The organism is Vibrio sp. PBL-C16, assembly GCF_034321865.1.
GTDB lineage: Bacteria > Pseudomonadota > Gammaproteobacteria > Enterobacterales > Vibrionaceae > Vibrio > Vibrio alginolyticus.
Genome location: NZ_JAXLNY010000001.1, coordinates 346,028 through 403,280, shown reverse-complemented (window position 1 = coordinate 403,280; position 57,253 = coordinate 346,028). Strand labels below are relative to the sequence as shown.

Annotated in this window: 59 protein-coding genes and 1 pseudogene (1 of these 60 only partly in view); 37 read left to right on the top strand and 23 right to left on the bottom strand. The window is 42.2% G+C overall.

The window, feature by feature from the left end:
• Positions 1-432: 432 nt before the first annotated feature.
• Entirely contained in the window at positions 433-621 is a 189-nt protein-coding gene (locus tag UQW94_RS01730; protein WP_213899862.1) for a hypothetical protein, read from the top strand.
• A 268-nt stretch (positions 622-889) separates the two neighbouring features.
• On the opposite strand, the gene UQW94_RS01725 is transcribed toward UQW94_RS01730, so the two are convergent.
• Positions 890-1,186 (bottom strand): hypothetical protein, encoded by a 297-nt coding sequence (locus tag UQW94_RS01725; protein WP_225473078.1) that lies wholly within the window; start codon positions 1,184-1,186, stop codon positions 890-892.
• A gap of 298 nt (positions 1,187-1,484) precedes the next feature.
• Between UQW94_RS01725 and UQW94_RS01720 the strand changes: the two genes are divergently transcribed.
• From UQW94_RS01720 to UQW94_RS01700, 5 genes and pseudogenes are all read left to right on the top strand, one after another.
• Positions 1,485-1,991 carry a DUF6933 domain-containing protein gene (locus UQW94_RS01720; protein ID WP_318119321.1) on the top strand — a complete coding sequence of 169 codons (507 nt, stop codon included), beginning with the start codon at positions 1,485-1,487 and terminating at the stop codon, positions 1,989-1,991.
• 144 nt (positions 1,992-2,135) lie between these two features.
• Positions 2,136-2,519, top strand: coding sequence for a nuclear transport factor 2 family protein (locus UQW94_RS01715; protein ID WP_225473075.1), 384 nt, complete (start codon positions 2,136-2,138; stop codon positions 2,517-2,519).
• A gap of 202 nt (positions 2,520-2,721) precedes the next feature.
• Positions 2,722-3,015 (top strand): hypothetical protein, encoded by a 294-nt coding sequence (locus UQW94_RS01710; RefSeq protein ID WP_225473073.1) that lies wholly within the window; start codon positions 2,722-2,724, stop codon positions 3,013-3,015.
• A 162-nt stretch (positions 3,016-3,177) separates the two neighbouring features.
• Positions 3,178-3,468 (top strand): hypothetical protein, encoded by a 291-nt coding sequence (locus UQW94_RS01705; protein ID WP_225473072.1) that lies wholly within the window; start codon positions 3,178-3,180, stop codon positions 3,466-3,468.
• A gap of 183 nt (positions 3,469-3,651) precedes the next feature.
• Positions 3,652-4,123, top strand: a pseudogene (locus tag UQW94_RS01700) (GNAT family N-acetyltransferase).
• A gap of 228 nt (positions 4,124-4,351) precedes the next feature.
• On the opposite strand, the gene UQW94_RS01695 reads toward UQW94_RS01700, so the two are convergent.
• The 5 genes from UQW94_RS01695 to UQW94_RS01675 form a co-directional block, all read right to left on the bottom strand.
• Positions 4,352-5,173, bottom strand: a complete 822-nt coding sequence (locus UQW94_RS01695) for a hypothetical protein (protein ID WP_225473071.1) — start codon at positions 5,171-5,173, stop codon at positions 4,352-4,354.
• Between the two features lie 453 nt (positions 5,174-5,626).
• On the bottom strand, positions 5,627-6,082 hold the full coding sequence (locus tag UQW94_RS01690; RefSeq protein WP_225473070.1) for a hypothetical protein: 456 nt from the start codon (positions 6,080-6,082) through the stop codon (positions 5,627-5,629).
• Between the two features lie 17 nt (positions 6,083-6,099).
• Positions 6,100-6,669, bottom strand: a complete 570-nt coding sequence (locus UQW94_RS01685) for a relaxase/mobilization nuclease domain-containing protein (protein WP_262634092.1) — start codon at positions 6,667-6,669, stop codon at positions 6,100-6,102.
• Positions 6,670-6,863: 194 nt separating this feature from the next.
• The gene (locus tag UQW94_RS01680; RefSeq protein ID WP_225473069.1) at positions 6,864-7,058 is read right to left on the bottom strand and encodes a hypothetical protein; all 195 of its coding nucleotides are present in this window, start codon (positions 7,056-7,058) and stop codon (positions 6,864-6,866) included.
• A gap of 91 nt (positions 7,059-7,149) precedes the next feature.
• The gene (locus tag UQW94_RS01675; RefSeq protein ID WP_315957170.1) at positions 7,150-7,797 is read right to left on the bottom strand and encodes a hypothetical protein; all 648 of its coding nucleotides are present in this window, start codon (positions 7,795-7,797) and stop codon (positions 7,150-7,152) included.
• A 645-nt stretch (positions 7,798-8,442) separates the two neighbouring features.
• On the opposite strand from UQW94_RS01675, the gene UQW94_RS01670 reads away from it, so the two are divergent.
• Entirely contained in the window at positions 8,443-8,583 is a 141-nt protein-coding gene (locus UQW94_RS01670; protein ID WP_213899853.1) for a hypothetical protein, read from the top strand.
• 118 nt (positions 8,584-8,701) lie between these two features.
• Here UQW94_RS01670 and UQW94_RS01665 read toward each other — a convergent pair whose 3' ends face one another.
• Positions 8,702-10,405: an FAD-dependent oxidoreductase gene (locus UQW94_RS01665; protein WP_322141939.1), complete on the bottom strand. Its 1,704-nt coding sequence runs from the start codon at positions 10,403-10,405 to the stop codon at positions 8,702-8,704.
• A 151-nt stretch (positions 10,406-10,556) separates the two neighbouring features.
• Between UQW94_RS01665 and UQW94_RS01660 the strand changes: the two genes are divergently transcribed.
• Genes UQW94_RS01660 through UQW94_RS01650 form a run of 3 tightly spaced genes read left to right on the top strand, consistent with a single transcriptional unit; the run spans position 10,557 to position 11,721 of the window.
• Positions 10,557-10,847, top strand: coding sequence for an ArsR/SmtB family transcription factor (locus UQW94_RS01660; protein ID WP_005376206.1), 291 nt, complete (start codon positions 10,557-10,559; stop codon positions 10,845-10,847).
• A gap of 5 nt (positions 10,848-10,852) precedes the next feature.
• Positions 10,853-11,266, top strand: coding sequence for a YeeE/YedE family protein (locus UQW94_RS01655; protein WP_372034483.1), 414 nt, complete (start codon positions 10,853-10,855; stop codon positions 11,264-11,266).
• A gap of 14 nt (positions 11,267-11,280) precedes the next feature.
• Entirely contained in the window at positions 11,281-11,721 is a 441-nt protein-coding gene (locus tag UQW94_RS01650; RefSeq protein WP_322141938.1) for a YeeE/YedE family protein, read from the top strand.
• A gap of 53 nt (positions 11,722-11,774) precedes the next feature.
• Here UQW94_RS01650 and UQW94_RS01645 read toward each other — a convergent pair whose 3' ends face one another.
• Entirely contained in the window at positions 11,775-12,638 is an 864-nt protein-coding gene (locus tag UQW94_RS01645; protein WP_225491814.1) for an endonuclease/exonuclease/phosphatase family protein, read from the bottom strand.
• Between the two features lie 309 nt (positions 12,639-12,947).
• Here UQW94_RS01645 and nrdD point away from each other — a divergent pair, with 309 nt between their 5' ends.
• Together nrdD and nrdG are read left to right on the top strand one after the other, a co-directional pair.
• Positions 12,948-15,068: an anaerobic ribonucleoside-triphosphate reductase gene (nrdD, locus tag UQW94_RS01640; RefSeq protein ID WP_322141937.1), complete on the top strand. Its 2,121-nt coding sequence runs from the start codon at positions 12,948-12,950 to the stop codon at positions 15,066-15,068.
• A gap of 84 nt (positions 15,069-15,152) precedes the next feature.
• A complete protein-coding gene (gene nrdG, locus UQW94_RS01635; protein WP_005376213.1) occupies positions 15,153-15,623 on the top strand; it encodes an anaerobic ribonucleoside-triphosphate reductase-activating protein in 471 nt (156 codons plus the stop codon).
• An 84-nt stretch (positions 15,624-15,707) separates the two neighbouring features.
• Here the strand turns inward: nrdG and UQW94_RS01630 are convergent, their stop codons facing one another.
• Positions 15,708-17,093, bottom strand: coding sequence for an MATE family efflux transporter (locus UQW94_RS01630; protein WP_182016091.1), 1,386 nt, complete (start codon positions 17,091-17,093; stop codon positions 15,708-15,710).
• Positions 17,094-17,213: 120 nt separating this feature from the next.
• Between UQW94_RS01630 and UQW94_RS01625 the strand changes: the two genes are divergently transcribed.
• The 3 genes from UQW94_RS01625 to UQW94_RS01615 all read left to right on the top strand — a co-directional run bounded on the left by UQW94_RS01625 (position 17,214) and on the right by UQW94_RS01615 (position 20,109).
• On the top strand, positions 17,214-18,071 hold the full coding sequence (locus UQW94_RS01625; RefSeq protein WP_182016090.1) for an AraC family transcriptional regulator: 858 nt from the start codon (positions 17,214-17,216) through the stop codon (positions 18,069-18,071).
• A 155-nt stretch (positions 18,072-18,226) separates the two neighbouring features.
• Positions 18,227-19,414: an aromatic amino acid transaminase gene (locus UQW94_RS01620; protein WP_053303643.1), complete on the top strand. Its 1,188-nt coding sequence runs from the start codon at positions 18,227-18,229 to the stop codon at positions 19,412-19,414.
• A gap of 11 nt (positions 19,415-19,425) precedes the next feature.
• The gene (locus tag UQW94_RS01615) at positions 19,426-20,109 is read left to right on the top strand and encodes an ATP-dependent zinc protease (protein ID WP_047101086.1); all 684 of its coding nucleotides are present in this window, start codon (positions 19,426-19,428) and stop codon (positions 20,107-20,109) included.
• A gap of 122 nt (positions 20,110-20,231) precedes the next feature.
• Here the strand turns inward: UQW94_RS01615 and UQW94_RS01610 are convergent, their stop codons facing one another.
• Positions 20,232-20,768, bottom strand: a complete 537-nt coding sequence (locus tag UQW94_RS01610) for a hypothetical protein (protein WP_017634623.1) — start codon at positions 20,766-20,768, stop codon at positions 20,232-20,234.
• A 154-nt stretch (positions 20,769-20,922) separates the two neighbouring features.
• A complete protein-coding gene (locus UQW94_RS01605; RefSeq protein ID WP_005376220.1) occupies positions 20,923-21,297 on the bottom strand; it encodes a YgiW/YdeI family stress tolerance OB fold protein in 375 nt (124 codons plus the stop codon).
• A 155-nt stretch (positions 21,298-21,452) separates the two neighbouring features.
• Here UQW94_RS01605 and UQW94_RS01600 point away from each other — a divergent pair, with 155 nt between their 5' ends.
• From UQW94_RS01600 to modC, 4 genes are all read left to right on the top strand, one after another.
• On the top strand, positions 21,453-22,904 hold the full coding sequence (locus tag UQW94_RS01600) for a cobyric acid synthase (RefSeq protein WP_025767761.1): 1,452 nt from the start codon (positions 21,453-21,455) through the stop codon (positions 22,902-22,904).
• A gap of 69 nt (positions 22,905-22,973) precedes the next feature.
• Positions 22,974-23,729, top strand: a complete 756-nt coding sequence (modA, locus tag UQW94_RS01595) for a molybdate ABC transporter substrate-binding protein (protein WP_137282621.1) — start codon at positions 22,974-22,976, stop codon at positions 23,727-23,729.
• 27 nt (positions 23,730-23,756) lie between these two features.
• Positions 23,757-24,446, top strand: coding sequence for a molybdate ABC transporter permease subunit (gene modB, locus UQW94_RS01590; protein WP_017820163.1), 690 nt, complete (start codon positions 23,757-23,759; stop codon positions 24,444-24,446).
• A complete protein-coding gene (gene modC, locus UQW94_RS01585; protein ID WP_225473057.1) occupies positions 24,443-25,549 on the top strand; it encodes a molybdenum ABC transporter ATP-binding protein ModC in 1,107 nt (368 codons plus the stop codon). Before modB ends, modC begins: the two co-directional genes overlap by 4 nt.
• Before the next feature lie 76 nt (positions 25,550-25,625).
• Here modC and UQW94_RS01580 read toward each other — a convergent pair whose 3' ends face one another.
• The gene (locus UQW94_RS01580) at positions 25,626-26,063 is read right to left on the bottom strand and encodes a DUF3069 domain-containing protein (protein WP_005376232.1); all 438 of its coding nucleotides are present in this window, start codon (positions 26,061-26,063) and stop codon (positions 25,626-25,628) included.
• 273 nt (positions 26,064-26,336) lie between these two features.
• Here UQW94_RS01580 and UQW94_RS01575 point away from each other — a divergent pair, with 273 nt between their 5' ends.
• Positions 26,337-27,296 (top strand): diguanylate cyclase, encoded by a 960-nt coding sequence (locus UQW94_RS01575; RefSeq protein WP_064369249.1) that lies wholly within the window; start codon positions 26,337-26,339, stop codon positions 27,294-27,296.
• A gap of 251 nt (positions 27,297-27,547) precedes the next feature.
• Here the strand turns inward: UQW94_RS01575 and UQW94_RS01570 are convergent, their stop codons facing one another.
• The gene (locus UQW94_RS01570; protein ID WP_025998618.1) at positions 27,548-28,786 is read right to left on the bottom strand and encodes a sensor domain-containing diguanylate cyclase; all 1,239 of its coding nucleotides are present in this window, start codon (positions 28,784-28,786) and stop codon (positions 27,548-27,550) included.
• 253 nt (positions 28,787-29,039) lie between these two features.
• On the opposite strand from UQW94_RS01570, the gene UQW94_RS01565 reads away from it, so the two are divergent.
• The 10 genes from UQW94_RS01565 to UQW94_RS01520 all read left to right on the top strand — a co-directional run bounded on the left by UQW94_RS01565 (position 29,040) and on the right by UQW94_RS01520 (position 38,891).
• A complete protein-coding gene (locus tag UQW94_RS01565; RefSeq protein WP_053303639.1) occupies positions 29,040-29,408 on the top strand; it encodes a late competence development ComFB family protein in 369 nt (122 codons plus the stop codon).
• A gap of 41 nt (positions 29,409-29,449) precedes the next feature.
• A complete protein-coding gene (locus UQW94_RS01560) occupies positions 29,450-29,731 on the top strand; it encodes an HlyU family transcriptional regulator (RefSeq protein WP_005376244.1) in 282 nt (93 codons plus the stop codon).
• A 434-nt stretch (positions 29,732-30,165) separates the two neighbouring features.
• Positions 30,166-31,722 carry a Re/Si-specific NAD(P)(+) transhydrogenase subunit alpha gene (locus tag UQW94_RS01555; protein ID WP_225473054.1) on the top strand — a complete coding sequence of 519 codons (1,557 nt, stop codon included), beginning with the start codon at positions 30,166-30,168 and terminating at the stop codon, positions 31,720-31,722.
• An 8-nt stretch (positions 31,723-31,730) separates the two neighbouring features.
• Positions 31,731-33,107, top strand: a complete 1,377-nt coding sequence (gene pntB / locus UQW94_RS01550) for a Re/Si-specific NAD(P)(+) transhydrogenase subunit beta (protein ID WP_005376248.1) — start codon at positions 31,731-31,733, stop codon at positions 33,105-33,107.
• 155 nt (positions 33,108-33,262) lie between these two features.
• Positions 33,263-34,717 (top strand): sensor histidine kinase VxrA, encoded by a 1,455-nt coding sequence (gene vxrA, locus UQW94_RS01545; protein WP_025767766.1) that lies wholly within the window; start codon positions 33,263-33,265, stop codon positions 34,715-34,717.
• Positions 34,692-35,354, top strand: a complete 663-nt coding sequence (gene vxrB / locus UQW94_RS01540) for a response regulator transcription factor VxrB (protein ID WP_005376251.1) — start codon at positions 34,692-34,694, stop codon at positions 35,352-35,354. Before vxrA ends, vxrB begins: the two co-directional genes overlap by 26 nt.
• Positions 35,355-35,360: 6 nt before the next feature.
• Positions 35,361-36,242: a DUF2861 family protein gene (locus UQW94_RS01535; protein ID WP_053303637.1), complete on the top strand. Its 882-nt coding sequence runs from the start codon at positions 35,361-35,363 to the stop codon at positions 36,240-36,242.
• Between the two features lie 60 nt (positions 36,243-36,302).
• On the top strand, positions 36,303-37,424 hold the full coding sequence (locus UQW94_RS01530) for a conjugal transfer protein TraF (protein WP_213961300.1): 1,122 nt from the start codon (positions 36,303-36,305) through the stop codon (positions 37,422-37,424).
• A 41-nt stretch (positions 37,425-37,465) separates the two neighbouring features.
• A complete protein-coding gene (locus UQW94_RS01525; protein WP_005376257.1) occupies positions 37,466-37,627 on the top strand; it encodes a YoaH family protein in 162 nt (53 codons plus the stop codon).
• 874 nt (positions 37,628-38,501) lie between these two features.
• Positions 38,502-38,891, top strand: a complete 390-nt coding sequence (locus tag UQW94_RS01520; protein WP_239939327.1) for a universal stress protein — start codon at positions 38,502-38,504, stop codon at positions 38,889-38,891.
• Positions 38,892-38,981: 90 nt separating this feature from the next.
• Here the strand turns inward: UQW94_RS01520 and UQW94_RS01515 are convergent, their stop codons facing one another.
• Both UQW94_RS01515 and UQW94_RS01510 read right to left on the bottom strand, forming a co-directional pair.
• A complete protein-coding gene (locus UQW94_RS01515; protein WP_005376260.1) occupies positions 38,982-39,194 on the bottom strand; it encodes a hypothetical protein in 213 nt (70 codons plus the stop codon).
• A gap of 296 nt (positions 39,195-39,490) precedes the next feature.
• A complete protein-coding gene (locus tag UQW94_RS01510) occupies positions 39,491-40,330 on the bottom strand; it encodes a LysR family transcriptional regulator (RefSeq protein WP_258667491.1) in 840 nt (279 codons plus the stop codon).
• An 81-nt stretch (positions 40,331-40,411) separates the two neighbouring features.
• Here UQW94_RS01510 and UQW94_RS01505 point away from each other — a divergent pair, with 81 nt between their 5' ends.
• Both UQW94_RS01505 and UQW94_RS01500 read left to right on the top strand, forming a co-directional pair.
• Positions 40,412-40,762 (top strand): hypothetical protein, encoded by a 351-nt coding sequence (locus tag UQW94_RS01505; RefSeq protein ID WP_225473052.1) that lies wholly within the window; start codon positions 40,412-40,414, stop codon positions 40,760-40,762.
• A gap of 251 nt (positions 40,763-41,013) precedes the next feature.
• Positions 41,014-41,244 (top strand): hypothetical protein, encoded by a 231-nt coding sequence (locus UQW94_RS01500; RefSeq protein ID WP_236147230.1) that lies wholly within the window; start codon positions 41,014-41,016, stop codon positions 41,242-41,244.
• Between the two features lie 254 nt (positions 41,245-41,498).
• On the opposite strand, the gene yciH is transcribed toward UQW94_RS01500, so the two are convergent.
• From yciH to UQW94_RS01480, 4 genes are all read right to left on the bottom strand, one after another.
• Positions 41,499-41,810, bottom strand: a complete 312-nt coding sequence (gene yciH, locus UQW94_RS01495) for a stress response translation initiation inhibitor YciH (RefSeq protein WP_005376292.1) — start codon at positions 41,808-41,810, stop codon at positions 41,499-41,501.
• Between the two features lies 1 nt (position 41,811).
• A complete protein-coding gene (locus UQW94_RS01490) occupies positions 41,812-42,198 on the bottom strand; it encodes a DUF3319 domain-containing protein (protein WP_005376294.1) in 387 nt (128 codons plus the stop codon).
• 128 nt (positions 42,199-42,326) lie between these two features.
• Complete coding sequence (locus UQW94_RS01485) at positions 42,327-43,316, bottom strand: D-alanine--D-alanine ligase (protein WP_033907069.1); 990 nt, start codon at positions 43,314-43,316, stop codon at positions 42,327-42,329.
• Positions 43,317-43,465: 149 nt separating this feature from the next.
• Positions 43,466-44,035, bottom strand: a complete 570-nt coding sequence (locus tag UQW94_RS01480; protein WP_005390018.1) for an SPOR domain-containing protein — start codon at positions 44,033-44,035, stop codon at positions 43,466-43,468.
• 236 nt (positions 44,036-44,271) lie between these two features.
• On the opposite strand from UQW94_RS01480, the gene UQW94_RS01475 reads away from it, so the two are divergent.
• Complete coding sequence (locus tag UQW94_RS01475) at positions 44,272-46,905, top strand: bifunctional acetate--CoA ligase family protein/GNAT family N-acetyltransferase (protein WP_322141936.1); 2,634 nt, start codon at positions 44,272-44,274, stop codon at positions 46,903-46,905.
• Between the two features lie 77 nt (positions 46,906-46,982).
• On the opposite strand, the gene UQW94_RS01470 is transcribed toward UQW94_RS01475, so the two are convergent.
• Positions 46,983-47,870, bottom strand: coding sequence for a LysR family transcriptional regulator (locus tag UQW94_RS01470; RefSeq protein WP_017634152.1), 888 nt, complete (start codon positions 47,868-47,870; stop codon positions 46,983-46,985).
• A gap of 231 nt (positions 47,871-48,101) precedes the next feature.
• Here UQW94_RS01470 and UQW94_RS01465 point away from each other — a divergent pair, with 231 nt between their 5' ends.
• Positions 48,102-50,240 (top strand): TonB-dependent hemoglobin/transferrin/lactoferrin family receptor, encoded by a 2,139-nt coding sequence (locus UQW94_RS01465; RefSeq protein ID WP_053303617.1) that lies wholly within the window; start codon positions 48,102-48,104, stop codon positions 50,238-50,240.
• A 335-nt stretch (positions 50,241-50,575) separates the two neighbouring features.
• Here the strand turns inward: UQW94_RS01465 and galE are convergent, their stop codons facing one another.
• Both galE and UQW94_RS01455 read right to left on the bottom strand, forming a co-directional pair.
• Positions 50,576-51,592: a UDP-glucose 4-epimerase GalE gene (gene galE / locus UQW94_RS01460; protein ID WP_322141935.1), complete on the bottom strand. Its 1,017-nt coding sequence runs from the start codon at positions 51,590-51,592 to the stop codon at positions 50,576-50,578.
• A gap of 54 nt (positions 51,593-51,646) precedes the next feature.
• Entirely contained in the window at positions 51,647-53,605 is a 1,959-nt protein-coding gene (locus tag UQW94_RS01455) for a diguanylate cyclase domain-containing protein (protein WP_186585309.1), read from the bottom strand.
• A gap of 319 nt (positions 53,606-53,924) precedes the next feature.
• Here UQW94_RS01455 and UQW94_RS01450 point away from each other — a divergent pair, with 319 nt between their 5' ends.
• The 3 genes from UQW94_RS01450 to UQW94_RS01440 are packed head-to-tail and all read left to right on the top strand — an operon-like array spanning position 53,925 to position 56,295.
• Complete coding sequence (locus UQW94_RS01450) at positions 53,925-54,680, top strand: 5-oxoprolinase subunit PxpA (RefSeq protein ID WP_005386314.1); 756 nt, start codon at positions 53,925-53,927, stop codon at positions 54,678-54,680.
• Complete coding sequence (locus tag UQW94_RS01445) at positions 54,680-55,363, top strand: 5-oxoprolinase subunit B family protein (protein WP_064354778.1); 684 nt, start codon at positions 54,680-54,682, stop codon at positions 55,361-55,363. The genes UQW94_RS01450 and UQW94_RS01445 overlap by 1 nt, the downstream gene beginning before the upstream one ends.
• Positions 55,360-56,295 (top strand): biotin-dependent carboxyltransferase family protein, encoded by a 936-nt coding sequence (locus UQW94_RS01440; RefSeq protein WP_322141934.1) that lies wholly within the window; start codon positions 55,360-55,362, stop codon positions 56,293-56,295. The genes UQW94_RS01445 and UQW94_RS01440 overlap by 4 nt, the downstream gene beginning before the upstream one ends.
• A gap of 28 nt (positions 56,296-56,323) precedes the next feature.
• Here the strand turns inward: UQW94_RS01440 and UQW94_RS01435 are convergent, their stop codons facing one another.
• Positions 56,324-57,253, bottom strand: the 3' portion of a protein-coding gene (locus UQW94_RS01435) for an FAD-dependent oxidoreductase (RefSeq protein WP_213968395.1). Its footprint extends 510 nt past the window's final position; the window shows 930 of its 1,440 coding nt (coding positions 511-1,440); its start codon lies beyond the right edge, outside the window; the stop codon is at positions 56,324-56,326.

Below are 57,253 nucleotides of genomic sequence, written 5' to 3'. Positions count from 1 at the left end.
TTTGGTGTGAAAAGTCATTTTGGCAAGTGGGTGTAAACTGTCGGCCTAATATCTCAGCAAATTTAATTATGTGATTTGAAGGTTTGTTCCTATGTTTCTGATAATCAAGAATATATGAGGACAAACGTAGTGATGGAATTAGATCAAAGGCGACTTACCGCGGTTAAGAACCTGCTTATTGAGATCGAGTTTTGCACTGATGAGGTGGTCGAAGAGGGGAGTCGAAAAGGGCTGTATATAGATATAAACGATTGGCATCTTTACCCAGTGTTTCAGTTTGATGAAGAGATGGAAATATATGGTTAACTAAAGAGACGTCTTGATGACTTAAGAGCAGGCCGAGATGAAGTTGATGTCCTTCACGGGAGCTTTTCTGAGAAAAGCGTGCTGATGTGCAAGGCGGTTACGTCTTACTAGTTGGTCGAGAAAGCTTTGAGTTTCGGTGACTTAAAAGCTCATTATGAACTGGTGTCGGCAGAAGCTAGACAGAGTGAGTATCTGACCGCTCGTCCTATTGAGTACCTAGGAAAAGACGAATTCGACGTATTTGTCGACGATTGGAAGCTTGGAGACTATCGAATGATCCCGAGGAAAGAGGTTAAGGGCATTTCGGGGTGGTGAAGCTGAAGTAGGAAACATCAAAGCGTGACTTTGAGCCTAGTAATTTCCCCTATCAAAAGTTATCCGAAGGAGTTAGGGTAACACTATTATTCTGAAACTATGAGGCATCATACAATCTAATTTCTTTTAACTTTCATTAACCTATTGATTAGATTGTTGGTATGGTATTAAAAAGGTTACATAATAGGAATATGAAATGGGCTAAAAGCCGCATAGAAAGCGTTATGCTCTTTGGAGGGGATAATGACATCCTTATCCGATATTAGCTCTAGGCTTCAATAATCTTTACTTTGTTGTATTCGCGTAGAGCTCGCCCACCGATAGGATTAGTACAGGTTAAGTTGATTAAGTATTCACCTGTTGAAAGTAGGTTGGCGGCCTCAGTGAGTGTTGGAACACAAACCTTATTTTTTGCCTTGTTTGTCCTGTTTGAGTCAGTTGGCGTATGAATCTTTTTATTTAGCACATAATGACCATCAAGGTTCTGCTTTGCGACAAACTCTAAGCCTTTAACTTTACCACGTGTACCAGTAGCTGAGATTTTGATTACGTTTTTATATTTCATTTTAAGTCACCCTGAATTGCGTGCGTAGATCATAAATTGGTAAGCCTGCGTAATCAAAAATAAATTAATCTCTAAAAATCAAAGCAATAAAATGCATTGGAACGAGCATAACAAAGCATTTAAGAGGGATTCTCAACGCTTGGCATTTTCAGTTTGAGTCGGCAGTAGTGTTTACGGCACAATGCTTTAGGTAGGGTGGTTTGCGTTGTTCACCCCTTAACGCGGCGTTATGCTGCAATGAGCTTTCGATATGATCTAATGTTACATAAATCGTTATTATCCCGAGAGAAATCGAATCATGTATCAATTGCGCTGCACTAAGAAATCACAAGACTTGCTGGGTCTTAGACCCCAAGACATGTCAGATATTGAAAGCGAACATCATATTCTCGGTAATTGGTATATGCATACATTTACTCAAGAGCGTCGAAAATGTCTCTTTTTCATGGAAGAGAAAACTCTGATGTCTTTTGTGCTTATCGGTTTCAAAAAGTCAGAATTCAAGCATTTTAATGAAGCTTTCAAAAGTGGGTTGTTGACCTTACTAGAGCTTGAAAATGCTCCAAATGAGATTCTTTCTTCGTTTGGAAATGCAGAGCCGAATATTAGCTTTACCAAAACTGACAGTCGAAAGTTACTTGGTCACGTTAACGATAAAATGTCGTTGTACCAAGATTTCATATATTCAGATGGCGGTTTTGAGCATTGTGATGTAGCGCAGATCACCGCAAAAATTAATAGAATGCCTCAAAAAGAGCTGGGTTGGGCATTATCAATAGATGTCTTCAATGAGCTCTTCAACTAGCAACATAACAAACTGTTCAAGAGGGATTCGCAACGCGTGGCATTTTTACTATGCGTTACGTTTGGTGTTTAGGTTGTATGTGGGGGCATCGGTATTGCGTTGCTCACACCTTAACAGGGCGTTGTGAAAATGAGGGGAATTAACATGTTAGATAGTGAAAAAATCGAATTAATAGAATCTTATGTCAGTAGCTACAATGCTTTTGATGTGGTTGGATTACTCGATCTTCTTGACGATGGTGTAGTGTTCGAGAATGAGTCAAATGGAGAAATTACCGCTCGTTCAAACGGCAAAGTTGAGTTTGAAAGCTTGGCTTCTGAGTCGGCAAAGATTTTTAGTGCTCATCAGCAAGTTGTGCTAGCTACGGAGATGTTGGAAATGGCAGCGACGGTCAACATTGAGTATATGGGGACTTTGGCAATAGACCTACCTAACGGTCTCAAAGCGGGGCAGGTTTTGGAGTTAAAAGGTCGAACATACTTTGAGTTTCAAAATGGTAAAATTAGTTACATAAAAGATGTCAGCTAAATTTGTATAACAAACAATTTAAATAGATTCGCAACGCTCGACATTTTTGGTTTAAATCAGTTTTAGTGTTTAAGGCGGTGTGCCGCGGCTTTTGTATTACATTGCTCACACCTTAACAGGACGTTTTGCCTTTTCACGTTGAACAATTCGTGCTAATAAGTGCTTTAATTTGATTGGTCTTGTGAATGTATTGGTTGTTGTCATGAAATCTGAGTTTATAGTTATCGGTTTAATTAGCAGTTTTTCTATAGGTAGCTTAGCTAACGATATTCGGATTACCACGCCTGTTGACGAAAAAGAAGTAGGCTGTTCCAGTGTTGTTTGTAAAAATATTATTGCAGAAAAAAGTGTTAGTAAAGCAGGGGACTTTCCAGAAAGAACGGGTAATGAAACCTTCTCGGCTATAGGGAATGTATTATTCGTAGTTGGTGAAATGGGTTTAGCTGAAAACTTGCAAGAAGATAATGTTGACCACAGGGTTATGAAGCACCCTTGAACATAGGTATAACAAAGCATTTAAGAGTGATTCCCAGCGTGTGGTATTTTTACTGTGCCTCGATTTTAGTGTTTAAAGTGGTTACGTGAGCTTCGGTATTGCGTTGCTCACCACTTAAGCGGCGTTAGTGCTCTCGCTAAAAATCAAGAATAAGGATTTTTAATGTCAAAATTTCAGTTTTATAGTAAGCCCGATACCAATGATAAAGCGTTTACATTTCTAGATATGGGCACAAACAGTTTTCTCGATGAAAAAGAAATATTATTTAAGCAGGGGTTTGAGGTCTCAGGAGATGTCATTTTTGCCGCTACTCCAAAAGAGGCTGTAGAGAAATATAGATCAAATTTTTTATATGTATCAGAAGAATACACGTATTCAAACTTGATTACAGCGATACCTTTGCTATTGATTGATTGTTTTAGGTGGGCATTTGGTCGCCGTTCAAAGCACTAAAAAAGTATTTAAGGCAGATTCGCAATGCATGGCATTTAGGTTTCTTTTAAATTTAGCGTTTACGTCCATAGTGGTTTAGGCTCAGTGGCAGTGTTGCTCATTACTTAACGCGGCGTTAGCCCTCAAAAGTAAAATATGGATACTTCCCCAGAAATAGAGTTATCTAAAGAGTAGCATAACTCAATTGAAGTCCTCAGAAACAAGTCGTTTCCTGAACATCAAGTAACTCGTTCTTACTATAAGCAACTCCCGTATATGAGGGCTTTAAAGTACAGAGATGATCAACTGGTTGGTGACATGGGGCTGGACTATAGAGTTGTTAGCGTCGGCGATGAAATTTACAAATATTGGGCGTTAGTGACTTTTATGTTGAACAATCACCTCAAAGAAATGGTATTGGAACTGCCATGTTGTCTCAACTCAGCGAGTATGCCTCAAGCAAACAGATCGACTTTATTAATTTAATCTCCGATTTAGATACTTTTGTTATGGTAATGGTTATCTTCGTCTTAGTTCTTTAAGCTCTTGGTTGCGAATACATGATCATAAGAATGATGGCGTTGCAGTTGATCAAGTCGATGATTTGTATGTTAAACCGATTAGCGGTAAAACTTGGGCTGTTGGTCATATAAACTGGTTAGGGTATATGTATTAGTCGGGTATCGGGCTAGCAAATTGTTCAAGAGGGATTTCAGCACGCGCGGCATTTTTTACTATGCGCTGGTTTTAGTGGTTAAGGCGGCATCGGTGTTGCGTTTCTCACACCTTGACAGGGCGTAATATTCAAATTAAGCCAATAAGGTTCTGTCCAAAATAAGCTACGCGCGGTGTGAAATAGGGGCTCGAAAGAGCCCCAAGCATTGTCATGACTTAGACTTTGTCCCTACTTTACGGCTCTTCCTCTTAACGCTTCAAAGGTTGCTCTAACGCGAGATGTGGTGTTGGAAGTGGCGTTTTCTGAAAGCGGCGTCAATAAACTTTCGTCGCAGATAGTGAAACGGGCCATGCAGTCTTGCTCGAACTTAGATTGCTTCTCCTTCTTGCCCAGACCTCCAATCGTTCGACCCATGTCATACTTTTTGTCCATGAATTTGGCGAGCTCATCATTTTGGTACTTCTCTACATTAAAGCTTCTATAGCCGTAGCCCATGTTAGACAGTATCGACTCTAGAAGGGCCAAGGCCTGCTGAATGTCCTCGGCTTCATACTCTTTTAGCTCTAATCCTCTTGAATCAGTTGTGCGACTGCCGTCGGCACGTTCAATTTGACCAATAGTTTCACACAAATGGTGGATCGGGGCAGCGAACTGATGAATGGTATCGCCGTTTTCGAGAGTAACAGTCCCTCGTTCAATGTTTGCCACGCGTTCGAGGTTTTCTTTGACTGCAAGTTTGAGATACACCTGAATTTTCTCGAAGTAGCTGTCTTTTAGAGACATGATGTGTGGTTGAAAGTGCTCTGTGGCGTATCTACGCTCTATGTCGTACTTTGAGTTTGGTATCTTAGTAGCGGTATCCAATGGGATCTGGAAGATAACGTCAAATGAGACGACAGAGTCTCTATCAATAACAGTTCCTCTTACTGATATAGACTTACCGTTATCACGTGGTAGACGCAATTGATACCATACCTTAATGTTTGCAGTATTTGCGTTTTCTTCTCTCATGTCGGAAATGATTTTATTTGCTTCAATTACACTGATCATAAGTTGTCCTTTTTTATTATATTTATTAGTAAGGTTATTTAAATAGTAAGCTCTTGTTTTTCCAAGCAATATAAAGTTATTTTACATATTTTTACTATTAAATATTAATTCGTGGTTTTTTTCATACTTGGATTGCTAAGTTAGTGATTTATTTGCATTAGTTTGTTTGGTAATTAATTTACTTATATTTAAAAAATATTTTTAGTCAACTTATTATTCTGATTAAGAACCATAATAAGTTGACTAAAATTAGTAAGCTAGAGTTTACTCTTTAAGGTTAGAGCTAGCCCTTGCTCCTCGCACATCTCTAAGTAGCGTTCGATATGTCCGCTTGCGTTTGCATCTTGTATAGCATTCAGAATCTGGGGGATGGTGTGGACGGTGTGTAGTCCGTCGTCGCGCCTTAACTGGAAGTCTTGTTGCTCTTTGTAGTCTCCCAGATGGCTTTCTGCCTCAATAGTAAGGGGAACAAAAGCCCAACATATGCAGCAATGATTCAATGAACTCAATCAATAGCTCTGCCAGATGTTGATTGACTAATGCAAAGAATTCATCACGAGTCATTTTGGGAGAATTGAACCAAGATTTGCTGTAGCGTTCCTTATGCCATTTTTGATTGATTTTCACCCTGAAAACAAAGGCATGAAGCTTGGAGTCGTATTCCCTGGAACCGCCCTCGTTGTAAAGTTGAAGGTAAGTGCGGAGGCGTGAGTACTTGAGAGCTTTATTGTTTTTTGTGAAATCTCTCGCTCTGAAGCGAAGCACCACATTGCAGTGGCGGTCATCATGACTCAGAAGATGACCGTGCTCATTCTCTATGGTCTGGGTTGGGCCTTTAACAATGGCATAAGCACGCTTAGATTCAAGAATATTTAACTGTTTAAGGCTTTGACTGTCACTTTCGGTCATTGTAAATCGACCGTTATTCAGCAGTTTTTTAGGGAGTATGCGTTGCTGTGTCCCATCTTTGAAGAAGGAAAGTACAAGGCTGGCCTGTTAGTCTTGTTTCGTGATTTATTGGGCTTACTTAAACGATAGGACATACCGTTGGGTAGCTTGTCTGTTTGAGATTTGTAACTAAGCCTAGCTTGCACACCAACGGCTTCTAACTGCTCTAGAAAAACTGGGAGGGTTGGCTTTGCATTAAGAAGCCTGTTTTGTTCAAGAACAAAGTCTAGCTTGCGTCGTGTTTGGGCTTTATCGCCCCCTTTAACTTTTTGGTTTGGTGTGATGCGAATGGGCTTTAGTTTATAGTTCTCATCCCTTTCGTTAATCTTATCGCCTGGATTGGCGACGCTACCGAGTCCAAATTCCTTTTCAATTTCACGCATGACCATCGTGGCTTTAGGGTGGTTCTGCCATTCGTTAACGACTTTCTTTGTTTTGACATCTATGGCTCCGCAGTTGATGTGGATATGGCTATGGTCAGTGTCATGGTGAATAAACACAACATATTTTGTGTGTTGAAGTCCCATTCTACGCATATACTTCTTCACGAGCTTGCGCTATTGTTTATGGCTAAGCTGCTCACCTTTCTGAAGAGATATCATTCGGTGGCTGGTGGGTTTCTGCAGGCCAGTCTTGCTTTTATAATTTGCTATCTCACGACCGATGTCAGACCAATTCATCTCGTGAACCTTGAAGTTGGGCGTTTTTAAGATAGGGAGTGGTGATGAGATGTTGTAAGCCATTAGGAATTCGGTTTTTTCACTAATGATGTTTTCTTCTTCATGAGGCTTGAACTTGCCAGAAGCGTATTCGACAAGGATACATTGCTGTAGATCTTTGGTTGTGCCTGCCGCGTAGCTAGTGGTGCAGCAGACTGCTCTTCGATGGATTGTTTTTTGTTTGGCGTTTTCGTCTTGAAAATCTTGTGAATAGCCATCGTTACACCTTTTTATAATTGTAATGTGGTGAGTAGAATCGGTAGGTTCGACCCGACGGGGTCGGAAGGGAGCGACATAGTCGCCCCTTGGTTACATGTAAGTTGCTTCTTCGCGCAGTTCTTTGAAGTCAGCGAGTTTTTGAAGCTGCTCTTGGGTCAAATGCCTATTAGCAAGCATCAAAGCGAAATCTGAGTTGTATTCACCCAGCTCTTGTTGCTCTCGCTCAGCAAGTTTTTGTTGAATCAGTGATAGGTATTCGATGATAAGGTTTACTGTTTCTTTATCTAAAACATTCTCTTGCAGGGCATGCATCAGTTGAACGCTTGAGAACTGGATATCTTCATTGATAGATTCAAGAACACATTCATCAACGCTGGGCCTCTCAATCTGGCTGACTTGCAGAGCTGGTGTAAGGTTCAGAGTGATATCACGCATGTAAGTGGATAGGTGTTTGTAGCCTAGCTTTGTTCTACGGTACTCAAGGTCAGCTCTTTCTTGCGGGGTTATATTTATTTTAACTTGTTCACTGCATTTGGCTTCTGCTGGTTTTCGTGGTCTACCACGGCTAGGTTTATTGAGGTATTGTTCAATAAGCTCTAAGGCTTGAAGCTTTTCTTCAGAATCACGTAGATGGCGATACAAGCCTCGTTCTTCGAACACAAGCTGACGTTGTTCAATAAGTTCAGCTTTGCTCATTTTTTCTAGTCTTTTTCTGATACTTAGATCGAAAATATTCATACTTGTTACCTTTATTATTTTTATTAGTGGTACTAGGAGCGGAGCGACGAGCGCAGAACCGCAAGGTTCGAGCACCGCAGCACTAGCAAGGAAGCTCCGCAGGACAAGCTGCTAATTAATTTCGAGGAACGAGAAATAAATAGTACTGGCTTGTTTCCGTGTTTTGTAATTTAGTGGAACCACTGTGGTTATTCTTATGCCCGCACTCATGGAGTGCGTTCCCATTATTCATGGGCGTAAATTAAAATAGTGTTCCTATGTTTTATTTTAATCCAATGTGTGCGATTTATTCAACTGACATGAAATTTAATATTGAGTATAGTTTGAGTTATTTGGGAAAAAATTTGTTTTTGTCATATGAAGTAAGTTATGTATTGATAAGTTAATAAATGATAAATCACTTACAGTGGGGGTATATTAGAGTGGACTAATTCCCGCATAATATAAATTTATAGTTAGTCAACTTATTACTTTTTAAAAGGTATCGTGTGGTGATTTTGGGTATTGGATTGATTAGGTTAATAATTAACGATTCGAACCAAATTAAATGAGTAGGAGAATAAATACCAGTATGCTTAAGGCTGATTATGTTGGCCGACTTCGTCGAACTTGTCGAGTTGAGGTCGCGTGCTAAGTGGAGGGGTTATGGATGGTAAGGTAAAACAGCGCAGAGCTAGGAAAGCTTATACTTCTGAGTTAGCTGAATCCTTTGCAAAAGCTGTTAATTTGGCAGCAAAGCAGGTTAGTAAAAAGAAACCTGTTTCCTCTTCAGCAACGCTGAATTAAAAAAGAATGTTGTAAAGCTTGTTCAGCGAAAAAAGTAGCATTACCTATTTCTTTGCTTCATAAACAAAAAAGGAGCACACAGAGTGCTCCAAAGGATAAGGGCAGTGTTTGGTTTACCTTAAGCAGTGGCGAACTTGTAAGTGCGATAGCCGCCAAGCAGGTTACGTGCTTTAAACCCTGAGTTGACCAGCTGACGATAGGCGACGTTACCGCGCAAACCGACCTGACAATAAATCACGATCTCTTTGTCTTTAGGAAGTTCGTGCATGCGACGACGTAGTTGATCGACAGGAATATTAATTGCACCTTCAAGATAACCAACGGACTCCAATTCACCAGGATTACGAACATCAAGTAACAGTTGGTCTTCTGTCAGTGAATCCATTTCATCATAATGAATCGCGGTCGCATCGCCTTTGATGATGTTATTTGCCACAAACGCCGCTTGGTTAATTACATCTTTAGCAGAGCCATAAGGTGGCGCGTAAGTTAGCTCGAGGTGTTGCAGTTGCTCTACAGTCATACCAGCACGCTGAGCAACTGCCATTACGTCGATACGTTTATCAACACCGTCTTTACCTACTGCTTGCGCACCTAATATTTTACCTGTTACTGGATCAAACAGCATTTTGAATGACACGGTTTCTGCACCTGGGTAGTAACTCGCGTGACTTGCTGTATGCACATACACTTTTTCATAAGCGATGTTTTCACGTTTCAGCTGTTTCTCGTTTTTACCAGTAGAAGCGACGGCTAAATCAAAAATCTTACAGATCGCCGTGCCTTGCGTACCTTGGTAAGTTTCTTGGCGGCCAAGCATGTTGTCTGCTGCCATTCGGCCTTGACGGTTTGCCGGGCCCGCAAGTGGCACTAGAGTTTGCTCGCCAGTCACGAAGTCTTTCTCTTCTACCGCGTCGCCGACAGCGTAGATCGAAGGATCGCTGGTTTGCATGTATTCATTGGTATAAATACCACCAAGAGCGCCGATTTCTAAGCCAGCTTCTTTTGCTAATTTGGTCTCGGGGCGAACACCAATTGCCATAATCAGAATATCGGTGGTGAGTCTTTCACCATTGTTTAGTGTTAATTCCAATTCACCTTCTAGATGTTGGTGTTTTTCGCTTTCACCAGAGTCGAAACTTGCCACGTGCTCGTTAGGTACGAATTTCACCGACTCAAGTGCGACGCCAAGTTTAAGGTCGATGCCTTTCTCACGAATTTCAGCATGTGCGAAGCCAGCCATTTCACGGTCAACGGGCGTCATCACTTGATCCGCCATTTCAACTAATGTGGTTTTTATGCCTAGCTGGTGGAAGGCTTCCATCATTTCCAAACCGATAAAACCACCACCAACGACCGTAGCGTGTTCAACTTTGTTGGTTTCGATCGTTTTAATGATGCGATCCATATCTGGAATATTGCGCAGCGAGTATGTTAACGGGTTATCAACACCCGGAATAGGCGGCACAACTGGACCTGCGCCAGGGCTAAGTAGAAGAAAGTCGTAGCTCTCTTGGTATTCCGAGCCATCAAGCAAATTGTTAACCGTAACCGTTTTGTCTTGACGGTTAATAGAAACCACTTCGTTCATCACACGGACATCAACATTGAAACGCGCTAGAAAGCTCTCAGGCGTTTGAAAAAGCAGTTTGCTGCGCTCTTGGATATCGCCACCAATGTGATAGGGTAAGCCACAGTTTGCAAATGACACAAATGGACCGCGTTCAAACATAATGATTTCTGCGTCTTCACTAAGACGACGAGCGCGAGCTGCTGCAGATGCACCGCCAGCAACCCCACCAATAATCACGATTTTGCTCATGGATTTCTCCTGCTGAATGATCGAAAACGCCTACACCTTACTTAAATAAATTAGCTAAGTCTAATGTTATTTAATCTACATTAGCATTGACTTAATAATATTAATTAGTAATATCTAATAAAATGTAATGTAGTAATGAAGAGGCATAAGAATGGGCGACAGTATGCTACAAAGTGCGACCGAAGCGAGTGAGCTGCTTAAAATTATGGCTCATCCAGAGCGCCTAATCGTGATGTGTAAGCTGATTGAAGGCGAGAAAGGGGTCGGTGAACTGTTTGAAGGTTCATCATTAAGCCAATCTGCTTTTTCACAACATCTCACCGTATTGAGAAAGCACGACATTATTAAAGCTAGAAAAGTTTCTCAGCAGGTATTTTATTCAATTTCTGATGAAAGAGTTGGTCCGCTGGTTGAGGCCTTTAAGCAAGTTTTCTGTAAGTAATTAGTTTGGCGGTTGCTATGTTTGAAGTTCCTTGGATGTCGCTGTTAGGCGGCATAATAGTTGGCGTATCAGCGATAACACTGATGCTATTTACTGGCAAGACTGCTGGGATCAGTGGGATCTTAAACGGTGCCGTTGGGAACGCAGATCGCGCTTGGCGCATTGTTTTTTTAATTGCGATGGCATTAGGCGGTGTGTTTGCTGTTTATGTTCTTGGCGGGCATGTACCAGATCAGTACAGCGGTTCTCTTGTTTTAGTTATCGTTGCTGGCTTGTTAGTCGGTGTTGGTACGCGTATCGGCAATGGTTGTACTAGTGGCCATGGCATTTGTGGAATAGGGCGTTTCTCAATCCGTTCTGTGGTCGCGACGTGTACTTTTATGGCCACAGCCATGTTAACCGTCTTGCTAGTATCTTGAGGAATAGTGTCGTTATGAAAACTCACGTAATGAAAAGTATTAAGCAAATGTCCGTTGTTGCATTTTCTGGTGTGCTCTTTGGTATTGGTATGGTGGTCTCTGGTATGGCAGATCCGGCAAAAGTGATCGGCTTTCTTGATATTACCGGTTCATGGGACCCAAGCTTAGCCTTCGTTATGGGCGGAGCACTTGTTGTGTTCGTTCCTGCTTATCTTTTATTAATAAAGCCAAGAAGCGAATCTGTGTTTGGTGATGAGATTGTCTGTCCGACTTCTAAAGCGATAGACAAAAAGTTAGTCGGTGGTGCAGCACTGTTTGGTACTGGTTGGGGCTTACTGGGTGTGTGTCCTGGTCCTGCGGTTGCCAGCCTTTTTACTGGCAACACACAAGTTCTGCTCTTTATAGCGGCAATGTTGGTTGGGTCATTCACCGCTAAAAGAATGGTTCGTGGCTAAAGAGTTCTTCAACGCAAAAAAGAGTATCTCAACGTTAACAGAGAACTTAAACGCTAAAAAGTGAGTGTCGTAGAAACCGGGCAATGGTCACTCAGTTTATAGTCGAGTACATCTTGTGTTTTGAAAACGGTTTGAACACCAGACGACGCCTTTAAATCACCACTCGCAATGATGTGGTCTATCACCGAGCGGAATTGGTGGGTTTTATTCGGATTACGATTAGAGCGCACTTTACATTCCGCTTTAGTGTCTTTAGTCACTAGCTTTGCACTAGTATTGTCCGATATCACGTCCCACAACCAATCTCCTTGATAACCCAAGTTGTGGTTAAAGTCGCCAAGCACGACATAATGTTGTTTGTTGTCCTCGCGCGCCTTTATCCACTTAGCTAGTGCCTGTCCTTGTTGTTTCACTATCTTACAATCGCGGTTATTACGATACGCGCCACTGCAACCCGCTTTCAGATGTACAGAGAGTAGGTGAGTCTCGTTTTCTTGGTTTGGATTTAATATAAGGTAGCTCGCGAAGCGCAGCTTGCTGTTGCCTCGTGTGATAGAGAAGTCTGGCTTGTCTAATACGCTTACACCATTGCGCACGGCAAAGCCTGTGTATTGGTTGGTGTCGTTAAACTGAAGGTGTCGGTTGGAGGCGTTTGAACGATCGGAAAGATAAATAGTGAAGTCATTGCCAACAGCTTTTTGCATTGCAGCGACGCTTTCGACTTCTTGAAAAGCAAGAATGTCGGCTTGTGTTTTATCCACATAGTGGGTCAGTTTTTCAAAATCTTGTGGTGTTCTCGACACTTTTCCACCATCTATAGATAACCATTCTATGTTCCAACTGGTTAGATTGATGGAGTTTTGAGCAAATGAAAGAGAACTAAAAAGTAATATTAACGTAACAAAAAGTGATCGCATTTTGGCCTGTTGCACTCCTATCTTTTAGCGTATTCCTTTCCATCCTTTATCCTACAAGACCTCCAAAAATAGCAAGTAGATTTAGTACCAATTTTGCAATTTTCATGGTTTTCTTCGCAACTGAGATCAACGCCAATAAGATCGATTTCTTCTTGTTCGCTAGCCAATCTTTATTGATCAAAATCAATGTTTTCGAGTGGTGCTTCTCGTTAAATACGCCACAATATATTGTGTTGCCAGAATAAAAAATAACCCCATATAGTGTGTTTGTGGATAACTCTGTGAGTATGCTCGGGTAAGGAGAACAAAGTGAAACCAATCGTAATCAAACGCGACGGATCAAGAGCTCCGTTCAACAGGGATCGTATCCAAGCAGCAGTTGAAGCAGCAGCGGAAAACAAAGATAAGGATGTCGCTATTTATGCTCTTAATGTGGCTCTTGCTGTCGAGTTACAGTTAAGAGAACACGATGAAGTTCACATCCATGAGATTCAAGACTTAGTCGAAAATGAACTCATGCAAGGTCCTTACAAAGCCCTAGCGCGTTCTTACATTGAATATCGCCACGATCGCGACATCGCTCGTGAGAAGCAAAGTGCACTAACTCGCGAAATCGAAGGTTTGATTGAAGAAAGTAATCTGGATCTAATCAACGAGAACGCGAACAAAGACGGCAAAGTAATTCCGACTCAACGTGACTTGTTGGCTGGTATCGTAGCGAAACACTACGCGAAGACGCACATTCTTCCTCGCGATGTGGTTCAAGCGCACGACGTGGGTGACATTCACTACCACGATTTAGACTACGCACCGTTCTTCCCAATGTTTAACTGTATGCTTATCGATCTTAAAGGCATGCTGACGCATGGTTTTAAAATGGGTAACGCTGAGATTGATACGCCAAAATCAATTTCGACTGCAACAGCGGTAACAGCGCAAATCATTGCTCAAGTCGCGAGCCACATTTACGGCGGTACAACCATCAACCGTATTGATGAGGTTCTAGAACCGTACGTAATCACAAGCTACGAGAAACACCTAGAGATTGCAAAAGAGTGGAACATTGCTGAGCCAGAAGAGTTCGCAAAAGCGCGCACTGAGAAAGAGTGTTACGACGCATTCCAATCTCTAGAATACGAAGTAAACACGCTGCACACAGCGAACGGTCAAACCCCATTCGTTACGTTCGGTTTTGGTCTTGGTACAAGCTGGGCATCCCGCCTTATCCAGAAATCGATTCTGAAGAATCGTATTGCAGGTCTAGGCAAGAACCGTAAAACAGCGGTATTCCCTAAACTTGTATTCGGCATCAAAGATGGTTTGAACCACAAATCAGAAGATCCAAACTACGACATCAAGCAACTTGCGCTTGAGTGTGCGTCTAAGCGTATGTACCCAGACATTCTTAACTACGACAAAGTAGTGGAAGTAACCGGTTCATTCAAAACGCCAATGGGTTGCCGTAGCTTCCTTGGTACTTACGAAGAAAACGGTGAGCTGATTCACGAAGGTCGTAACAACCTTGGCGTCGTGAGCTTGAATCTTCCTCGTATCGCTATCCGTGCAAACGGAAGCGAAGAGAAATTCTACGAGCTTCTAAATGACCGCCTACGTCTTGCTCGTAAAGCACTAGAGACACGTATCTCTCGCCTTGAAAACGTGAAAGCACGTGTGGCCCCAATCCTATACATGGAAGGCGCATGTGGTGTTCGCTTGAAAGCAGACGACTCAATCGCAGATATCTTCAAGAACGGTCGTGCGTCTATTTCTCTTGGTTACATCGGTGTACACGAGACAATTAACGCGCTATTCGGTACAGAAGCGCACGTTTATGATGACGCTGTTTTGCGTGAAAAAGCGGTCGCGATCATCAAGCATCTAAAAGATGCTGTGAATCAATGGGCTGACGAAACAGGTTATGGCTTCAGCTTATATGCAACGCCAAGTGAAAACCTATGTAGCCGTTTCTGCCGCATCGATGCGAAAGAGTTCGGCGTAATTGAAGGCGTAACAGACAAAGGTTACTACACCAACAGCTTCCACCTAGATGTTGAGAAGAAGGTGAACCCATACGACAAGATCGACTTTGAGATGCCTTACCCAGAAATCTCAAGCGGCGGCTTTATCTGTTACGGCGAGTTCCCGAACATGCAACGTAACGTTGAAGCACTAGAAAACGTATGGGACTACAGTTACACCCGAGTGCCTTACTACGGTACAAACACGCCAATTGATGAGTGCTACGAGTGTGGCTACAACGGCGAGTTTGACTGTACAAGTAAAGGCTTCACTTGCCCAAGCTGTGGTAACCATGACTCAACTAAAGTATCAGTAACACGTCGAGTTTGTGGCTATCTAGGCAGCCCAGATGCACGCCCGTTTAACTTCGGTAAGCAAGAAGAAGTGAAGCGCCGAGTTAAACACCTGTAAGGTTTACTACCACTCGTTTTAACACTTTGAAAATCAACTTTAAACAGGTTGGTTTTCTCTTTCGCGATAACACATAGATGCATTATGAATTACCACCAATACTATCCAATTGACGTTGTTAACGGACCGGGTACGCGCTGCACGCTGTTTGTGTCGGGTTGTGTGCATCAGTGCCGTGGCTGTTATAACCAGTCGACGCAACGTTTGGATTCTGGTGTACTTTTCACGCAAGAAGCGGAAGACAAAATCATCGCTGACTTAAACGACACGCGTATCAAACGCCGTGGCTTGTCGTTGTCGGGTGGAGATCCGCTTCACCCTGCTAATGTGCCTCATATTTTGAAGATAGTGAAAAGGGTGAGAGAGGAGTGCCCAGGTAAAGACATTTGGGTTTGGACTGGCTACACGCTGACGGAACTGAATGACGCGCAAAGGGAAGTGGTGCAATACATCGATGTTTTGATTGATGGTAAGTTTGAACAAGACAAGAAAGACCTCAATCTCGAATGGCGTGGCAGTTCAAACCAAATCATTCATCGATTTACGGACATCTAATCAAGCATTCTCCGCACATAAAAAGGGCTCACGCGTGCATAACGGGTGAACCCTTTTGGTGTGAGTTCGTTAATGTCTTTTTGGTTACGCTGTCACCGATTGGTCATCTTCAACCATATTATTTATCCAGCGTTTAGATTGAATACGGTAAGTCGTCAGTACGCCTTTCACTAACTCTTCCGCGAGCAGAGACATCAAGACAAAATGCAAAGGCAGCCCTAACACCATGCCTGTGTAATAAGTAAGGGGGATGCCAATAGCCCACTGACCGAACGTGTCGATGAAAATGCTATAGCGAATATCAGCGCCACTCTTTAGTACGCCGCCAATCCCAACCATGTTAAACACCCTCAAAATCATACCTAGCGCCATGACTAAACATACGTTAAGTGCCATGTCTGCATCGGTTAACGGGCTCAGTACCAATAGGTGATGAATCATGGGCGAGCTCAACCACACTAGGAAAAACAGCAAGGTGGCTAAGATTGCGCTGGTTAACACATACCACCACGCCGTTTTCTCGACTCGGTCATAATGTTTTGCACCAATATCATTCCCAAGAAGAACGGATGCAGCGACCGCAAATCCCATAAAGGTTGAAATCAGTACCCCTTCAATCGGTGATAAGAATGAGATGATCGCCAGTTCTGAAACGCCCAATTGACCATAGATGATGCTGTAAACGATCAATCCACCAGTCCAAAGCGCATCGTGGACCAACATGGGTAAAGAAACCTTAAAGTACTTTTTTCGATACTGTTTTAAGCGGCCTTGTACCCAATCGAACTTAGTCGGAATTAGGTAAGCATATCGTTTGTAGAAAAAATAAATCAAGACGGCGGTTTGGAAAAATCGAGAAACAAAACTACCTACGGCTGCACCAAATACGCCCCATTGAGGGAAACCAAATAAACCAAAAATCAAAACATAATTAAGCGCGACGTTAACGACAATGGCGGAGATACTAACGTTGGTTGCCAGTTTGGTTTGGCCCACGGAGCGCAATACCGCTTCAATCGGTACTACTATCGCCGTAGCAATGAGGCTAAAGCCTGTAACCACAAGATAATCACGTGCATAAGTGACGTATTCAGGATCGTCTGACATAAAAGAGACGATCTCTTCATCAAAAATCGCATAAAGAACGATAAACGGCAGCGTCACCAAAATGGAAATAAACCAAGATTGCGCTAACGTTCTGCGAATTCCGGCTAGGTTTCCTGAGCCGTAGTATTGAGAAGCAAGTATGGTAACTGCACCGCACAGGCCAAAGACAACCGCTAGGTTGAAGAAAAATATACGATTTCCAACCCCAACTGCTGCCGTTGCAGATTCACCGAGTAGGCTTACCATGAAAATATCCACGACGCCGAGCAAAGCAAAAAGCATGGACTGAAGTGAAACAGGTAGGCCAATCGTAATCAGCTTTTGCCAAAATGCTTTATCGATGTATTCGCGTGTTAAGAGCATCGCATTTCTCCTTAAAGATTAATGCGAGTAGTTTATCCTCATGATTTGGCGGTGTATTTTTCAAAGGAATCCAAAACCTTTGTAAAACTCTCTACTAACGCACATGTGAGCCAATAAATCATGGAAGATAAACAAGAACGCTACGCGATTTCAGAAAAAACTTATCAAGAGTTTATTGATCACAGTCGAGTATTAGCACTTGAGGAGAGAGGCATTGTGCAGTGCGGCATTGCCACTTGTCGTGACTTCTTCTCTGTTTATCGTAAAAACCAAAAGAAACACATGCTGCTCTATACGGTGCGTGGTAAAGGGTGGCTAGAGAGTGGGACTTATCGATACGATTTGGAACCGGGCTCGTTGATTACAGTACCCGCAGGTGTTGAAAACGGTTTTGGTATAGAAGAAGAACCTTGGCAGATCGCGTGGCTTTTTCTTGCTACTGATAGAGAGTGGCCGATATTAGAGTGTGATGTTCGCTATCAGCTTTCATCTACACCTGAAGTGATGTATGCATGTATCCAAACACTACTACGCAGCATTCACCTTCCAATCGATTATGGTGGTGCGGTAGGTGAGCATAGTGTGGCTCAGTTAGAGCTGATGTTAAACATGCCGCCCTCAGAGTCGATATCACGCAGCCAATTGAGGCTTCGGCGTGTATTTGACCTTGTCCAACGTCAGCTCCATAAGGATTGGAGCGTTGAGCAGGTGGCGGCTCTATATCCATGCTCGGAGCCTCATTTGCATCGACTGACTCAAAAGCAGTTTGGTCGAAGCCCAATGGCACATTTAACGCGTATGCGCATGGAATATGCTGCTAGGTTACTTCGTTCAACAGAATGGCCAATTCAGCATATTGGAGAAATAGTCGGATATCCGACAAGCGCTAACTTTAGTACACGTTTTAAAGCGTGGTCGACCATGACACCAAGAGAGTTTAGAAAAAACGGTAGAGTGGATTGGTACGACAAGGAGTGAATCGTTCTTTTTCTGAACGATAGAGCGCACAAAACTCACCGTAAGCCAGAATTTTGTTCTCTAATTGATGAAATAAGTGAAAAATCATTTCGTCATTTTTTGCGATGGTGTTAACGTGAGGTTCGGTACTTGAATTTCAAAGGGTTATGACTTTCATGTTTTCTAATCTCCCAACTCCCGTATTAGATCCTATTTTATCTCTATCCGTTGCATACCGTAACGATGAACGTCCAAACAAGGTTGACCTTGGCATTGGCGTATACAAAAACAGCGCAGGCGAAACGCCGATTATGAAAGCCATTCAAATGGCGCAGGATGTCGTTGTTGAAACTCAAAAAACCAAGTCTTACGTTGGTCTTGCGGGTTGCGAAGAATTTAATAAAAGCATGATCGATTTGCTGCTGACGGGAACGTCTGCAATGGATCGTGTTGCAGCAATTCAAACGCCAGGTGCAAGTGGTGCGCTGCGTATGCTCGGTGATCTGATGAAGATCGCACAGCCAGATACGACGGTTTGGATTTCCAACCCAAGCTACGTAAACCACAAGCCAGTAATGGAAGCAGCAGGCCTTAAAGTTAAGTTCTACCACTATTTCTCTTCGGAAACGAAACAAGTAGACACCGCAAAAATGATGGATGATCTTGCGAAAGCTGGGCCTTCAGATGTGGTACTTCTTCATGGTTGTTGCCACAATCCAACTGGTGCGGATATTGACTTCTCTGCTTGGCAAGCCATTACAGAATTGTCGCAGAAGAACGGTTTCATCCCATTTGTGGACATTGCTTACCAAGGCTTCGGTGATGGCCTAGAAGAAGACGCAAAAGGTCTTCGTTTTATGGCAGATAACGTTGAAGAGATGTTGATTACTACTTCATGTTCGAAGAACTTTGGTCTGTACCGTGAACGAACTGGTGCAGCGATTGTGGTTGGTAAGAACATGCATGATGTAACCAATGCAAAAGGTAAACTCCTCACTCTAGCTCGCTCGACTTACACGATGCCACCCGACCATGGTGCAGCTTTAGTCAAGACCATTCTGCAAGATGACAAGCTCACTTCCGTTTGGAAGCAAGAATTGAGTGAAATGCAACATCGTTTGGTTAGCCTTCGTCAAAGTTTGTGTAACGAGTTGAGAAACAACCATAATACAGATCAATTTGATTTCATTGAGGGTCACAAAGGCATGTTTACTGTGCTAGGCTTTAGTGGAAACCAAATGGCGCAACTGCGTGAAGATTATGGCATTTATGGTGTTGGCGATGGTCGAATTAACATTGCCGGACTTACCGAAACTCATATTCCATACGTAGCGGACGCAATTAAGAAAGTATCTCAAGCTTAATTGGAGTGTGGATGAAAAACTGGAAACTGATTCTGCCGCTTATGATGAGCGGCAGTTTAATTGCTTGTACGTCAACTCAAACGACGCAGGAACCTGTTGAGCCAGAGTCGCCAAAGGTCGAAGAGCCCGTTAAAGTAGAGCCAGAAGTGAAGCCTGAGGTAGATCCAAAGCCTGAGGTGGAGCCCAAACCAGAAGCGAAACCTGAGAAAAAGCCGGAACCAAAGCCTAAGAAGCCAGTCAAGGTCACAAAAACACCCGATGGCATGTTAATTCTTGGTTCTGAAGAATGGGTTTATGTTCCTGAAATTGACCAGACTTTCAAGGCTAGAGTCGATACAGGTGCGACAACATCATCAATTAGTGCGACTGACATTGTTCCGTTTGAGCGTGATGGTAAAGACTGGGTTAAATTTAAGATAGATTTAGGTGACAAAGACACCAAAGAATTTAAAGTACCCGTTGAGCGCTGGGCTAAAGTTAAGCAGTCTTCGTCAGAAGAGGTGGATAAACGAGCGGTGGTAAAAGCCTACATTACCGTTGGGGATCACAAAGAAAAGACAGAGTTTACGTTAGCGGATCGCGGACATATGACGTTTCCAATTTTGCTTGGTCGAAGCTTTTTTAGAGATATCGCCGTTGTAGATGTATCGAAAAAATATGTGCAAGATAAACCTAAAAAAACCGCTAAAAACTGATGTATTACAGCTAGTTTCTGCTACAAGCTAATAATTCGTGATTAGCAAAAAATGGCCTCCAAAATCGGAGGCTATTTTTATTGAATCATATGCTTGCTTGTGATGCCTGGTAGTCATATCCACTAAAATGCAAAACGAGCAGACATTACAATTTGCTGGCCATAGACACCATTATTTTTAAAATCTGCACCAAGCGATAGTTGCTGAGTTGAGTGGAATCGTGCGCCTAGATTGTAAATGGTATTCGAATCGTCATTATCTATGATTTGGCCGATACGGCCATGTAGCTCAACATTTTGCATAAACCAAATACGAGTGCCAATATTCACTTCCGTGCGCCACTCGTCGCCGACTTTATCACTGCCGTTCTCTTTAATGTTGTGTACCAACATTTGGCCATAAATATCTGCAAATTGGCCTGCTGGCCCATTAAAGCCTATACCACCAGCAATGTCCCAGTCTCCGCTGAATTCACTGTCTGCGCGAGCAATGAAATGGGTATTCTCTGTAAAGTAGGTATTGAACTCGCCACCAAATGTACCAGGGCTAGTGCCCATGCGAAATTCCATCGTGTTGTAGTTGAAATTATTTGCATGTGCGGAAAGTGGCAAAATAGCACACAAACCAAAGGCTGCAACCTTTAGAGCTTTACCTAGCATGGTGTCTCCGGGCAAGATGAATAAAATGAACAAAAAAATGGTCTGCAAAAAGCAGACCAAGATTGATAAAGCTATCATTTTAAGTGCTTGCCGTCACTATTTAGCTGTAATCGTCACTACATCATGTTGATATGCACAGCAATCGGGGTTTGTTTCACATGACCACGAGTTGTTCGACTTCAATCTCTGGTTTGTTCCCGCCTTCAAATTCGCCAAACAGACGGACTTTAGTCGTGTGATCAATCGGAGTATTTAGCTGAATATCGTCATCGAGTTCGACCATCACTTCACCGGAACCATCGCTAAAGACAAACTTATCCGCGCGAACTTGACGCAATAAGTTACCTTCAACGACCACATCTTTTTCAGTAAACATATTGGAGTCGTTTAGCAAGGCATCCAATTTTTCCACAGTGACAGGACCGTTAAACTGCAAGTTTGATTGGTTTTGAGCGTTATCTTTCGCGAACGCGATAGAAGGAGCAATAGCTAAGGCGGCGATTGTTGCGATAATTGTATTCTTTTTCATGTTACATCCTCATCGGTTTGTTTTGATGGGGTCATTAAAACAGGGCTTGTTTGAACCAATGATGATTTCAACATTCATATTCTATTCATTTGCTTGAGTAAGTGGGGACGATGACGTTATGATTGTTCATCTTCCTCTATTCCTTACAAATGTTCATGAAATCAGCGATCCCATCTTTAATGGTTCAAGGCACCACTTCGGATGCCGGAAAAAGTGTCCTTGTGGCAGGTTTATGCCGTGTATTAGCAAGAAAAGGGATAAATGTTGCCCCATTTAAGCCACAAAACATGGCACTAAATAGTGCGGTAACCAAAGATGGCGGTGAAATAGGTCGAGCACAGGCCGTTCAGGCACAGGCGTGTAATATTGAGCCAACCGTACATATGAATCCGGTTTTGATTAAACCTAACAGTGATACAGGTGCTCAGATCATTTTGCAGGGTAAGGCGATTTCCAATATGGATGCGGCTGGCTTTCATGATTACAAGAAAGTGGCGATGGACACGGTGTTAGATTCCTTCTCTCGTCTGACTCAAGAATTTGATTCGATCATTATCGAGGGCGCGGGGAGTCCTGCTGAAATCAATTTACGAGAAGGCGATATTGCAAACATGGGTTTTGCTGAGGCCGCTGATGTACCAGTGATCATTGTTGCTGATATTGATCGTGGTGGAGTGTTTGCACATTTGTACGGAACACTTGCGTTACTTTCTGAATCTGAACAAGCGCGAGTAAAAGGATTTGTTATCAACCGTTTTCGAGGTGATATTCGCTTATTGCAATCGGGCCTCGATTGGCTAGAAGAAAAAACAGGTAAACCTGTACTTGGTGTACTTCCTTTTCTTCATGGTTTGAATTTAGAAGCAGAAGACGCGATCACTGCGCAGCAAGAGTTGCACTCTGAGGTAAAACTGAATGTTGTTGTGCCTGTTTTAACCCGGATTAGTAATCATACTGATTTTGATGTGCTGCGATTGAATCCAGATATCAATCTACGTTATGTAGGTAAAGGCGAAAAAATAGATAAAGCCGACCTTGTTATTTTGCCTGGGACCAAATCAGTGAGAGACGACTTAGAGTATCTAAGAAGCCAAGGGTGGGATAAAGATATCTTGCGTCATATTCGTCTTGGTGGAAAAGTGATTGGTATCTGTGGTGGCTACCAGATGCTTGGAAACTTGATTGATGATCCAAACGGCGTCGAAGGCCAACCAGGTCAAAGCGAAGGACTTGGCTTGCTTGATATCACTACGACGCTAACTAACAGCAAACAGCTTACAAACACACAAGCACAGCTTTCTCTTAACGGCAAAACAGCCAATGTAAAGGGTTATGAAATCCACGTAGGGCGAAGTGAAGTACGGGGCCTGCAACCTCTTACATTCAGTTCCGGTGAAGCGGAAGGGGCGATCAGCGAGTGTGGCCAAATCATGGGAACCTACCTTCACGGGTTCTTTGATGAGGCAGATGTCTTAAGCCTGGTATCAGAATGGGTAAACGGCACCCAAATCAAACAACAAGACTTTAAAGAGTTAAAGGAGCAAGGCATTAATCGCATCGCAGATGCGATAGAACAACATATGCGCCTTGATTTTTTGTTTAAATAGCACATTAACTGATTGAACTTTATATTCAAATAACCTGTTCTTTCGCTTGCCTTGTATTGGAGTATCTCTATGAAAGCATGGAAACAGCATGCTTGCCTTGCGGCAGTATTAAGCATTTCATTTTCAGCAAACGCAGCAACGAACCTAAAAGTGTATGCAGCCTCTTCTATGACGAATGCGATTAACGAGATCGCGCAAAACTTTGAAGAAAAGTATGACGTTTCTATCACTCCCGTTTATGGTGGTTCTTCTTCTATCGCTCGACAAATTATCAATGGCGCACCAGCGGATGTATTCATTTCTGCGAACACGAAATGGATGGATTATTTGGTCGATAAAGACGTCATTTATCGTGACAATGTCACAAATCTAGTGCGCAATAGCTTAGTGTTGATTGCTCCTCAGTCTTCAGAATTAACCTCATTTAACTTTTCTGATGCAAAGGCATGGGAGAAGGCATTGCATGGAAATCGTCTTGCTTTAGGAAATCCGACGTCAGTACCTGCTGGTATGTACGCGAAAGAGTCATTGACTACACTGGGTGTATGGAAAGCGGTTCAAACTCACGTCGCACCAGCAAAGAATGTGCGCTTAGCTTTGGCGTTGGTTGAACGTGGAGAAGCGCCTTTAGGTGTGGTCTACAAAACCGATGCTCAGTTAACTGATAAAGTCAAAATTCTCGGCGAATTTGCAAGTGATACGCATGCGGCTATTGTTTACCCGGCTGCAATTGTGAATGATTCTACTGAGTCGGAGCAGTTCTTCCAGTACCTAAAATCGGACGAAGCCGCACGCGTTTTTGCTCAATATGGCTTTCAGCAATAAACCGGCCTTCAATTATAGGAACGAAGCGTGACAGAACTGGAATACCAAGCCTTAATGTTAAGCCTCAAAGTAGGCGCGTACGCGGTACTTTGGCTGATTCCTCTCGGCGTTTTTCTGGCTTGGCTACTTTCTCGAAAAACGTTCATTGGTAAATCGATTCTCGATAGCTTAATTCATTTACCACTGGTATTGCCGCCAGTGGTAATCGGCTATTTATTGTTGATTTCTTTAGGACGACAAGGGTTCCTTGGAAAGTGGCTCTATGAAAACTTAGGGGTAGTCTTTAGCTTTAATTGGAAAGGGGCAGTAGTCGCTTGTATTGTCGTGGCTTTGCCTTTGATGGTTCGTTCAGTACGCTTAAGCTTAGATAGCGTCGACCCTAAATTGGAGCACGCAGCCTCTACGTTAGGCGCTTCTCCTTTAAAAGTGTTTCTCACCGTCACGTTACCACTGACCATTCCCGGAATTATTACGGGCACGATGCTGTCATTTGCTCGTAGTCTTGGCGAATTCGGGGCGACGATCAGTTTCGTCTCTAACATTCCGGGTGAGACCCAAACGATTCCGCTGGCAATGTACAACTTTATTGAAACGCCAGGTGCAGAAATGCAGGCGGCTCGTCTGTGTATCATTTCTATCGCGTTAGCCTTGTCTACATTAATGATCTCTGAATGGCTAAATCGTAAAGCGGCAAGCAGATTGGGTGCGAAGCAATGACGATTAAAGTCCAATTTAAACAAATGCTTGGTGAGACTGACTTCGACATTAAACTTAAGTTACCCTGTAACGGAATTAGTGCCTTGTTTGGACGATCTGGTGCAGGTAAAACGACGTTGATTAACATCATCAGCGGATTGGTCACTCCAAGGCAAGGGTATGTTGCGGTTGGTGAGCATGTTTTGTTTGACAGTGAACAGGGAATCAACCTACCAACGCACAAGCGTGGTATTGGTTATGTGTTTCAGGATTCACGTTTGTTTCCTCACTATTCGGTTCAAGGCAATTTGTTATATGGCGTTAAAGAAAAAGATGACGAGTATTTTGATGCAGTCACCGAACTCTTGTCTATCAAACCGTTACTAAAGCGCTTTCCGGTATCACTTTCTGGTGGTGAAAAGCAACGTGTTGCGATTGCGCGCGCATTGCTATCTAAACCCAATTTGCTTTTGATGGATGAGCCACTTGCCTCACTCGATATGCCAAGAAAGCGTGAGGTAATGCCTTTTCTTGAGGAGTTGTCGGAGAAGGTAAATATCCCTATTATCTATGTCACACACAGTCTCCAGGAAATTTTAAGGCTTGCTCAGCACCTTGCAATTATTGACCAAGGTAAAATTTCGAGTTCAGGTAAGCTTGAGGAAGTGTGGGCTTCTCATGCTATGCGTCCATGGCAATCTTTCTCAGATCAAAGCAGCTTATTTGAAGGCCGGATTGCTGAACATCATGAACGTTATGCACTGACTTGTATCAGCCTTGCACCTAATGTATTCCTGTGGGTGCAAAAGATTGACGGAACACCAGACACGCCAATACGCTTGCAAGTGCGTGCCAACGACGTTTCTATCACGCTCGAGCAACCCAAGGCGACGTCGATTCGAAATATTTTGCCTGCTATTGTCGATTCCATCGAGGCGCTTAACGCAGCCGATGACAAGCAGAGTATTAATGTATCACTCAAGCTAGACGAGAAATGTTATTTGTGGGCAACGATCACACCGTGGGCCCTTGATGATCTCAACCTAAAAGTTGGTAGTCGTGTTTTTGCACAAATTAAAGGTGTCAGTGTGACACAAAAAGATATGGCACTAGCGCCTCATTAACCGTTTAGACTGATTTACGCTTCATGATCAAAAAAGGCCGCAAAGTGCGGCCTTTGTTACTAGAAGAATGTCGGAATTACTTCGCGAATACTTCTTTGAATTCACGCTTAAGAAGTGGGTCACGGCGTGCTTTCTTAAGTTGTTTAACCATGTCTTTCACACAGTTGTGAAGCACATTATCAAGTAGTTGAGCACGGTATTCTTCTTTATCTTCATCTGTCATGTTTTCTGGCAGATTAAGAGTCGGAAACTCTTCCATCACATTAATACCAGCGAATGCTTGGCCTACAGAAACTAGAGCATGAAACTGTTCAAAGTTGTCTAGAATGTTCTGTGCACTTGCTGGCATTTCGTCCCATGATTCACGTACCGCTTCTTCAGACACTTCATGGATAGAGGTAACCATTTCGAACATTTGCTCTGGAACTTCGTCAAATTCGATAACTTTACGTAGCTCTGGAGAAATGCTGGCTAGATCGATTTTTTTGCTTTCGCTGTTAGTTGCTTCTGACATGGTGTGTCTCTCATTACAAAAAGGCGAGAATATTAATACCAAATGCATCAAATAGCTATACCCATTAGTCCGCAAGATGACCAAAGTGAATGAGTTTGTTGAACTTCTGCTCACAGGCCATGATTAGATAGGGTAACGTCCAGTCTAACTGCTTTATGCAATGGATTCCGTGATATTCAAACAAAAATATAGCACTTAATTATGAGTCAAATGCAACAACTCTATGAGTATGGTATATGTTTAATAAAGACATAATTAAAAATGGAACGCGTTATGCAACCGACAGGGACATCGATGCGAATCCTTCTGGTTGACGATGTTCAGCTAGACAGGATGCAGTTGGCTATTCGTCTAAAGCAACTTGGACATATTGTAAAAGCCGTAGGTAGTGGACTAGAGGCGTTAAATACCTACGAGAGTTTTGATCCGGAACTGGTGTTACTCGATATATCAATGCCAGATATGAACGGTTTTGAAGTCTCTCTTCATATAAGAGAAACGTTTCCGGATTGGATCCCAATTATTTTCTTGAGTAGTCACGAAGAGCCAGAAATGATTGCTAAAGCCATAGATGCGGGCGGTGATGACTATTTAATTAAGCCGGTAGATAAACTGGTACTGAACTCTAAACTTATCGCAATGCAGCGTATTGCTCATATGAGACGAGAGCTTAAGCAAGCGACAGCTCAATTGGAGCAGGTTAATCAACTTTTGACTCAGCAAGCGAATGAAGATGGCCTAACCAAACTCTATAACCGCCGTTATATCGACCATAAGTTGGAATCGATGGTTGCATGGCATGGCCGTCACAACATGCCAATGGCTTTGATTCTATTGGACGTCGATTTTTTTAAACCGTTTAATGATAATTACGGTCATATTGAAGGCGATCGTTGCTTGCAAGCGATTGCGAATCAACTAAAGGCGACGTTTTGTCGCTCTGGGGAATATGTAGGTCGATATGGTGGAGAAGAGTTTGTCGTGTTGCTAGGGTGTACCGACACTCAAACAGCAGAAAGAGAAGCCGAGCGTATACAAGAGGCTATGTATTTTCTCGATTACCCACATGAGTATTCTAGTGTGTCAAATAGAGTGACGGTGTCACAGGGTGTTTTTGTTTTTCAACCGACAGGGAAAGAAGTGCAATCAGACTTGTATGCAACCGTTGATAAAGCGCTATATACCTCGAAGTCTTTGGGAAGAAACACACATACTATAGTTAATTCTTTTTAAAAACAAAACCTTATGAATGCCGCTCTTTTTGTTGCGTTGTCACTTTTTGGTGGTTATTTTAAAGCTCACTCAAAGTAAGATAGGCAAACAGTGCGAACGGAATGTCGCAATCGGGCGTATACCTTATACCTTTGATTAGATAGATAACATCGGGATAGTGGCAACGATGAGTGCAGTTATTATGCTGATGGGGAAGTTCGGTTTTGTTGTAAACCCAGACAAGCTTGTTAACTTTCACGATTGGTGAGGGTCTAACGAAGCTTTATGCAGTTACGTCCGGCCTTTTTCGCTTTGTAAAGTGCTTCGTCCGCTGATTTAATGACGTCCAGAGGAGCTTGCCCATTCCGGCTATCAGCAACTCCGAAACTTGCGGTAACAAAAACCGACTTTCTTTTCGAACTGTTGCTACCACGACGTTTTTGTCCTTGTTTATGGTTCTCAGGGCGAGATTCTTCATCGCGTAATATCATCTCGTATTCTGCAATCGATTTGCGAGCTTCTTCCAAAAAGTTCTTACATTCGTCAGCGTATTTGCCTTTAAAAACGATGGTAAATTCTTCTCCGCCAAATCGATAAACTTTTGCGCCGCCTGGGGTTTTAGTGAGGCGCGAAGCGACCATTTTTAGAACGTCATCACCAGTATCGTGACCGTAGGTGTCGTTAAACTTTTTAAAATGGTCAACATCAAGCATTGCGATCGTGAACTTCTTACCCATGTGTTTTAGATCGAGATCAAGTGCACGTCTGCTCGGAATCAGCGTTAGGCTATCGGTGAAAGCCAGTTGATGGCTAGCGGAAGCGGCATAAATAATGATAAGCAGCCCTGTTAGCGTAAACATGGTGCTTGATATGTACTGCACATCAAAGAAAATGAACGTCGCAGACGCCAATACCATGGCAGAGTAGGTCATCGCATGGATAATTTCATTCTTCTTTAAAACAAGGATTCCAAGAAAACAGACAATACCCACGCAATATAAAACAAGAATTAAAGGCAGTTTAGAGACCGTAGGTACAATAAATAAAATACCGCTTGTCCATTGTTCAAACCCTCCTTCAACGTAATATGCTAGCGTTAGATAAGACCAAAGAACGAACATTGCTAACATCAAGATGTAAGTCAACATGGCTCTAGAGTCAAAACCTTCTTTACTAAACAAAAATACCGTAAGAAACGAGACAGGAAGTAACGTGGCTAAAATGGTTAGCTCAAGTAAAGCGGTACCACTTTGAAGCGGGACTTGTAGGCGGTGCTGTATCACGAAATAGGCTAGCAACATTGCCAAGCACACCATGGACTCTCTGCCTTGCTTAAATGAATAACAAAGGAGTAGCGCACAACCTAATAGTATGTACGGCAAGTTTGCGGCAATGCCCCAGTTTGCCTGAGTCATCTGAATAATGCTGTCCATGCCCGAACTCACTATGCCCAGTAGCAAAAAAGGGAATAAGAATCTGAAGCCTGATGAAGTCATTGACGATGAGGACATCTATTACAAACTGCCTGAAAATAGTTGACTATATAATTGGTTAGGTAAATCGTTTTATCAATATGGATATTTATCCGTTATTGAATTTCGAACTTTGAGAACTAGCAAGAATACGTCTATTTGTTCCTTTTCCCAAGTATTTTGGAAGACATTACGGCAAAAAGAGAGAGATTGATTAAATTAAGAGCAATCAATAAGTTGTTATAAACAAGTCGTTGCTATACTCATTTCATAGGAAAAAGGAGATTTACAGATGCAGATAAGCTCAGATGTGCACAATTACATGGAAACCTTAGTAGGCCAGGTTCTCAGTTTGCCCGAATTTTTAGAACAGTATGACAACGAACAGTTAGCCGATATTGCTTGCCTTGCGCTTATCCAGCTCAAGCCTGTCTATATCCGTCATGATATTGATTTTTTGTCTTCACTTCCTGAACAAAAATTAGGCCAGTTTAAGCAAAGCGCGGATATAGCGGTGAAAAACGCCGCAGAAATGGTGAAAGAAGACAGGCGTAAGAACCGAGAGTATGATGTGCCTGTAATTTTTTCCCATACTAGTTATGATGATGACAAAGAGTTGGATTGGTATGAAAAACCGATCCTTAACGTTAATATTAAGTAAGAGTCGCTCAGTTGACTAGTGAGCTGACCCAAGGAGGAATCGTGGGATTTTTTTCGCGTTTGTTTGGTGGTAGTGAGAAAACGGTTGAAGCCAAAAATATCGAACCAGTTGAATATAAAGGTTTCCTTATTTACCCAGAGAGCCTTTCAGAGGGCGGACAATATCGCATCGCTGGTCGAATAGAAAAGCATGACAATGATGAAGTGAAAACACATCGGTTTATTCGCTCCGATTTGCTTGGCTCAGAGCAAGATGCCAATGACCTTATGTTGAAGAAATCTCAAATGTTTATTGATCAAATGGGCGATAAAATCTTCGACTAGCAATTTACTGCAATTTGATTCCAGTCATCTTAAAAAGAGCCGTTAGTGTATATGCTAGTGGCTCTTTCTTTTTAACGCTTAAATCTCTGTTAAGTCAGTATTTAATCGTTACCTGGTTAGACCTCAGTCTAGTACGGTGTTGCGTTGTTATTTTTCGTGCACAGAGCGACAATCATTCATTACTTAGCGTTATATGTAATGAAATTTAGTATTTAAATTACAAAACACTTGAAGTAATGAGACGCGTTCGATACAAACAGAATAATAACAGGGCTGTTAGTCAAGGTGTTATTGTGCAAATGGGTGTCCCCAAACATCATCTTTCGTTTGCAATTGTCTTGCGTGGTAAACAGATAGAAATAAAAAAGAATTAGAGTAGAGCGACGCTCTGTTTTGGGACTAATTTATTGATATGTATACAAGGAGTATGCGTTTTGCAAATCGGTGTACCTAAAGAGATACTCGCGGGTGAATCGCGAGTGGCTGCATCGCCGAAGTCGGTTGAGCAGTTAATAAAATTGGGATTCGATGTCGCGATTGAATCCCAAGCGGGGGTGCTAGCGAGTTTCGATGATGCCGCTTATGAAGCAGCTGGTGCGAAAATCGTTTCTAGTGAAGAAGTTTGGGCATCTGGCCTTATTTTAAAAGTTAATGCGCCAATTGTGGATGATGAGCAAAGCATTGACGAAATTGCGTTACTGCAAGATGGAGCAACACTGGTTAGCTTTATTTGGCCGGCTCAAAATGCTGAGTTGATGGAACAACTTTCAAGTAAGAACATTAACGTTCTTGCCATGGATTCCGTTCCTCGTATCTCACGTGCACAAGCCTTAGACGCGCTATCTTCGATGGCTAATATCGCTGGTTATCGTGCAGTGGTTGAGGCAGCTCATGAGTTTGGTCGTTTCTTTACAGGTCAAATTACGGCTGCCGGTAAAGTACCTCCAGCGAAAGTATTGGTTGCGGGTGCTGGCGTCGCTGGCTTGGCGGCTATCGGTGCTGCAGGTAGCTTAGGTGCCATTGTCCGTGCGTTTGACGTCCGCCCAGAAGTAAAAGAGCAAGTTGAATCGATGGGCGCTGAGTTCCTGACCGTTGACTTTCAAGAAGAGTCAGGCTCCGGGGATGGCTACGCAAAAGAAATGTCTGATGACTTCAACAAAAAAGCGGCAGAGTTATACGCAGAGCAAGCTAAAGATGTTGATATCATTATTACGACCGCGCTCATCCCTGGTAAACCTGCGCCGAAGTTGATCACCAAAGAAATGGTCGACAGCATGAAAGCGGGCAGTGTTATTGTCGATTTGGCAGCTGCTAATGGCGGTAACTGTGAATATACAGTGAAAGACCAAGTTATCATGACGGATAACGGCGTAAAAATTGTTGGTTACACTGACATGGTTGGTCGTTTGCCAACACAATCTTCTCAGCTTTACGCGACAAACCTTGTCAATCTTCTAAAACTGCTGTGTAAAGAGAAAGATGGCAACATCAATATTGATTTTGAAGATGTTGTTATCCGTGGCGTTACCGTGGTGAAAGAAGGTGAAGTTACTTGGCCAGCGCCACCAATTCAGGTTTCAGTTCAGCCGCAAGTGAAACAAGAACAGCCTGTGAAGCCAGAGCCTAAAGTAGAAGAACCTACGTCTCCAACGAAGAAAATTATTGGTGTGGCAGCGGCTGTTGGAGCCTTTGCATGGGTTGCATCGGTTGCTCCGGCAGCGTTTCTTTCTCACTTTACTGTATTTGTTCTAGCGTGTGTTGTCGGATACTACGTAGTATGGAATGTTACCCATGCACTTCATACTCCACTAATGTCAGTAACGAATGCTATCTCTGGCATTATTGTCGTTGGTGCATTACTGCAAATTGGACAAGGTAATGGCGTCGTTTCATTCCTATCTTTTATTGCCGTATTGATCGCGAGTATCAATATCTTCGGTGGTTTCACCGTCACCAAGCGTATGCTTGAAATGTTCCGCAAAGATAAATAGGAGTCACAATGTCTGCAGGATTAGTACAAGCAGCTTACATTGTTGCTGCATTATTTTTCATCATGAGTTTGGCGGGGCTTTCAAAGCAAGAGTCTGCTCGTAATGGTAACTACTACGGTATCGCTGGTATGACGATCGCGCTAATAGCGACGATCTTTAGCCCAGATGCGCAAGGTTTTGGTTGGATCATTATCGCGATGGCGATAGGTGGTGCGATCGGTATTTTCTATGCGAAGAAAGTAGAAATGACCGAGATGCCAGAACTGGTTGCGATTCTACACAGCTTTGTAGGTTTAGCTGCGGTTTTAGTTGGCTACAACAGCTACCTAGATGCGCCAGAAGCAGCAACACATGCTGAGCATGTTATCCACCTTGTAGAAGTATTCTTGGGTGTGTTCATCGGTGCCGTAACTTTCACCGGTTCAATTGTCGCATTTGGTAAGCTGCGTGGTGTGATTTCTTCGTCGCCACTTAACCTGCCTCATAAGCACAAAATGAACCTCGCAGCGGTTGTTATTTCTACGCTTCTTATGATCTACTTCGTAAAAGCAGATGGCAGCATGTTCGCTCTTATTGTGATGACTTTGATCGCGTTCGCATTCGGCTACCATTTAGTCGCTTCAATCGGTGGTGCTGATATGCCAGTTGTTGTCTCTATGTTGAACTCATACTCAGGTTGGGCAGCAGCGGCAGCAGGTTTCATGCTAGCAAATGATCTATTGATTGTAACAGGTGCTTTGGTAGGTTCATCAGGTGCGATTCTTTCTTACATCATGTGTAAAGCAATGAACCGTTCGTTTATCAGTGTTATTGCCGGTGGTTTTGGTCAAGAGATAGTGATTTCAGGTGACGAAGAGCAGGGCGAATATCGTGAAACAACGGCTGAAGAAGTTGCAGAGATGTTGAAGAACTCAAAATCAGTAATCATCACTCCAGGATATGGCATGGCAGTAGCTCAGGCACAATACCCTGTTCATGAAATTACTGATGTACTTCGTTCACAAGGTATTGAAGTTCGCTTTGGGATTCACCCAGTAGCGGGTCGTCTACCGGGGCATATGAATGTGTTACTCGCTGAAGCAAAAGTACCGTATGATATCGTTCTTGAAATGGATGAAATCAATGATGACTTTGCAGAAACCGATACCGTATTGGTTATCGGTGCTAACGATACGGTCAACCCAGCCGCACTGGAAGATCCGAACAGCCCAATCGCTGGTATGCCCGTATTGGAGGTATGGAACGCGAAAAACGTAGTGGTATTCAAGCGCTCAATGAATACTGGTTACGCAGGAGTACAGAACCCACTGTTCTTCAAAGAAAATACATCAATGCTATTTGGTGATGCGAAAGAAAGTGTTGAGTCTATTTTTAAAGCACTTTAACCATTCTTGATTTAAAACTATACAGGGTCAGCAATCGCTGGCCCTTTTTTGTTCCGTTTCAATGTTATAGTAATGCAAATCCTTCTGTTAGCAGATGTCAATTGCTTGTAGATTGATGTATAGTTTTGGCTAATGTAACAAGTGACGGTAACAGTTTGATTAAAAAGTTTTTGCTCGGTTTTGCAACTGTATTGCCGCTTTTTTCGGCACCTGCATTTTCCGATTCACTACCAGAAAGAATAGATACGTTTACAGAGCTATTTAACTATGAAGTAGCTCTTAAGTCGTACGATATTCGTATTCTGCAATCAAATTATCCTACCAAGTTACTTGCGCCAGATTCGCTTCTGCCGCAAACGTCTGACTATCCGTTAAAAGATATCCAACAGCTTTACAGCTTGGCGAATACTTGTCGTGGCAAATTACCATTAAGTCCTTTAATTACTGAGCCTTTAGTATTTACAAGGGCGATTTGTAAAGGGACGCAGCTGACACCTCGTTGGTTCTCGCGTAGTGGTCTCATTCACCCTGGTGGTGGGACGTATGCGGCACGTTATGTGGATAAGTATCCAGAACTCAAACCCAAACTATCTCAGTACATGCATATAAAAGAGCGTGATAACGAGGAAGGGGATGAGTTGCTAGAAAGCTTGAAAAACATGGATGACGACGCCATTAATGCTTTGATTGCAGGCGCGAGCATGTTTATTGAAGGTAACGAACTTTGGTTAAGACGTGGTGACCGTTACTTTGTTTTCGAGAAAGATATCTGGCAAGAGAACGTAGCGAATGCGGGTCTGTCATACGCTCTAGCGTCTCAAAGCAAAAGTTGCTTTGTTAAACGAGGTAATATTTGTTGGGATGTAGAAGATCACTCGCAAGTTTTGCGGATCAGTATGATCATACTGGTAATCGCCAATATTCTTTTGGTGATTGGTTGGGCGGTGTACCGTTGGAATAGCAAGCGAGAAGAACTACGTAGTAGAATGCTCGTGTTGCAAATTTTAACGCATGAGCTCAGAACACCGATTGCATCTCTGTCACTAACGGTTGAGGGCTTTCGTCGAGAGTTCGAGCATTTGCCTGAAAGTGTGTATGACGAATTCCGCAGATTGTGTGAAGATACGCGCCGCCTGCGTCAATTGGCAGAAGCGAGTAAAGATTATTTGCAATCTGATAACCAAATGCTTGCAACAGACTGGGTACCATCCGTTGCAGATTGGTTAGAATTTAAGATCGAAGAAGAATTTGATAGTGCCGTGCTTTTTAACATCAATGAAGATGTGGCTGCTAAAGTTAATGTGTACTGGTTAGGAACTTGTATCGATAACTTGCTTCGTAATGCGCTTAAGTACGGTGTCGCACCGGTTGAATTGGATGTCTCAACTAGTGAAGAAAAAATAGTATTCCAAGTCCGAGATGCAGGAGGCCTAACGGCTAAAGATTGGGCAAATTTGAAGAAACCGTTCGTAAGTAAGAGCGGGTTAGGACTTGGATTAACAATCGTTGAATCTATGGTAGGCCGCATGGGCGGAAAAATGTCCTTAATGGGACCACCTACAACTTTTATATTGGAGATACCTTGTGAAACAGACACTGCTTCTCGTTGAGGACGATAAAAACTTGGCTGACGGCCTGTTAGTAAGCCTGGAACAAGCAGGATATGAGTGTTTACATGTGGAGCGTATTGCAGACGTAGAGCCACAATGGAAAAAAGCTGACTTGGTAATTCTCGATCGCCAACTCCCAGATGGTGACTCTGTACAATGTCTCCCAGAATGGAAACAGATTAAAGACGTACCAGTTATCTTGTTAACGGCACTTGTTACCGTAAAAGATAAAGTTGCAGGCCTTGATTCCGGCGCGAACGACTACTTAACAAAGCCTTTTGCTGAGGCGGAGCTTTTTGCGAGAATCCGTGCACAGCTACGAGCACCGGATTCAGCAGAACAAAGCAACGCTGATAAAGTGATTACAAAAGACCTAGAGATTGACCGCTCGACTCGTGAAGTGACTTATAAAGACGAGCTAATTACGCTTACTCGAACAGAGTTTGATTTGCTGCTATTTTTGGCGTCAAACTTAGGTCGCGTGTTTACTCGTGATGAGCTACTTGACCACGTTTGGGGTTACAATCACTTCCCGACAACACGTACGGTTGATACACATGTACTACAGCTTCGTCAAAAACTGCCAGGACTGGAAATTGAAACACTTCGTGGTGTTGGCTACAAGATGAAAGCATAAGTCGTAATGAAAATACTACTCCCTGTAGTTCTCTCATTAGCGTTAGTGAAACCAGTCCATGCAATGGACTGGTTTCAAACTAACACGCCTTTAACACAGGCACATCAACACTTACTTGAAGATGATCTTGCGGGTATGTTCAACTCTCTTGTTGAACTCTGGCAAACGGAACCAAGTAAAGATTTGACTCCTCACCTTAATGATCTTCTTGGTCAGTCACTATCTAAAAACTGTGGCAAGGCTCTCACTGGTGTAACGCTGCCTGATTGGATAAGTGGTGTGAACGTTATTCGTCAGACTATTCAAAGCCCTGGGCGAGATACATTTAGATTGGTAATCAAGCTAAGAGCTACAACTGACATCGAAAATATTTCATTTAATCGATGGGTGGATGATTCTATATCCGCGGACAGTTCATTCAGCTATGAACAACAGCCGAACGGGACAGAACTTGCCAACGAGCGTAGTTACTCGAAACGCTATAACTTAACCGGTAAGCTTGAAGCTGGTTTATATCACTTAACCGTTGTTTCTACTGATAAACAAGAGTATCGAACTTGGGTAATACTTGGAGATTCAAACTCTTCTCAATATGTTCGTTGGACATCTAAAGAGAATTGGAAAGTAGAAAAGAGCGCACTTCGTAATCCCCATTGTCCATTACCGCAACTTGAAGTCGGTTTGTATGACTACATTGATGGCCAGTACGAGCAAATGTGGAAAAAGACTTACGAGTCTAACTATCCAAATTCATTGGAGCTAGCGGGTGTCCCAAACGATAGATACGTATTGGCGGTAAGTATCAATAGTCGCCGTTGGCAGGGCGATATAATTGTTGAGCAGGCTCAAACTATTAGCCGAACCTATGATCTTTCCCAGGAAGAATAGTTAAAGAAATACTACTTGTGCCGATAAAGGTTCAGGACGAACTAAAATCACAAGTGTAGTATGAAAAACAAATATAAAATTCTTGCCACTTCTGTTGCTACTATTCTTTTCGCTAATGCTGCTTCTGCTGCTACTTATGCGATAGAGGCTCGTAGTGATGCAATGGGTGGCGTTGGTACCGTATCAGCAACTTATCTAACTGCGCCTTTTTTCAACCCCGCTCTTACTGCGATTTATCGCCGAAATGACGATGCAGGCATGATCGTGCCAAGTTTTGGTGGCAGCTACGATGATCAATATGATCTAGTTGATGAGATCGAACGCATCAGCAAATTGACAGACGTCGATGAAATCAAAAAATCGATGGATGCTATCGATGGGAAAAAGACAGACTTTGATCTTGGTGGTGTCGTTGCCATTGGTATTCCCAACAAATTCTTATCTGCAACTGCATACGGTAAGCTATACACTGAATCATTCGTACAACCAAATGTTGATACCTCAGGTACTAATCCATTAGATGATAGCTATGTACAAGGTGTTTCTATTGGCGTGGCTGAAGCAGGTATTTCACTTGCTAAATACACTAATTTCATGAACCAACACCTTTCTTTTGGTGTTACTCCTAAACTTCAGCGTATATACACATACTCATACGCCACGAGTTTTCAGAATTTTGATACTAAAGACTTACGTGAAAATGAGACCGCGGAAACGATGTTTAACTTAGACGCCGGCGCACTTTGGTTCTTTGGCCCATATCGTCTCGGTATTTCAGCGAAAAATTTGATCGGAAGAGACGTTAAAACAAAATCATTCGAGTATGGCAGCGATACGATAAAATCATACGAATATAGCATGCGTCCTGTATACACCGTTGGGGCAGGGATTGTTGCCGATTACTTTACGATGAGTGTTGACTACGATCTTAACGAAGAAAAACGTTTTTCATCCTTTGATGATAATACGCAAATGATTCGAGCCGGTATTGAATTTGATATTTTGCGTCAAATGGCATTACGAGCAGGGTATATGAAGAACTTAGCTCGAAGTAATGACGAAGGAACCATTACTGCTGGTATCGGATTGTCTCCACTTAAGTTGTTCGAATTGGATATCGCAGCTCAGTACACAAACGAGAACGCTATGGGTGCATCCATTAATTTCCTTGCTACCTATTAATCGAATCGTTATAGTCAGCTCCTCAAAATGAGGAGCTTTTTATGTTTGACGATTTACCCCCTCTATCTCACCAAGAGCAACAACAAGCTGTAGAGAGAATTCAAGAATTGATGGCGAAGGGCACAAGTACTGCAGAAGCTATCAAAATTGTTGCCGAACGGATTCGATCTGAGTACGCAGAAAAACAACAGCAACAAAACTAATCAATTCATGGACAGGGCATACGCCCTGTTTTTTTGCCTTTCTATTTTCTATTCCTCTACATTCCCAAATACCACCCTGGTTACGCTGTAACTACAATTTACTATACCTATATGATTTTAATCTTGTTCAATTACCTTTAAGACTAAATAGTAAGTTGGTAAAATTTTACCTCATTATGTTAACCTTGGTTTGCATAGTGCAGGTAATTAGGCGTTTTTTAAAGAACTTATAAATTAAACTCAATTATATCAATTGTTTACCACGGTATTTTAATCTGCCAACCATATTGGTCGCGATTGATCTTGTAATTTAATTACAAAGTCCAAGAGGGCCTCGTTCTCAGGCAGAAGATTATGCTAAAAAAAGAAAAAAGAGACACCGTAACTTATAGCGATAATTCAACTAGAGTTATTAAATAAGCGATATAAGAACAGTAAGCACTCGCAGACATATGTAATAGATGAAGCGAAATTCATCTCATTGAGCTGCTTTTTTTAGCCGAAATACGTCTCCTGGATTTGAGCGGAGCGTTACATATTGAGCATGCTTAATCTAAAGTAGTTTTACTAAACTAGGCGACGTTGAAGTGGGTAATATGAAACCTCAAGAGTAGTAGAAATCAAGAGTAGTAACGCGTGTTACAACGTAATGTTTTCTGGCATCCTTCCTGTTAAATAGTCCGATAATTAGAGAAGAAATTGGAAAAACATCGTTGATCTTTGGATGAGAGGAAGCAACAAGGTTGCAATGAAAACTATTTGCCTGTTTTACACTAAACTCCTTTAACTATCATGTAGCAGTAGTTTTGATGTTGTGTTCGCTCTATGTGGACTAGACTTAATATGAGAACAAAAACTAACCTAGGGAGGAATGATGGGTTATAAGCACGTTTTGGTTGCTGTCGACTTATCTCAATCTAGCCAAGCAGTTATCGAAAAAGCAATAATGCAAGTAGATAACTCAAGCAGCAAACTCTCATTTGTTTACGTAGATGTTGATCGCATAGTCATGGAAGCGAAGGAAGAGCAAGAATTGGAAAGAAGGCTGCAAGAGCTCGCTGATAAATGCTTATACCCAGTAAACGAGACCATGGTAGTAATCGGCGATCTTCATATAAAACTATCGGGAATCGTCAAAAAAGAGGGGATAGATTTAGTTGTCTGTGGTCATCATCACAACTTATTGAGTCGCTTTTTTTCATCGATACCAAAGGTTGTGAACGAAGTTGAAGCTGATTTATTAATCGTCTATTTAGACGAGTGATCGACACCTCTTGTTCGCACTCATCATTTTTTGTCACTAAAAAGCCGAACGTTTATGTTCGGCTTGGTGTATCGGTGATAATAAAAGTTTTTAGCCAGGAATGATTGATGCCTCATGAGATAAAACAGATGCAGACTCCGCGTTTGACTGCAGATCAAAATGTACGTTAACTTGCACGCCTTCTCGCTCAAAAGTGACATCATCAAAATCGGTCATAGCGATTTTGAATCCATTTCTAGCAAAAAAGCCAGTCACCATAGTTCGCTGCTTAATTTCTAATGCAGACGCGAGTAGCTTATCCATGGCATTCTCCTTGGTTATTGTGGGGATATGGGTAGAAGATACACATAGATTGGTATGAAATCAATTTTATATAAAGTTGCTTTTGATGAAAATTTTAATGTAAGTCAATCTAACGTTTACCCCACGTGATTTATTCCACGCAAAACCTTGATAACAAGACGGCAGAGCATCTCACATTGTGATAGCAAGCATAAAGATGGGGGTGTTAATAAATACCGCTGAAACAATATGTTACAAAGATTAGCGTTAGGCCTAGTTGAGTAGACAACGCAAAATTCTAAATCTGAACAACCGCCCTAAAATGACTCACTCTTCAATACTTGTGATAACTCAGACCTAATAAAAGTAGATATCTCAGCTAGCTTTCTTGGCAAAGGGTTTTGATAAGGGTAGGCAATATACATAGAACGTTCTATATCAAAAGTTTGCGATATTCGGATGTTTTTGTCTATATAGTTACTTTTAATAAGATAGTTTGGAATGACACCAACCCCAACTCCCTCAGAAACAAAGTTTATTAAAATAGAGGTGTTATCAACTTCGATAACATCAGTATATTGATTTTTAATTGATTCCTTATTCGAATGATGTTTGTAGATTAATAGTGTTTTGTTGTTGGCATTACTTACCCTAGATATCAAAACATCACTATAATCACCAATTTTATGTGCAATAAGAGTGTCATCAATAACATTATTAAGCCTAATCGCTAAATCTACATTGCTTTCTAATAAATTTTCTACATTGTTACTTGACGATATTTCAAAATCAACTTTTGGATATCGTTCTTTTAAGTCTTTAAGAACAGAACCAAAAATAGAAGAGGCTATAGAGTTGGGCATTGTGATTTTAAACTTTCCATCAATGCATTCACTCAACGAGCTAGCTCTGTAATTTAACTCGTGCAAACTCTCTAACGTCTTGATAGCAAGCTCTCTAATGCTTTCGCCATGATCAGTTAAAACGAGTTTCCTTGTTGTTCTGTGGACGAGTGTTACGCCAAGTTGTTTTTCTAATGCTGCTAGCTGCCTGCTGACTTGAGCTTTAGACTTTCCAAGTTCTTTTGATGCCGATGTAAGAGAGAGGTGTTTACAAATGGCTGCAAAGCAGATCAGCTCATTGTTCATCAATTCCATGATTGTTACCTTTTTGCAACTCTGAGTCACGTTGTCTTTTAACTGGTGGGAAAGTATAACTTGCATCATCGGAGGGGGACAATGATATTTAAAAGCCGCCATGAAATAATGGCAGACTACTATCTTAATAAAACCATATTGGATATTAAGTTAAACCAATATCCTGAAGAAATTAACTCAATCGGATTAAATATAGAAAATAAAGATTTAAAAATAAAAAATTTGTCTCGTGAAATTACTAAGTTGGATTCGGGTGATTTAATTCTTGATTGTGCATCATTGATAATGACTCATTCTATATCGGAAAAAGTAATAATAAAAGTTGAAATTGACTCTTTAAATTATAAAGTTAAACGTGTGAGGATATTTAAATATGAAGACTGCAATACAAAATTCGAAAAGATCTGTTTATCAGAAAGATACATTGTATAGAATAATAAATAATATTTGTGCTTTGTATACCAAATCACTAGTAAAATTATTTGGTGAAGAGTTGAGAATCCATCATTGCAAACATAAGATTAATGTAAGAACCACTAACGAGTTGAGTGAGCATATGAAGAAAGATCTAGGTATAGATTGAAAAGTAGAGAGTTTACATCTGTTAGATTCCTTGTTCCTATAAAGGTAATCTAGTACTTATACGTTTGGGTTAAGCAAATGCGTGTCCATGTTGACTCATATTGAATGAGCAAGACGCAGAACCAACGTGTACTGTGTTGAACGTAACCCAAGATACAATGAAGGAACTTAATCAGCCACACGGTTTTAAAGTTGATGACTGGTTATTATCAAGTTGTCGCTGTGGTGAAATCGAAGTTCACGGTCCATACAAGACAGCTGATGAGGCTTGCAAAGCAGCAACAGCCAAATACGGTGTAACTAAACTGACTTCACCAATGCTAATCTTCTAACCCTTAAGTTCGCATTATGTATATTATGTTAAATTGTATATCGCCGTACGCTAAATGTTGTCTGAGTATGCTCCTATTCCCCTGCAGATTTTAAATTTAAGGGCCTTACTGTGAGCATTAAACATAATGGTTATTTACCATAAAATAGCTAATATCAATCTATCAATCTACGATTGCTTGCTCTTCAATTAGCAACTTATAAAAAATGGCGTCTATTTCTTTAGACGCCATTTTTGTTTACTGGAAATATTAAATTAGCCACCGGCTAATTTGACTGTCATGCCTTTCTTTTCAAGATGTGCCTTGATCTTGTCTCTAGCATCACCTTGAATCTCGATATTGCCATCTTTTACAGAGCCACCACAGCCACAGACTTTTTTGAGTTCTGCCGCTAATAACTTTAAAGGTGCATCATCCAAGTCTAAACCTGTAACAATGCATACGCCTTTACCTTTACGGCCTTTCGTTTGGCGCTGAATCCGAACAACACCATCGCCTTTAGGGCGAGATACTTTTTCTTCTTCCGGTTTAATTCGACCGGTTTCTGTTGAATACACCAGAGTCATTCTATTGTTTCTTTTGTTGTTGAGCTTGCATCGCTTTTTGCTTTGCAACCAAATAAGCTTCGATATGGCGTTGAATAGCGGCTTTACTGCCCTTAATCAGTTTACCATTAAACATACAGTACCAAGAGTTAGGTTGGCCTGTATCGTTTTGAATAGTATAGCCGTTAAAGACCTCTGATTTTGCAACACCAGTTTGCTGCACTCTTTGTCCGAGTGAAGCAAACTCTTTGGGATCAATAATCGATGCGGTGTCACACCACCAATCAATGCTTTTCTTTACCGCCGTCAAACTGCCCTGTAAAACGTGGTTCTTGATTTTAACCTTCCAAACACTGCCATCTGATCCGACTGACTGCAGGTTAAAACCTCTATAATTTGAAATCGCCATACCACTGAGTCATCTGTTTAATGCGTTGATATAATCATAATTGCTACTGAGCAATATTCAAATACGGCTTGAATAATCCTTGCTCTAGAAAACAACTTGTATCATAAAACGCGTCTCGATAACGTTAATCACTTTGCACTGTTTATACAATCTTCCAAGAACTCATGAAATTTGTGCCCGTTGTTTTGAAGCATTTTAGGGAACATTGAGATCGGAGTCATTCCTGGAAATGTGTTTACTTCGTTTAAGTAAATCTCATCATCTTCCGTTAGGAAAAAGTCGATACGAGATAAATGACGAAGATTCATTTGTTTAAATACCGTCTCTGACGCGTGTTGGATGGAATCTAATTGTATTTGAGTTAGATTCTTCGCCTCAACTTCTGTGAGCGAGTGACTTGAACTGCTGTACTTTTCATCGTACGAGTAAAAAGCACCATCAGGCGCGATGACCTCGCCTGGCTTAGTGATATGTAGTTGGCCATTCATCTCATATGCAGCAACTTCAAGTTCTCGAGGTTTTACTGCTTTCTCAACCAACACTTGGTCAGAAAACCCAAAAGCATCATTTACTGCATTAGAAAGCTTGTCTTTTTCTGTGACACTGTAACAGCCAACGGAAGAACCTTGGCGAGCGGCTTTAACAAAAACTTTTCCCCACTTTTCAAAGGCTTTATGAGCTTGAACGTGAGCTTCTTCATCGTTTCGCGTTAAGAATAAGTATGGCGTATTGGGTATGCCAATAGCGTCGTACCAAAGCTTAGATGTGATTTTATTGAAACTATTGCTACTCGCTTCTGGCCCGCAGCCAAGATAAGGAATACCTGCGATTTCAAACAGAGATTGAATGTCGCCTGTTTCGCCAGGAAAACCATGTATACAAGGCACGATGAAATCAATGGTTTGATTAGATTCACTTGAGCACAACTGCTTGGTATTGAGATCCAAGTAAACCAACTCACCTTGGTTGGTCATCCAACCTTCGTTTTTTATTTCTACGCGTGTAACGTGAACGTCTTCAATAAGATTTAGTTGTTGTTCGACAAAGTTTGCAGACAATAATGAAATCTCGTGCTCAGAAGAGCCACCGCCGCATAGTAAAAGAATATTTTTAATCATGAATCCATCTTTCCGTGACCTACAAAAGATACTATTTATTATGATAAACCTTTGAAGTGTGACGTACAGTAATTTTAATGTGAGGAATGTTGTTCGAATAGGATTTGAGCAAATAAATAAGGGAGCTATTCGCTCCCTTATTTGATGTGTTAATTTAATTTGTTAAGCGTTGGGTAAGCTGAGTTTTTGATTGCATCAATGCTTTTAACAAATGGTCTTAACTGCTGAAATTGAGCTGGCAAAGTCGAAATCGCTTGCTTGGCTTCTGCGCTTGTTGCGTAGTCTCCGTATAAAACTGAGAACCACTTAGTACCGTTTACAACTTTGTAGTTTTCCCAAATTGGCTGACCGTTCTGTGGCAGCTTATTTGCAAACTGATCGACTTTAGCTTGGCTACCCACAGCTGCGACTTGAATGGTATAGCCGAATCGTTGAATGCCAGCTTGCTTTTTACTTGGTGGTACGATCTTAACTGGCTTCGCCTGCTCTTTTGGCGTTAGCTTGACTACTTTCTTTTCTTCAGGCTTTGCCGTCATTTTCACAACAGTTGGTTGTACGTCTTTTTCTACTACAGCGTTTTCAGACGCCATAATTGGTTTAGAGATACGATCTGATTTGTAGTCCTCTCGGTAACTTTCTGAGGTCACATCCGTGATGTAAGTTTCAGATGCACAAGCAGAAAGCAGAACTGACAAGCCGATGATTGCGATTTTTTTCATGAAGTAACAAATGCTCTGGATAAATATTACGATAAATCATGCCGATAGCAGGGCCGTTTATCAAGCATCAAATACAATAATCTGTGATTTTGATGTGATGAATAACACAAACTCCATAAGCATCGTACACATTTTCTGCAATGTCTGGTCTGAAGATGTTTTATCAGTAAATTATTCGTTTATGATTGATATGAAACCGAGAAGCCAACGTGACTTACAAACGGCCAGGAGTCAGCATGAATAAACTACATAAACTCTTTAAACCCAACTCTGTGGCCGTTATTGGGGCATCTCAAAAAGCATTGCGAGCAGGACATGTTGTGATGCGCAACCTTCTACAAAGTGGATTTGGTGGCGCGATTATGCCAGTAACGCCGCGATATAAAGCCGTATCTGGCGTGATCGCTTACCCTGATGTAGCTTCCCTGCCCTATACGCCAGATATTGCAATTTTGTGTACGAACGTTTCACGTAACGAGCAATTGCTTAAAGAGCTAGATGAGAGAGGCACACCGTTTGCGATTGTTATCTCTGATGACCCTAACCCTTTAGATATCTCATCATTGAACATTCGAGTCTTAGGCCCAAACAGCTTAGGTATCATCCTTCCTTGGCACAATTTTAACTGCACGTTTTCCCCTGTTGCAGCTAAACCCGGAAAAATTGCTTTCATCTCACAATCCGCGGCGGTTTGTACCACGGTTTTAGACTGGGCAAATGATAAGAACATTGGTTTTTCTTCGTTCATTTCGATTGGGCGCGGACAAGATATCGATTTTGCAGATTTGCTCGACTATTTGAGTATGGATGGAAACACTGAAGCTATTCTGCTTTATGTTGATAATATCCAAGACGCTCGCCGATTTATGTCTGCTGCGCGCGCCGCTTCACGTAACCGACGTATATTGGTGCTAAAAGCGGGCCGCTCTAAAGAGATGAATACTTTTGAGCAGCAAGACGGAGATACACTTGACGTAATTTACGATTCTGCTATTCGCAGAACTGGTATGTTACGAGTCAGCAATACGCATGAGCTTTTTGCCGCGGTAGAAACACTCACGCATTCTGTGCCACTTCGTGGAGAGCGTTTAGCGATCATCACCAATGGCGGCGGCCCTGCTGTTATGTCCGTTGATACTTTGATTGAACGTGGTGGCCAACTCGCAACGCTTGATGACGCTTCCATTGAGCAATTACAAGCAGTACTTCCATCCAACTGGCGTGCTCGAAATCCAATTGATCTGTCTGGTGACGCAACCCAAAAACGCTATATTGATACCATTAACGCACTGATGAATAACGACTGTGCAGATGCGATATTGATTATGCATAGTCCTTCTGCTGTTTCTGATCCTCTTGAAACTGCTCAAGTCGTTATTAATGCCATCAAATCTCACCCTCGGCATAAGCATTTTAATATCTTGACCAACTGGTCAGGAGAACAAACGTCGAGAGAAGCGCGACTGGCCTTTACTCAAGCAGGCATTCCAACCTATAGAACACCTGAAAGTGCGGTTGTAGCATACATGCACTTGGTCGAATACAGACGAAACCAGAAACAACTAATGGAAACGCCAACGACGGCAGAGCCATTACATTCTGGAAGTGTGAGTTCAGCAAAAGAATGGGTAAACGAACGACTACTGGATAAAAACACAGTCACCTTGGATACGCATCAAACCAGCCCATTATTTAAGCTGTTCGGGTTTAACGTTTTGCCTACGTGGATTGCATCTGACGACATTGAAGCCGTTCATATGGCAGAAAATATTGGATATCCTGTTGCGGTTAAATTGCGTTCTCCAGACATTCCTCATAAATCTGATGTTCACGGTGTCGCTCTAAATTTAAGAAACAGTCGAGAAGTTTCCAACGCAGCGCTATCCATTTTAGATACCGTAAAGCTCAGTTACCCTTCCGCCAATGTACATGGGCTGTTGGTACAAGGGATGGCAAAGCTCGGCAGCGCTGAAGAGCTACGGGTTAGTATTGCAGTAGATAAAGTCTTTGGACCAGTGATCTTGCTTGGTCAAGGCGGCTCTGAGTGGAATATCGCCCAAGATGCCGTCGCTGCACTTCCTCCTTTGAACATGACGCTTGCGCGCTACCTTGTCGTTGTTGCCCTAAAGTCTGGAAAGATTCGCCTGCAGAAACACAAAGATGCGCTCGATATTACTGAGTTGTCGAAGTTCTTGGTTCGTATCTCCCAAATGGCAGTTGAGTTACCAGAAATACAAAAGCTGGATATCCATCCAGTGCTAGTGTCCGGAAGCGATTTAACCATCCTTGATGCAGATGTCACACTGTGTAAATACGAAGGAGACGCCCAAAAACGGCTAGCGATTCGCCCTTTCCCGGCAGAGTTTGTCGAAACTGTAACGCTTCGAGATGGCCAACCTATCCTGCTTCGCCCTATCTTGCCTGAGGATGAGCCGCTGCATGCTCAATTCATTAATAACGTATCGAAAGAAGATCTCTATAAGCGTTTCTTTTCTGAAGTTGGAGAGTTCAACCATGAGGCTTTGGCAAACTTTACTCAAATCGACTACGACCGCGAAATGGCGTTTGTTGCGGTAGCGTTTAATACTGACGGACCGTCTATCATAGGGGTAGCCCGCGCATTGATTACACCAGACAATAGTGACGCTGAGTTTGCTATTTTGGTTCGTTCAGATTTGAAAGGAAAAGGTTTAGGCAAAGTGCTGATGCAGAAAATAATCAGCTATTGCAAAATTAAAGGCACAAAGCAAATGTCTGGAATGACCATGCCAACAAACAGAGGAATGTTGATGTTGGCTCAGAACTTGGGGTTTGAGATCGATGTCCAGTTTGCAGACGGTACGGCAGATATGGTGCTCCCTTTAAATTGAAAAGCGCAGCATTAGCGATGACTTTTACTTCTTACATTCGGTAATCAATGGGAATCTAAGAAGTAAAAGTTACGTTGTTACTTTAGTTTCCAATTCTTTTTTAAGTACTGAATACACCAGGATTTTGCCTCACCCATAGTGTTCCGGCGCCATGCCAAAATAATATCCATCGGCTGTTCTTCAGTGCCTTCGATTCGTTTCAATACACCACTATCAATAAGAGGTTGTGCAATTTGGCTTGGTAATGTACCAATGCCTAAACCTGCAGTTAGCGCTTCTACTTTTGCCGTAAAGTTGGTGACGGTCAAGCGAGGCTGTTTTTGAATGATATTAATTGAGAGCGCTGGTTGCTCACGTGCGGTATCTGCAATAGCAATAATCCGATACTTTTCTCGCGCTGCTTCATCAAACTTACCACTACGCTTGTGAACATAGTGATCAGCGGAAGCTACCCAATACATACTCATTTTACCAATTTTTTCTGACTTAACTTCTTGAGGAAGCGTATCCAGTGATGGGCAAATCAGTAAATCAGCTCTCCCCGTATTCAAAGACTCCCAGCTACCAGCCAGAATCTCCTCTTGCAGCCTGACTCGAGTTGAGCTGACCTCGGCCAACGCATCAACCATCGGGAAAAAATTGGATATAGGAATAATGCCATCAAAGGCAATGGTAATATCCAGTTCCCAGCCATTCGCCAATAACGTTGCATCGTTCACTAACTTTTCACTGGCTTGTAAAATGGCTCTTCCTCTTTCAAGAATAAGCTTACCTGCTTCAGTAAAATGGGCTTTGTGACCAGAGCGATCGAAGATAATAATGTCTAAGTCTTGCTCGAGTTTCTGGATTTGATAGCTCAGCGATGACGGGGCTCTGTCTAACTCATTCGCAGCAGCAGCAAAACTCCCTCTTCGATCAATAGCATCTAGAATATGGAGTGCTTCTAACGTAATTGGACTCTGCACATGGCCTCTCTTAATGTGATATCCATCACATTCGTTGTATTTGGATGAACTTATCAAGAACTAACGACAAATAATATAACATATTGATAACTAAAGACTAGGAATGCTCATAGCCTAAGAAGAAGATTCAATACAAATTAATAAATGACAATGGTAATGATAGTAATTACCATTTAGATCCATTAATATCCGTGTGTTGTTACCTATTATGGATCTAAGGTATTGAAGCCAATGTATAAAAAATCAATTTTGTCAGCCTCCATTTTAGTTGCCCTTTCCCATACTGCTTATGCGGAAGAAGCTTCTAAGTTTGAAGAAGTCGTTGTGTCGGCCACCCGTACCAACCAAACCATAAACACTGTTGCTGCTTCTGTTGCTGTTGTATCAGAGAAAGACATCGAAGAAAACATGGTAAAGGACTTGAATGATCTATTCGAGTATACGCCAGGTGTTACTGTTAATGGCACTCAACGCCAAGGCGTCCAAAGTATTAACATTCGCGGGATGGAAGGTAAACGAGTTAAAATCTTAGTAGACGGTGCATCTCAACCAGGTGTATTCAGCGGTGGACCATATTCGTTTATCAATTCTAGTGCCGTTACTGTCGACCCCGATATGCTAAAGAGTGTCGAAATTGTTAAAGGAGCAGCTTCTAGCCTACATGGTAGTGATGCAATTGGCGGTGTTGTCGCATTCGAAACAAAAGATCCGAAGGATTTCCTCAAAGATGGTAAAGACTTTGGTGGTCAAGCTAAACTCTCTTATTCATCGGAAGATAACTCTTTTAGTGAGCATGTAGCTTTAGCAAAGCGTTTCGGTAATACAGAAGCACTTATAGCCTTTACACGCCGTGATGGTGCAGAGCTACAAAATTTCTCTAAGGCGCCTTACGATAACTATTCTGTGGACAACCAAGATTATTACAAAAACGATCTATTGGTAAAACTTCAATCTCAATTGAATGACGCTCATCGCTTGGAGTTCTTGGGAGAAGTTATTTACAACGAGACTGACTCAGAGATCGCACATAAAAGTTACAAAAACTTCAACGCTGAAGACACAACCAAGCAAAATCGCATTGGGCTCAAGCACATTTGGTTTGCAGATGCAGCTATCTCGGATACGATCACGTCCAAGCTTACATGGATTGGTAAAGAAGAAAACGGCGTCTCTAATCGCTTTATCGAAGCCAGCCCTGGTTACCCACCTTACGTACCGCCTAGTGGTGACAACCAACAGAAAAAAGATTACGAATATACTGAAGACAAATTTGAATTCGAAACTCAGTTAGATAAAGAGATTCAAAATCACTATATTGTTTACGGAATATCGTACAAACATAGTGACATCAGTAATACCAATCGCGAGTTTAATTCCGATCCTGGCACGCCAGATACTGTTTACGTTTACACACCGGATGCAAAAGAAGAAAGCTTTGGTTTATTCTTGCAAGATGAAATTTCGCTTCTTAATGACAAGCTAATTCTGACTCCAGGTGTGCGTTACGATTACTTCTCTACTAATCCTTCAAATACTTCTGAAGAGTCATTCGAGAAGTTTAGCGACTCTGCATTAACTGGTCGTTTAGGAGCAACTTACTCTGTATCGCAACCTGGCACGATCTTCGCGCAAGTGAGCCAAGGGTTCCGAGCGCCATCGTTCGACGAGCTTTACTACACCTACGATAATCCGGCTCATGGCTATACCAACCGCCCTAACCCAAATTTGGGATCTGAAAAGAGTTTGTCTTATGAACTTGGTTACCGTCATAACACTGCAGCGTCTGCAACTGAAGTAGCGTTCTACTACAGTGATTACAGTGACTTTATTGAGCAAACGTCATCAAACAATGGTGGTTTAACTGAATTCACAAATATCAATATTAGTGAAGCAAACATTAAAGGGGTTGAGCTCTCTAACCGTCTTGATTGGCATGCCATTGCTGGTCTTCCATCAGGCGTGACAACTCGCTTTGTTGCAGCATACACAGAAGGTGAAGATGGTGATGGTAATCCTTTGAACAGTGTAAACCCATGGAATGCCGTAGCTGCTGTAAATTACGATTCACCAAATGCACTTTGGGGGACAAGCCTAAAAGTAAACTACACGGCTAAGAAATCGAACAGTGATATCAACTCTGATGGTGATAAAGGCGGAATCAAAGACCAAGTTGCTTTGCCGTCTGCGACAGTCGTTGACTTAACGGCGTACTACAAACCAATGAAAGATATAACCATTCGTGCTGGTGTTATGAATCTAACGAATGAAGAATACCATCTTTGGAACGATGTTCGCGGTAAGACTGAGTTAAGTCGAGACAAAACGCAAGCTGAGCGTAATTATAACATTAGTGTTAAATACGAGTTCTAAACCTTAAAAACACAAAAGCCAGCGTAATGCTGGCTTTTTTTATGGCTTTCATTTCAAAAATGTAAAGAAAAGTATGAAAAATGAAAGTTTACTGTTTTGCCATCTCTTTTTTCACCATTACTGCTGCTGCAATGATGAAAGTGATGATCAGACCGAGTTCCATGAACTACCCCAATAGCTATGAGAAAATTTATAACCCAAATTAAGAGTCGGGCATAGTTTAACAGCTCTATATATACTTGCTACCTTTTAACCAGTAATTTACGATTTTTTCCGATTTGGATCAAAAAAGACGCAATCACGCGCCTTTTTGTTACTATTATGTAAATTAAAGATTAGGCGTCTGGATAACCTTGAGGGTTAGTAGACTGCCAGCGCCATGTATCGCCAGTCATTTCTTCTAGAGTGCGAGTTGCTTTCCAACCTAACTCATTCATCGCTTTTGATGGATCCGCCCAACACTCTGCAATATCACCTGGACGACGCTCAACAAGTTGGTATGGGACATCTTTACCACTTGCGGCTTCAAATGCTTTCACCATGTCCAGTACACTGTAGCCGTTACCAGTACCGAGGTTATAGATATGAAGGCCAGCTTTGCTACCTACTTTTTCTAATGCAGCAACGTGACCATCGGATAAGTCCATTACATGAATATAATCACGTACGCCCGTGCCATCTTTGGTGGGATAATCACTACCAAACACAGAAAGGAACTCTCGGCGCCCTACCGCAACTTGCGAAACAAACGGCATTAAGTTGTTTGGAATACCTTGAGGATCTTCACCTAGCTCGCCTGTTGGATGTGAACCTACCGGGTTAAAGTAACGAAGAAGTGTAATGCTCCAGTCAGGGTTCGCATTTTGGAAGTCGGTTAAACACTCTTCTACCATTAATTTGCTGCGCCCATATGGGTTAGTTGCGCTAGTTGGAAAGTCCTCAGTGATGGGTACAGATGCAGGATCACCGTATACAGTCGCTGATGAACTAAATACCAACGATTTAACTCCGGCTTCGCGCATTGCATCAACCAATACTAACGTGCCATTAACGTTGTTGTCGTAATACTCTAGAGGTTTTACTACAGACTCACCGACGGCCTTTAAACCTGCAAAATGGATAACAGCTTCAATATTGTGCGACTTTAGTGCTTCTACCATCGCCAATTTATCTCTGATATCGGCTTGAATGAAGGTTGGCTTTACACCACATACCTTTTCAATTCGATCTAATACCGTAGATTTACTGTTGTACAGGTTGTCTAGAATCACTGGCGTCATGCCAGCTTCGATCATTTGAATACACGTATGACTACCGATATAGCCCATACCACCCGTAACGAGTACTTTCATTTTATTATTCCTTCTGACGCGAATTGGGTTAGTTTAAAGCTTTGACGTTACGATTTAAACTGTCTCTTGTAATTCGCATCCCATTAATATTGCTTGGCCTTTTCCGGCTTTCTTTGCTTGATACATTGCCGTATCCGCACTTTTTAAAACTCGAGTAGCATCGCGCTCATTTACGCCGACTAATTTTACGCCGATACTAACGCCAACTTTGAGTAAGTGACCTTTGTACTCAATTGGAGCACATATGCTCTCGAGCAACTGTTCTGCTATTCGGGTGACCACTTTTTGATTGGCGGGATTAACCAACATGACAAATTCATCACCAGAAAGTCTTGCGATTAAATCACTATGTCTCGTCGCAGATGTTAGACGCTCGGAAACTTTTTTCAAAACTTCATCACCTGCATCATGACCGTAGGTATCGTTAACTTCTTTAAATCCATCCAGATCGAGGTACAAAACTGCAAATTCGTCACGCAAGTATCCAGAGCGTTGTACTAGTTGTTCCAACTCTAAATGGAACTTAGATCGATTGGCTAACCCCGTTAAAGCATCGTGATGAGCTAAATGCTCCAATCGTTCCATCTCTTTTGCGCCGGAAAGGTCGGTAAGAACAATAACCAGATCATAGAAACCATAGTCTTCACATTTAACGATACGATTGACCCTAGCAAACATCGGTACAAACTGACCAATATGGTTCTTCTCGATAACTTCACCTTGCCAAACGCCATAATTTTCTATCGACTCGATGATACTAGGCATCATTTCCTGTAACTTGCGCCACTTTAGAGTTTGGATGAATGACTTCCCAATAAGCTGATCCACCTCTAAGCCGACTAACTTAGTGACGGCAGGGTTTGCCATCGTAATGACACCGCGATGATTAAGAACAATGAGACCATCTTGGCTGCTTTCAAAAACACGTCCCGCAACACGTTGCCGGTTTATGGCTTCTTCAATTTCGGTGATATCTTGAATCGAAAACAGTAAGTATTCATGTGTCGAGAGGCGACGACTGGTTAGGCTCAACTGCTGTTCGTTATCTGCATTTTTGAGGTGAATATCATCGCACTCTAGGCCTCGACTCAGGATCTGACTCAGCTCATTCGGTGTTTTGGTTTTAATTAGATCACGAATATTGGCATATTTAAGTTCATCTAATTTTTTTTGAAATATTTGCTGGGTCGCCGTATTACAATGAATAACACGTCCGGAATTGTCTGTAATAACTAATGCATGCTGAACAGATTCGATAACCTCTTCTGAAAATGCGCGCTTTTGTTCTAGTGTGTCTAGTGAATGTTGCCGCTGCTTCTCACGTACTGTTAACCTGTTCATCATTTGATTGAAAGATCTCGCGAGCTCTCCAATTTCATCGTTGGCGTAATAGCGTGCTTGATTTTCCGTGCTTCGTCCGTGTGTCACATTCTCTATTACGCGGCTAAGCTCCATAACGGGCTTGAGAACAAGCCTCTCGATACTTATGTAAAAAACAGTGCCACCAGCGATCAGAAACAGAAGAAGTAAAGCGCCATCTTGAAGTAAAGATTGTATGGCTTCTACAATTGGGCGATGAGAAAGCGTAACTCTCATGCTACCAATGACATAGCCATCATGGATAATCGGCTCTAGAACATAAAGAAATTTGGTTGATAAGGCATACCCTAGAGCGTGCAACCTACTTCTTTCGGTTTGACTTGGAACGGGTGCCAGTGCCCCACTTATCTCCATAACAGCGAATGGTTGGTCATCTTGGTCATAAAGTTTGACCCGCGTTACATTTGGCTGGTTTAAAAAGTTGGCGAGAATAGTTTGAGCTTTTTGCTTGTCCTTTGTCGTCAGCGCATCTTTAATTGAGAAAGAAACGTTGTTAATCAACTTTCTTGTCTGCTCGACCAGTTCATGCTTAGACGATTGGTATACAGTATACGAGGTGTAACCTTTTGAGATAACAAAGATAGCCGTTAAAAAGACCAGAAGAGGCCAAATAAGCTTCGCTCGTAATGACATATATATTCCTGTCGCAGACAACCACAAAAATGACAGAAGAACCATTATGCAATCTATCACCCATGAAGGGCGACAAGATTAACACGATGCTAATGCAAAATAACCTTAAATTCTCAAAAATTGGATGGAAAAGAAACGAAATACCTTAAAATTCGGATCAACTCAAATAACGGCAACATCTTTATGGACTAACGTGATCTTTTTCGTCAGCTATCTGCTCAAAAAGCTTCGTTTTCATGATAGAAGAATGAAGTGAGTCACTGAACCTAGATGCATTTTCCTGCATCGTAAACCCATTGCTTGTGTAGAAATAAAACGTATGACATTGAATAAACAGCAACTTACATTGAACTGTGATATGGGCGAGAGCTTTGGCTCTTGGAGTATGGGCGCAGATGAAGACGTGATGCCCCATGTTGATATGGCGAACATCGCGTGTGGTTTTCATGCCTCCGACCCTAATGTCATGCACGACACTATCACCCTAGCGAATGACAACGATGTTGATATTGGCGCACATCCAGGTTACGCCGACCTACAAGGCTTTGGCAGACGAAGCATAAGCATGACGGGTGATGAAATTACGAACATGGTTATATATCAGGTTGGTGCTTTACAAGCATTATGCCGGGCGCAATACACAGACATCAGTTACATAAAACCTCATGGCGCTCTATACAACGACATGATGAAAAGTGATGCGATATTTAGAGCGGTAGTAAAGGCGGCAGCACTGTTCAAAGTACCGTTAATGATCCTAGCTTCACAGGAAAACGAAAAATACTTAGAAATCGCAGACGATTATGATGTTCCCTTGCTATTTGAAGCATTTGCAGACCGTTTATACCAAGATGACGGCTTACTGACTCCTAGAACACAGCCCAATGCCGTGTTAAAAAGCGAACACGCGATACTTGAGCAAGTCCGGACCTTAGCTGACTCTGGGCGTGTCAAAACCGCTTCAGGCGGTTACATATTATTGGAAGCCGATACAATTTGTGTTCATGGTGACAATGAAGAGTCGATCGCGCTGATCCAAAAGATCCGCCAAAGCCTATACGCTGGAGGAAATTAATGCATAAAGAGAAATTTAATATCTCTTTGATCTCCGAGTGCAGTATTTTCATTAAGTTTGATGAGAGTATTTCTGAAAATGCAGTCGGAGAGCTTGCTCGCAGCATAAGAGAAACTTTCGCTTCAATTGTTATGAACGTTGTCCCCTCCTATCAAACTATTCTCATTGATTACTTACCTTTTCGAATCAACGAAAAGAACTTAGTCAATGAGCTGCAACAAATCGTGAGCCAGTTTGATACTCAATCACTTAAGCTTTCCCAGCCGAATCACATTACTATCCCTGTATATTACTCTGAAGAAACCGCGTTAGATCTATCTCGTTTTAAAAAGCGAGGTCTGTCATTAGACGATCTTATTACCCTGCATACGAAAACCGAGTACGCGGTTTCTGCAATTGGCTTTGCTCCTGGCTTTGCATTTCTCTCTGACGTTGATACTCAATTGCACATGGCAAGGCTTGCCACACCAAGAACTCACGTGCCGGCCGGAAGTGTCGGAATCGCAGACTCTAAAACGGCCGTCTATCCATCAGATAGCCCTGGCGGATGGAACATTATTGGTAAAAGCCCGCTTGCGCTCTTCTCCGACTCTCCTCCTTTTATACCGTTTGAAGTGGGTGACAAGGTCACCTTTAATGCTATTTCAAAACAAGAGTTTATCGATTTAGGAGGCGTACTATGAGTTACGGTGGATTACTGGTGGAAAAGCCAGGACCGCTCTCTTTAGTTCAAGACTTTGGTCGTTTTGGCTTAGCGCATGTCGGTGTGACTCAAGGTGGCCCGGTCGACGACTATGCTTACAGTTGGGCCAACCATTTGCTTGGTAACGTAGTCAATTGCGTTGCGATTGAAATTACTCTGGGTAACGCTTGTTTTATTGCATTGCATAACTGCCACCTTGCTATATGTGGCGGTGATTTAAATGCAAAAATAGATGGTGAACCTATTTCAAATTGGTCTGACTTTACGTTGAAAAAAGGACAGAAGCTTCAGTTCGGAGTCGCAAGGAATGGACTTCGCTCCTACCTAGCGGTTAAAGGTGGATTCAATGTTGCTCAGCACTTAGGAAGCGCATCGACCGTCTTGCGAGAATCTCTAGGTGGTTATGATTCAAATGGTGGCGCTTTGAAAGCTGGTGATATTCTTCCCTTTGTCCCTCATAACTTACCGAAACGTAAACCAAGGCAAATGACGTTTCGCTTTAAGCCAGATTACAACTTACCCATTAAGCTGAGAGTGATTGAAGGCTATCAGAACGAGGACTTTGATGAAGAGGCTCGCCAAGCATTTTATAACAAAGCATTCATCATCTCCCCAAATTCGAATCGCATGGGCTACCGTCTTGAGGGCAATAACATTCGTCCACCTTACGAAGGCGTACTATCAGAGGGAATTGCGTTAGGTTCAATTCAAATACCTAGCGATGGTAACCCTATTGTGCTGCTCAACGATCACCAGACTATTGGCGGGTATCCTAAATTTGGCTGCGTAGCTCGTATTGACTTACCTAGACTGGCACAGGCGAAACCCGGACAAAAAGTCAATTTTGTGAAAGGAGACAGACTAGGCTTGCAAGAAGTATGGTGCCAATGGGCTCAGTTTTTTGGGTATTAATACAACCACTGAGCCCAAACACAGCCGATTATGCAGGCATACCATAACGCACTGCTAAAGCTTGTGGATAGCCTCGCTCTTGAGTGAGTTTAATCGCGTACTGCTCGACCTCTTGTTCAGACCACTTTACAGCGACCGGATGCTGTGTTTCCACATTTTGGTTAGGATCGATGTCAAACCAGAATTGAAGCATTTTTTGCGCTGCGAGTAGTGTCGATGACGCTTTTACCACCTCTATTCTCGCGTAGTGGTTATCTTCAAAAGTCACATCTGCCGCTCTGAGTACTGGATCTGTGCCGGGAATTTGCTGAGCGCCAAATAATGCTTTTCCTCCTTTTACAGCAGAGTGATATTCGGGAATGAACTGTGCCATGTGTTTGATGGCGTTGTTCGTTCGCTCTTCTAACACTTCTTCTCTCCAGCCGTTACGGATCTTCGAGAGTAAAGGCATAGGCAGTTCAGGTTGAGCAGATGAGTTCGTGCTCTCCACTAAACCATCTTCAAACAGCGTGATTCCTTTTGTCATACCATGAAGCTGAAAGTAACCATCGCCATAAGGCGTCAATTGAGCCATTCCTTTATCGGTTCCACGCGGGCCATGAAAAATAACTTCTGGCCATTGTTGTTGACAGTCTGCCCACCTCGTAACGTAAGCGGCTTTAAACTCCACCAACCTGTCTCGCTTGGCACCAACTGTGTTGTCAATTGAGCCTGTTTCAAAGCCACACGCGTTAACCAAGTAGTCGCATGTCATCAGGTAATCGATACCTTCACGTTCATAGCCAAGTTGCCAGTGTTCCCCCATCCAATCGGCTTGCTTAAACGTTGCTTGTGTCAAGACCGAAGCATTAGGAAGCGTATCTAGTGTTAAGTTGGCAATTGCGGCGAGGCGAAAAACACTCCAACCATATTCTTGAACTGCGACAACAGGATACTTTAGCGCTTCAAGATCAGCATG

What these genes read in the sequence shown, in the direction of transcription:
- UQW94_RS01480 (WP_005390018.1), bottom strand. Translation starts at nt 44,035, where the DNA reads ATGAAAAAAATCGCAATCATCGGCTTGTCAGTTCTGCTTTCTGCTTGT.
- nrdG (WP_005376213.1), top strand. Translation starts at nt 15,153, where the DNA reads ATGAATTACCACCAATACTATCCAATTGACGTTGTTAACGGACCGGGT.
- UQW94_RS01650 (WP_322141938.1), top strand. Translation starts at nt 11,281, where the DNA reads ATGAAAACTCACGTAATGAAAAGTATTAAGCAAATGTCCGTTGTTGCA.
- UQW94_RS01510 (WP_258667491.1), bottom strand. Translation starts at nt 40,330, where the DNA reads ATGGAATTGATGAACAATGAGCTGATCTGCTTTGCAGCCATTTGTAAA.
- UQW94_RS01565 (WP_053303639.1), top strand. Translation starts at nt 29,040, where the DNA reads ATGCAGATAAGCTCAGATGTGCACAATTACATGGAAACCTTAGTAGGC.
- UQW94_RS01705 (WP_225473072.1), top strand. Translation starts at nt 3,178, where the DNA reads ATGTCAAAATTTCAGTTTTATAGTAAGCCCGATACCAATGATAAAGCG.
- UQW94_RS01490 (WP_005376294.1), bottom strand. Translation starts at nt 42,198, where the DNA reads ATGGCGATTTCAAATTATAGAGGTTTTAACCTGCAGTCAGTCGGATCA.
- UQW94_RS01455 (WP_186585309.1), bottom strand. Translation starts at nt 53,605, where the DNA reads ATGTCATTACGAGCGAAGCTTATTTGGCCTCTTCTGGTCTTTTTAACG.
- UQW94_RS01450 (WP_005386314.1), top strand. Translation starts at nt 53,925, where the DNA reads ATGACATTGAATAAACAGCAACTTACATTGAACTGTGATATGGGCGAG.
- UQW94_RS01475 (WP_322141936.1), top strand. Translation starts at nt 44,272, where the DNA reads ATGAATAAACTACATAAACTCTTTAAACCCAACTCTGTGGCCGTTATT.
- UQW94_RS01675 (WP_315957170.1), bottom strand. Translation starts at nt 7,797, where the DNA reads ATGAATATTTTCGATCTAAGTATCAGAAAAAGACTAGAAAAAATGAGC.
- UQW94_RS01645 (WP_225491814.1), bottom strand. Translation starts at nt 12,638, where the DNA reads ATGCGATCACTTTTTGTTACGTTAATATTACTTTTTAGTTCTCTTTCA.
- UQW94_RS01570 (WP_025998618.1), bottom strand. Translation starts at nt 28,786, where the DNA reads ATGTCCTCATCGTCAATGACTTCATCAGGCTTCAGATTCTTATTCCCT.
- UQW94_RS01520 (WP_239939327.1), top strand. Translation starts at nt 38,502, where the DNA reads ATGGGTTATAAGCACGTTTTGGTTGCTGTCGACTTATCTCAATCTAGC.
- UQW94_RS01680 (WP_225473069.1), bottom strand. Translation starts at nt 7,058, where the DNA reads ATGGCTATTCACAAGATTTTCAAGACGAAAACGCCAAACAAAAAACAA.
- modC (WP_225473057.1), top strand. Translation starts at nt 24,443, where the DNA reads ATGACGATTAAAGTCCAATTTAAACAAATGCTTGGTGAGACTGACTTC.
- UQW94_RS01515 (WP_005376260.1), bottom strand. Translation starts at nt 39,194, where the DNA reads ATGGATAAGCTACTCGCGTCTGCATTAGAAATTAAGCAGCGAACTATG.
- galE (WP_322141935.1), bottom strand. Translation starts at nt 51,592, where the DNA reads ATGAAAGTACTCGTTACGGGTGGTATGGGCTATATCGGTAGTCATACG.
- UQW94_RS01530 (WP_213961300.1), top strand. Translation starts at nt 36,303, where the DNA reads ATGAAAAACAAATATAAAATTCTTGCCACTTCTGTTGCTACTATTCTT.
- UQW94_RS01615 (WP_047101086.1), top strand. Translation starts at nt 19,426, where the DNA reads ATGAAAAACTGGAAACTGATTCTGCCGCTTATGATGAGCGGCAGTTTA.
- UQW94_RS01605 (WP_005376220.1), bottom strand. Translation starts at nt 21,297, where the DNA reads ATGAAAAAGAATACAATTATCGCAACAATCGCCGCCTTAGCTATTGCT.
- modA (WP_137282621.1), top strand. Translation starts at nt 22,974, where the DNA reads ATGAAAGCATGGAAACAGCATGCTTGCCTTGCGGCAGTATTAAGCATT.
- UQW94_RS01525 (WP_005376257.1), top strand. Translation starts at nt 37,466, where the DNA reads ATGTTTGACGATTTACCCCCTCTATCTCACCAAGAGCAACAACAAGCT.
- UQW94_RS01465 (WP_053303617.1), top strand. Translation starts at nt 48,102, where the DNA reads ATGTATAAAAAATCAATTTTGTCAGCCTCCATTTTAGTTGCCCTTTCC.
- UQW94_RS01625 (WP_182016090.1), top strand. Translation starts at nt 17,214, where the DNA reads ATGGAAGATAAACAAGAACGCTACGCGATTTCAGAAAAAACTTATCAA.
- yciH (WP_005376292.1), bottom strand. Translation starts at nt 41,810, where the DNA reads ATGACTCTGGTGTATTCAACAGAAACCGGTCGAATTAAACCGGAAGAA.
- pntB (WP_005376248.1), top strand. Translation starts at nt 31,731, where the DNA reads ATGTCTGCAGGATTAGTACAAGCAGCTTACATTGTTGCTGCATTATTT.
- UQW94_RS01445 (WP_064354778.1), top strand. Translation starts at nt 54,680, where the DNA reads ATGCATAAAGAGAAATTTAATATCTCTTTGATCTCCGAGTGCAGTATT.
- UQW94_RS01620 (WP_053303643.1), top strand. Translation starts at nt 18,227, where the DNA reads ATGTTTTCTAATCTCCCAACTCCCGTATTAGATCCTATTTTATCTCTA.
- UQW94_RS01580 (WP_005376232.1), bottom strand. Translation starts at nt 26,063, where the DNA reads ATGTCAGAAGCAACTAACAGCGAAAGCAAAAAAATCGATCTAGCCAGC.
- UQW94_RS01505 (WP_225473052.1), top strand. Translation starts at nt 40,412, where the DNA reads ATGATATTTAAAAGCCGCCATGAAATAATGGCAGACTACTATCTTAAT.
- UQW94_RS01670 (WP_213899853.1), top strand. Translation starts at nt 8,443, where the DNA reads ATGGATGGTAAGGTAAAACAGCGCAGAGCTAGGAAAGCTTATACTTCT.
- UQW94_RS01440 (WP_322141934.1), top strand. Translation starts at nt 55,360, where the DNA reads ATGAGTTACGGTGGATTACTGGTGGAAAAGCCAGGACCGCTCTCTTTA.
- UQW94_RS01575 (WP_064369249.1), top strand. Translation starts at nt 26,337, where the DNA reads ATGCAACCGACAGGGACATCGATGCGAATCCTTCTGGTTGACGATGTT.
- UQW94_RS01660 (WP_005376206.1), top strand. Translation starts at nt 10,557, where the DNA reads ATGGGCGACAGTATGCTACAAAGTGCGACCGAAGCGAGTGAGCTGCTT.
- UQW94_RS01665 (WP_322141939.1), bottom strand. Translation starts at nt 10,405, where the DNA reads ATGAGCAAAATCGTGATTATTGGTGGGGTTGCTGGCGGTGCATCTGCA.
- UQW94_RS01630 (WP_182016091.1), bottom strand. Translation starts at nt 17,093, where the DNA reads ATGCTCTTAACACGCGAATACATCGATAAAGCATTTTGGCAAAAGCTG.
- UQW94_RS01720 (WP_318119321.1), top strand. Translation starts at nt 1,485, where the DNA reads ATGTATCAATTGCGCTGCACTAAGAAATCACAAGACTTGCTGGGTCTT.
- UQW94_RS01710 (WP_225473073.1), top strand. Translation starts at nt 2,722, where the DNA reads ATGAAATCTGAGTTTATAGTTATCGGTTTAATTAGCAGTTTTTCTATA.
- UQW94_RS01690 (WP_225473070.1), bottom strand. Translation starts at nt 6,082, where the DNA reads ATGACCGAAAGTGACAGTCAAAGCCTTAAACAGTTAAATATTCTTGAA.
- UQW94_RS01695 (WP_225473071.1), bottom strand. Translation starts at nt 5,173, where the DNA reads ATGATCAGTGTAATTGAAGCAAATAAAATCATTTCCGACATGAGAGAA.
- UQW94_RS01485 (WP_033907069.1), bottom strand. Translation starts at nt 43,316, where the DNA reads ATGATTAAAAATATTCTTTTACTATGCGGCGGTGGCTCTTCTGAGCAC.
- UQW94_RS01610 (WP_017634623.1), bottom strand. Translation starts at nt 20,768, where the DNA reads ATGCTAGGTAAAGCTCTAAAGGTTGCAGCCTTTGGTTTGTGTGCTATT.
- UQW94_RS01600 (WP_025767761.1), top strand. Translation starts at nt 21,453, where the DNA reads ATGAAATCAGCGATCCCATCTTTAATGGTTCAAGGCACCACTTCGGAT.
- UQW94_RS01725 (WP_225473078.1), bottom strand. Translation starts at nt 1,186, where the DNA reads ATGAAATATAAAAACGTAATCAAAATCTCAGCTACTGGTACACGTGGT.
- UQW94_RS01715 (WP_225473075.1), top strand. Translation starts at nt 2,136, where the DNA reads ATGTTAGATAGTGAAAAAATCGAATTAATAGAATCTTATGTCAGTAGC.
- UQW94_RS01535 (WP_053303637.1), top strand. Translation starts at nt 35,361, where the DNA reads ATGAAAATACTACTCCCTGTAGTTCTCTCATTAGCGTTAGTGAAACCA.